Below are 57,671 nucleotides of genomic sequence, written 5' to 3'. Positions count from 1 at the left end.
GATGTGCAGGGCTTTGGGGATGAGATGCCGGTGGCAGCGAATGATGTCGATGAAGGCCGGATCAAGAATCGGCGGGTTGAGGTGTGGGTGGAGTGACACCGATCTGTAGGAGCACGCTTGGTCTGGGCCGCATTCGGACGACCCGCCGTGTCAGACACATCATCGGTGTCTGGACGGACGCCGTCGCGGGCAAGCGCGCTCCTACAGGCATTGTGTTGGGATCAGGAACGCATCAGCTCTCTAGGCACATATTTGCCCACTTCATACTTGCCAATCGCCGCCCGGTGCACCTCATCCGGGCCGTCCGCCAGGCGCAGGGTGCGCTGCATGGCGTACATATAGGCCAGCGGGAAATCGCCACTGACACCCGCACCGCCATGGATCTGGATCGCCCGGTCGATCACCCGCAGCGCGACGTTGGGCGCGACCACCTTGATCTGGGCGATTTCACTTCTGGCCACTTTGTTGCCAACGGTGTCCATCATGTACGCAGCCTTGAGCGTCAACAGGCGCGCCATATCGATTTCCATCCGAGAATCGGCGATCTTGTCAATATTACCGCCCAACCGCGCCAATGGCTTTCCGAAGGCCGTGCGCTGGACCGAACGTTTGCACATCAATTCCAGCGCGCGCTCCGCCATGCCGATCGAGCGCATGCAGTGGTGAATCCGCCCCGGCCCCAAGCGGCCCTGGGCGATCTCGAAACCGCGACCCTCGCCCAGCAGCACGTTCTCGTAAGGCACTCGCACGTCTTCGAACAGCACCTCGGCGTGGCCATGGGGCGCGTCGTCGTAGCCGAACACCGGCAACGGCCGCACGATCTTCACGCCGGGCGTGCCGACAGGCACCAGGATCATCGAATGCTGCTGGTGACGCGGCCCGTCAGGATTGCTTAGCCCCATGAAGATCAGGATCTTGCAACGCGGATCACAAGCACCGGAGGTCCACCACTTGCGGCCATTGATCACCCACTCATCGCCCTGGCGCTCGGCCCGCGCCGCCATGTTGGTGGCATCCGAGGAGGCCACGTCCGGCTCGGTCATGGCGAACGCCGAGCGGATCTCGCCACGCAGCAAAGGCTCAAGCCACTGCTGCTTTTGTGACTCGCTTGCGTAGCGCACCAGGACTTCCATGTTGCCGGTGTCCGGTGCCGAGCAGTTGAACGGCTCCGGTCCCAGCAGCGAGCGGCCCATGATCTCGGCCAAGGGGGCGTATTCCAGGTTGGTCAGCCCCGCGCCCAGTTCCGATTCTGGCAGAAACAGGTTCCATAAACCCTCGGCCTTGGCCCGTGCCTTGAGCTCTTCCATGATGGCGGTGGGCTGCCAGCGGTCGCCTTCGGCCACCTGCCGCTCGAACACCGGCTCGGCGGGGTACACATAGGCGTCCATGAACGCCGTGACGCGCTCGCGCAATTCCTGGACCTTGGGGGAGTAAGCGAAATCCATGGGCAGCTACCTTCTGATGAGGTGTTTCAAAACATGCCGAGGATGCTAGATCACGCCCTTCCATTTATCTAACCTATTCTCGCCGTGTATAAACATTCATCACTGATATATGATTGCCCCGTTCCTGTACGAACGTCCCAAAATAAAAATCAGCGAGAGGCGCAAAGCAATGAATCTGAGCAAGGTCGATCTCAACCTCTTTATTGTGTTTGACGCCATCTACACGGAAGCCAATCTGACCCGCGCCGGCCAGATCGTCGGCATCACCCAGCCCGCAGTGTCCAACGCCCTGGCACGGCTTCGCGAGACCTTCAACGACCCGCTGTTCGTGCGCACGGCCCAGGGCATGGTGCCTACACCCATGGCCCAGAACATCATCGGTCCGGTGCGCAATGCCCTGTCTCTGCTGCGAGTGTCAGTGCAGGAAAGCCGTATCTTCAACCCGCTGCAGGCCGTCAAGAACTACCGCATCAGCATGACCGACCTTACCGAAGCGGTAATTCTGCCAGTCTTGTTTCAACGCCTGCGCCGCCTGGCACCGGCGGTGACCATCGAGAGTTTTCTCTCCAGACGCCGGGAAACCACCAAGGAACTGGCAGCCGGTCGCCTGGACTTTGCCGTGGACGCGCCGCTGAACACTGACCCGCAGGTACGCCATGTCAAGCTGATGGAAGACCAGTACGTGTGCGCCATGCGCCGCGGCCACCCATTGGCGCAGAAGCAGAGCATTACCCTGGATGAGTATCTGGCTGTGGCGCACATCCACATTTCCAGCCGCCGCAGTGGCCTCGGCTATGTGGACCTGTCACTGGGCAAGATGGGCATCCAGCGCAAGATCGCCCTGCGCTCCCAGCATTACCTGATGGCGTCCCAGGTGCTGCACCAGACCGACATGGTCATGACCGTCCCCGAACGTTTCGCACGGCGCAACGACCTGCATTTCGTGTACCTGCCGGTGAACGACGTGCCCACGGTCGAAACCCACCTGTACTGGCACGAAAGCACCGACCAGGACCCCGCGAACCGCTGGATGCGCGAGCAGATCATCGAGCTGTGCCAACTGGTGACTGCGCAGGAGCGCAAACTTGAGAAAGAACTTGAAGTAGCGGTTAAATAGTTGTTTATCAGTTAGTTATAAAGAACATCTAATGTGGGTTCTAGGCTACAGTCCCGTAGCAGCCTTGCTGGCGTCGGCGATCTCAGGGGCGCTGTCGCGGGCAAGCGCGCTCCTACAGGGGCGGGTGCAAGCCTTACCCGTAGCAGTCCGGCTTGCCGGCGTCGGCGATTTTGAAAACGCCCTCGCCGGCAAGCCGTGCTGCTACGTGGAGCATGGCGGTGTCTGAGCCATCGCGCACAGACTTGACGTTTACGTTAAGGTCGCCGTAGCTTACCCGCAAGCACCCTCCTTCGAGCCTCCCATGAGCAACCCGACCTACAGCATCTCCGACCTGGCCCGCGAGCTGGACATCACCACCCGCACCATCCGCTTCTATGAAGAACAAGGCATGCTCAGCCCCGAGCGCCGTGGCCTGGAGCGCATTTATTCGGCCAAGGACAAAGTCACCCTCAAGCTCATCCTGCGGGGCAAACGCATCGGTTTTTCCCTCGCCGAATGCCGCGACCTGATCGGCCTCTACGATCCAACCGGCGACAACCAGAAACAACTGACCACCATGCTGCAGAAAATCGCCGAGCGCCGCGCGCAGCTCGATCAGCAGTTGCTGGACATCCAGCAGATGCAGCTGGAACTGGATACCGCCGAAGAACGCTGCAAAATCGCGCTGGGCAATTCAGCTATATAACAACGAGTTAAGCGATAGATCTCGAACCACTCTCACCCGAGGAGCACTGCCATGTCCCTTCCCCAAAGCGTACGTCTGGTCGAGGTAGGCCCACGAGACGGACTGCAGAATGAAGCGCAGCCCATCAGCGTCGCCGACAAGATCCGCCTGGTGGATGACCTGACAGACGCAGGGCTGAGCTACATCGAAGCCGGCAGCTTCGTATCGCCCAAATGGGTGCCGCAAATGGCCGGATCCGCCGAAGTATTCAACGGCATCCAGCGCAAGGACGGCGTCACCTACGCCGCCCTCGCCCCCAACCTGCGAGGCTTCGAAGATGCACTGACAGCCGGCGTGCGTGAAGTCGCCGTGTTCGCAGCAGCCTCCGAGGCGTTTTCCCAACGCAATATCAATTGCTCGATCAGCGAGAGCCTCGACCGCTTCCTGCCGATCATGGAAGCAGCGCGCCTGCACGGCATCAAGGTGCGCGGTTACGTCTCATGCGTACTGGGCTGCCCTTACGAAGGCGTCGTTGCGCCCAAACAGGTGGCGGCGGTGGCGAATGAGCTGTTCGCCATGGGCTGTTACGAAGTGTCACTGGGGGACACCATCGGTACGGGCACCCCGGGCGCGACTCGCGAGCTGTTCGATGTGGTGGCCGGGCAGATTCCACGCGGTCGGCTGGCCGGGCATTTCCATGACACCTATGGCCAGGCGTTGGCGAACATCTACGCCAGCCTGCTGGAAGGCATCCAGGTGTTCGACAGCTCCGTCGCCGGGCTGGGCGGCTGCCCTTATGCCAAGGGCGCCACCGGCAATGTCGCCAGCGAAGATGTGGTCTACATGCTGGAAGGTCTAGGGATCGAGACGGGGATCGACCTGAACAGGCTGATAGGCGCTGGACAACGAATCAGCCAGGTGCTGGGCCGCGCCAACGGCTCCAGGGTGGCAATGGCACGTTTGTCGGGCTGATGTGCGACAACTTGTCACAGAGTGTTACCCTGCTCGGCAATGAGGTGCTGGAAACGGGTAACACGGAAACACACAGGTCTGATTTCGGCCGCTGGCCAAATCCCTGATTTCCCGCAAAGCCACGGTTTCCGGGAACCTGCAAAAGTTGGCATGGCATCTGCTATGTCTTACGTACAACAAAAATAAAAAATTGTGACAACCCAATAAAAACAAGACGTATCGGCTCTGACATAACAAGAACAACACGGACAGAGACGCAGCTAACTGATTTTTTTGGAGTGGATCGCTTTGTGAGGCCTCTGGTCTCTCAACCGGACTGAGAACAATAAAACTGCCCCAAGGCAGCTACCGTACCGGATGAATCGCAAGATCGAAGCAGCATCAGCGCTCAAAAAAATACGTTTGCTCTTGGCCCCGAGTGGGGGTCGCTCAAAAAGCAAAAAAGGTCTGGCCACCAAAAACAACAACAGGCCGCCTAAAAACAAAAAAGAGCATGCAACGATTTGGAGGGGAGCCCAGGCTCCCCTTCATGCTATCTGACGTTCAGAAACCTCCCCCGCATGACCCCACCGATCCCGTAGTAGCACGGCCGGGCGGCGCTCCGCTTGCCGGCGGGAGCGGCGTGTCAGACGACACATGAGTCACCGATCCGCCGCCCCCGCCGGCAAGCCGTGCTGCTACGGTGCCTATCCCCGCAAACTTCTTCATCCAGGCAGCGTTGACATCGACTGCGCTCAGGTTTACGTTAACGTAAAGGTCATTCAACCCCTTTCTGACAGCCCCTCCAAAAACAACAAGGGAACGCAGTCTCATGAACTACCCCACCCTCAATTTCGGCCTCGGCGAAACCCTCGACATGCTGCGCGACCAGGTTCAGGCCTTCGTCGCCGCAGAACTTGCGCCCCGTGCCGCGCAGATTGACAAGGACAACCTGTTTCCCGCCGACATGTGGCGCAAATTCGGCGAAATGGGGCTGCTGGGCATCACCGTCGGTGAAGAGTACGGCGGCTCTGGGCTGGGTTATCTGGCCCACGTGGTGGCGATGGAAGAAATCAGCCGTGGATCGGCCTCTGTCGCCCTTTCCTATGGCGCGCACTCCAATCTGTGCGTGAACCAGATTAATCGCAATGGCAACCCGCAACAGAAAGCGCGCTACCTGCCCAGGCTCATCAGCGGCGAACACATCGGCGCTCTGGCCATGAGCGAACCCAACGCCGGCTCCGACGTGGTGTCGATGAAGCTGCGCGCCGACAAGCGCGGCGATCGCTTCGTGCTCAATGGCAGCAAGACCTGGATCACCAACGGCCCCGATGCCAACACCTATGTGATCTACGCCAAGACCGACCTGGAAAAGGGCGCACACGGCATCAGCGCATTCATCGTCGAGCGCGACTGGAAAGGGTTCTCCCGCAGCAACAAGTTCGACAAGCTCGGCATGCGCGGTTCCAACACCTGCGAGCTGTTTTTCGACGATGTGGAAGTGCCTGAAGAGAACCTGCTCGGCGCCCTCAACGGCGGGGTCAAGGTACTGATGAGCGGCCTGGACTACGAACGTGTGGTGCTCTCCGGTGGCCCGACCGGGATCATGCAGGCCTGCATGGACGTGGTGCTGCCCTACATTCATGACCGCAAACAGTTTGGCCAGAGCATCGGCGAGTTCCAGTTGATCCAGGGCAAGATCGCCGACATGTACACCCAGCTTAACGCCAGCCGCGCCTATCTGTACGCCGTGGCCCAGGCCTGCGAGCGCGGCGAAACCACGCGCAAGGACGCCGCAGGGGTGATCCTCTACAGCGCCGAACGCGCCACCCAGATGGCGTTGGACACCATCCAGATTCTCGGCGGCAACGGCTATATCAATGAATTCCCTGCTGGACGTCTGTTACGTGACGCCAAGCTGTACGAAATCGGCGCGGGGACCAGTGAGATCCGTCGCATGCTGATCGGTCGCGAACTGTTCAACGAAACGAAGTGAAGCAGCTGCAAGCTGCAAGCCCTAAGCCGCAAGCAACAGCGGTCTGCGCGGGTCGCAACTTCGGATTCCAGGCCTTGGTCGGAGTAACACTCAGGTGACAATTCTAAAGACACATCTCAATCCGCGGTCTGCGGATTTCCAGGTCAACGAGCAGGCGTTGCGCAGTCAAACCGATGACCTGCACACCCTGCTTGCCCGCATCCATGAAGGCGGCGGCGCAAAGGCTCAGGAACGCCATACTTCGCGAGGCAAACTGTTGCCTCGCGAGCGCATCAACCGCCTCCTCGACACCGGCTCGCCCTTCCTTGAGATCAGTCAGCTGGCTGCCTACGAGGTCTACGGCGAAGACGTTCCCGCTGCCGGGGTGATCGCCGGAATTGGCCGGGTCGAAGGCGTCGAATGCATGATCATCGCCAACGACGCGACGGTCAAAGGCGGCACCTATTACCCGCTGACGGTGAAAAAACACTTGCGTGCCCAGACCATCGCCCAGCAGAACCGCCTGCCGTGCATTTATCTGGTGGATTCGGGTGGCGCCAACCTGCCCCGGCAGGACGAAGTGTTTCCGGACCGCGAGCACTTCGGACGTATCTTCTTCAATCAGGCCAACATGAGCGCCCAGGGCATCCCGCAGATTGCCGTGGTCATGGGTTCCTGTACTGCAGGCGGCGCTTATGTGCCGGCCATGGCCGACGAAGCGATCATGGTGCGCCAGCAAGCGACGATTTTTCTCGCAGGGCCGCCATTGGTGAAAGCCGCCACGGGCGAAGTGGTCAGCGCCGAGGACCTGGGTGGTGCCGACGTGCACTGCAGGATTTCCGGTGTGGCCGACCACTATGCGGACAGCGACGAACATGCGCTGGAACTGGCACGGCGTAGCGTCGCCAACCTCAACTGGCGCAAGCTGGGTCAGTTGCAACTGCGCACGCCGGTCTCGCCGTTGTACGCCAGCGATGAGCTGTATGGCGTGATTTCGGCCGACCCGAAACAGCCGTTCGATGTGCGTGAAGTGATCGCACGACTGGTGGACGGCTCGGTGTTCGACGAATTCAAGGCGCTGTTCGGCACCACCCTGGTCTGCGGTTTCGCTCATTTGCACGGCTATCCGGTGGCGATTCTCGCCAATAACGGGATCCTGTTCGCCGAAGCCGCACAGAAAGGCGCGCATTTCATCGAGCTGGCCTGCCAGCGCGGCATTCCACTGATCTTTCTGCAGAACATCACCGGCTTCATGGTCGGCCAGAAGTACGAAGCTGGCGGCATCGCCAAGCATGGTGCCAAGCTGGTCACTGCGGTGGCCTGCGCCAATGTACCCAAGTTCACGGTCATCATCGGCGGCAGCTTTGGCGCCGGTAACTACGGCATGTGCGGCCGCGCCTATGACCCGCGCTTCCTGTGGATGTGGCCCAACGCCCGAATCGGCGTGATGGGCGGTGAACAGGCGGCGGGCGTACTGGCCCAGGTCAAGCGCGAACAGGCCGAACGCAGCGGCCAGCCCTTCAGTCCCGAGCAGGAGGCCGAGATCAAGCGGCCGATCCTTGAACAGTACGAGCACCAGGGCCACCCCTACTACTCCAGTGCCCGCCTATGGGATGACGGCGTGATCGACCCGGCCCAGACCCGCGACATTCTAGCGCTGGCGATCAGCGCCTCGCTGAACGCCCCCATCGAACCGACGCGCTTCGGCGTGTTCCGCATGTGACCGCAGGACTGCCCATGACTGACTTCGACACGCTGGAACTCGAACGCGACCCTCGCGGTTTCATCACCCTGTGGCTCAATCGCCCGGAAAAGAACAACGCTTTCAACGCACAGATGATCCGCGAACTGATCATTGCCCTTGACCGCATTCAAAGTGACAGCAGCCTGCGCTTTCTGTTGCTGCGTGCCCGGGGCCGTCATTTCAGCGCCGGTGCGGACCTGGCCTGGATGCAGGAATCGGTCAATCTGGACTACAACACCAACCTTGGGGACGCCAAGGAACTGGGCGAGCTGATGTACAACCTCGCCAAGCTCAAGCTGCCCTCGCTGGCGGTGGTACAGGGCGCCGCCTACGGTGGTGCGCTGGGCCTTATCAGTTGCTGCGACATGGCCATCGGCGCCAGTGACGCACAGTTCTGCCTGTCGGAGGTCAAGATTGGCCTGGCCCCGGCGGTCATCAGCCCCTTCGTCATCCAGGCCATCGGCGAGCGCCATGCGCGGCGTTACGCGCTGACGGCAGAACGTTTCGATGGCCTTCGGGCCAGGGAGATCGGCTTGCTGGCCGAGGCTTATCCGGCCGATCAGCTGGAATCCCAGGTCACGAGCTGGGTCGACAACCTGCTGCTCAATAGCCCCCAGGCCATGCGCGTCAGCAAGGATTTGCTGCGCGAAGTCGGCCACGGCGAACTGTCCCCTTCCCTGCGCCGCTTCTGCGAAAACGCCATCGCCCGCATTCGCGTCAGCAGCGAGGGCCAGGAAGGCCTGCGCGCCTTTCTGCAAAAGCGCGAGCCTGCCTGGCGCATCGATAACACCAATGGAGAGCCACGTTCATGAGCGGCCCGAAGAACGCTGTCTTGACGTCCGTGATGATCGCCAACCGCGGCGAAATCGCCTGCCGCGTCATGCGCACCGCAAAAGCCATGGGCCTGACCACGGTGGCGGTGCACAGCGCGACCGACCGCAACGCCCGGCACGTGCGCGAGGCTGACATCGCAGTGGACCTGGGCGGCAGCAAGGCGGCCGACAGCTACCTGCAGATCGACAAACTCATCGCCGCCGCCAAAAGCAGCGGCGCCCAGGGGATTCATCCCGGCTACGGCTTCCTGTCCGAAAACGCAGGCTTTGCCCGCGCAGTGGAACAGGCCGGGCTGATCTTCCTCGGCCCGCCCGCCTCGGCCATCGATGCGATGGGCAGCAAGTCGGCAGCCAAAGCCCTGATGGAGACGGCCGGCGTGCCCCTGGTGCCCGGCTATCACGGCGAGGCCCAGGACCCTGCGACCTTCCGCGAGGCGGCGGCGCGCATCGGCTACCCGGTGCTGCTCAAGGCCACGGCGGGTGGCGGCGGCAAAGGCATGAAAGTCGTGGAACGCGACGAGGACCTGGCCGACGCACTGGCATCGGCCCAGCGCGAGGCACTCTCGTCATTTGGCGACTCGCGGATGCTGGTCGAGAAATACGTGCTCAAGCCCCGTCATGTCGAGATTCAGGTATTCGCCGACCAACATGGCAACTGCCTGTACCTCAATGAGCGCGACTGCTCCATTCAACGCCGCCACCAGAAAGTCGTCGAAGAAGCCCCCGCCCCCGGCTTGAGCCCGGAACTGCGCCAGGCCATGGGCGAGGCCGCTGTGCGGGCGGCCCAGGCCATCGGCTATGTCGGCGCCGGTACGGTGGAGTTTCTGCTGGACGCGCGCGGCGAGTTCTTCTTCATGGAGATGAACACCCGGCTGCAGGTCGAGCACCCCGTGACCGAAGCCATCACCCGCTTGGACCTGGTGGCCTGGCAGATCCGCGTGGCTCAGGGTGAGCCGCTGCCGATCACCCAGGAGCAGGTGCCGCTGCGCGGCCACGCCATTGAGGTGCGGCTCTACGCTGAAGACCCGGCCAACGAGTTTCTGCCAGCCACCGGCCGGCTCGAGATTTATCGCGAGTCAGCCAAAGGCCCCGGGCGCCGAGTGGACAGCGGCGTCAGTGAAGGCGATGAAATTTCGCCGTTCTACGACCCGATGCTCGGCAAGCTGATCGCCTGGGGCGAAGACCGCGAACAGGCCCGCCTGCGCCTGCTATCCATGCTGGACGAATTCGCCATTGCCGGCGTACGCACCAACCTTGCGTTCCTGCGGCGAATCATTGCCCATCCGGCCTTTGCCGAGGCCGAACTGGACACCGGATTTATCCCGCGCTACCAGAGCGAGCTTCTGCCCCCTGCCCAAGTGCTTGGCGACGAGTTCTGGCACGTGGCCGCCCAGGCCTTTCATCTGAGCAGCGCCGCAGTGGAACGCACTGATGACCTGCACTCGCCCTGGTCCACCGGAAGCGGGCTGCGCATGGGCTTGCCGAACGAGGTGGATCTGCACCTGAGTTGCGGACAGGACAGCCGCACGGTCAAGCTGCGCGCTCAGGAGACCCATGGGGTTCGCCTGAGCGGTGATCAAATCAGCATCAGACATGACGGACTGTCCCGCCAGACCACGGCAATCCGTCGCAGCGATACGCTGTACCTGCGCTGGGATGGCGAGATGCACGCCATCCACCGTTTCGACCCGATTGCCGAGGCCGACGCCAGCCATACCGAGCAAGGCGGTCTCAGTGCGCCCATGAATGGCAGCATTGTCCGGGTGTTGGTGGCGGTTGGCGAACAGGTCGAGGCAGGCACGCCTCTGGTGGTGCTCGAAGCGATGAAAATGGAGCACAGCGTTCGTGCCAATCGCACTGGCGTGGTCTCAGCGCTGTATTGCGCCGAAGGCGAGATGGTTAGCGAGGGCACTGTGTTGATTTCCATTGAGGACTGAATAACTTCAGCAGTCGGAACGGCGACCCGTTGATCCGCTCAGGGTCGCCGTGCTCATACATGGTTGCCACTTAATCAAGCCGAACTCACAATCCGCAATACTATCCCGCCTGATTAACACTCTTTATAGTCGACACGCACCTAAAAGTGTATTTAACTCCCCTGTGTCTGACGCACCCCGTCATTCATCACTTTAAAAGCGAACCTATTGTCACGACATGGAGTCAATGACATGAACACAATGGAACTACTTGCCGAACAACTTGACATCGCACCCGGCGACCTTGACGATTCAGGTCAACATGTCCCTTACCAGGAACCTGTATTCGAGCCCGTTTACACCCAAGAAGAGCTGGCACTACCTCATCCACCACTGGACTCGCTTGTTACATCCCCTGAGCAAGTTGAGACGTCAACAGACGACACCGGCGCAGAGCTTGCCAGCATCGCTCCCCCCAACAATGCCCACCGAGCCAGTTGGATGGGAACCTACCGGACTGTCGCGAACTTGAAGATCGAAAACATGATTCTTCCTGGCACGCACAACTCTGGTTGCGACAAACAAGCGCCCAGCTCCCCAAGTTCGGAAACCTGCCAGGACTACTCTCCCCACGTGCAGCTGCAATACGGGATTCGCGCTCTAGACTTGCGGGTTCAGTTCTATTCCGGCTATACCAAGGGAGATCCGCGACGCTTCAGCATCTTCCACATGACCAGTAATGGTCGTACTGTACAGGGAGATATCATCGGTGCAGTCAACAACTTGCATCGGGAGCATGCGAGAGAAATAGTCATACTTGATTTTCATGAATTCAAGAATTTTACTACGGCTGCGCATCAGGAACTGGGAGCCATTATCAAGGCGGCATTCGGTTCGAGACTGATTGATCCGTCTGACAAAGACCTGCTGGCTCACCAACTCTGGAGCCGAAATAAAAACACTGTTATCGCGTACAAGTCGTCAGATCGTGACCGGTCATTCTGGCCCGGTGTCAATCAACGCTGGATTGGTGAAAATACCCCCAGCAATGACAAGCTGCGGGACTTTGTTCGCAATGTCGGTAACGAAACCAAACCCGCTGGAGAACTTCGCGCGGTTCAGGCAGCAAAATACTCAATGCCATTTTTTGTCCCAAAAGACATTACCAAAGAAACCATGACCTGGTTCGCGGCCGGTGATGTCAACCACCCCATCATGAAGCATTACATTATCAACACTGATTGGTCCCTGCGTAACCGCCTGGTGGACAACTGCATCTACGCCAATCAATTCAGAAAGTAATGAGCCTTGCAGCCTGTTGACCGAACAAGACGCTCTCCTTCTCAGGCTGACTAACATCTACGTACATATAAGGGCACGCAGGAACATCCCTGCGTGCCCTTTCACTTACGCCGCTACTTCATACAACTTCGGCATAGCCACCTCCCCGCTGACCAGGCTCTGACGAAGGCGGATTGCCTGCAACGCAGCAGCCTTCATCGCGCTTTCCTTGACGTGGCCATAGCCGCGAATCCGCTCAGGCAGACGCGCAAGACTCAACGCCGTATGACGATTACCCGCATTCAGATGCTGGAGAATCAGTTCGACATCACCCACGTAGCTGTCGATCAGTTCGCGCTCCTGACGCCGCTCCAGGCTACGACCAAACGGGTCGAACGCTGTGCCACGCAGGAATTTGAACCTGGCCAGCACGTCGAATGCCTTCACCATCCAGGGGCCGAAGCTGCGCTTGCGCGGTGCGCCGTTGTTCGGGTCGCGCTTGGCCAGCCACGAAGGCGCCAGATGGAATTCCAGTCGGTAGTCGCCTTCAAACTGCGCCTGCAATTGGCGGGTGAACTCGCCGTTGCTGTACAGACGTGCGACTTCGTACTCGTCCTTGTAGGCCAACACCTTGAAGTAGTTGAACGCCACCGCTTCGGTCAGCGCCGGTTGCTCGCCGGGGAACAGTCGGCGTTCAGTCTCAAGCACCTTGTTGACCAACGCCAGGTAGCGTTTGCCGTAGGCCTGGTTCTGATACTCGCCAAGAATGTGCACGTTTTTCGCCAGGCGCTGTTCCAGGTTCAGTTCGAGCGGTTCCTGCTGGGCAATCGCCTGAGGATTGGCAGCCTTCTGCACCGCTGGCAGATCGAATGCCGCACGACGGCCCCAGAGGAAGGCCTGCTGGTTCAGGTTGACCGCCACGCCGTTGAGCTCGATGGCCTTTTCAATCGCCTTGGACGTCAGCGGAATCAGGCCCAACTGGTAGGCGTAGCCGAGCATGAACAGGTTACTGGCGATGCTGTCGCCCATCAGCTTGGTGGCCAGATCGGTCGCCTGGACGAAGTGCGTCTTGTCTGCGCCCACCGCCTCGCGAATCGTCTGCATCATGGCTTCGGCAGGGAATTCGGCGTCCGGGTTGCGGGTAAATTCCGCAGTTGGTGTCTGTTGACTGTTCACCACAGCGTAGGATTTATCGCTGTTGAGCTTGGCAATCGCATCGGGGCCTGCAGCCACCAGCAGATCGCAGCCCAGCAGCAAATGCGCTTCACCGGCGGCGATGCGCACGGCAAACAGATCTTCCTGACGCGCCGCGATGCGGATATGGCTCACCACCGGGCCGAACTTCTGGGCAAGGCCCGCCTGGTCCAGCACGCTGCAGCCCTTGCCTTCAAGGTTTGCCGCGTAGCCGAGCATGGCGCCCACGGTCGTCACGCCAGTGCCGCCCACGCCGGGCAGCAGGATGTTGAATGGATGATTCAGCCCGGGCAGCGTCGGTTCCGGCAGCGTCGCGAAGGCCTGGTTCTGGTCAGGGCGTTGCGGTTTGCGCAGTTTGCCGCCGTGTACCGTGACAAAGCTTGGGCAGAAGCCTTCGACGCAACTGAAGTCCTTGTTGCAGGCGCTCTGGTCGATCTCGCGCTTGCGTCCTTGGGCGGTTTCCTTGGGCAGAATCGACAGGCAACCGGATTTGCTGCCGCAGTCGCCGCAGCCTTCGCAGACTGCCGGGTTGATCACCGCACGTTTGTCCAGATCGACCATGGTCCCGCGTTTGCGCCGACGGCGTTTTTCGGTGGCGCAGGTCTGGTCGTAGATGATGACCGACGCGCCTTTGAACTCGCGCAGTTCGCGCTGCACGCTATCCAGGTCGCGACGATGGTGGAAGGTGGTAATCGGCGCAAACGCCTCGCGACTCGGGTATTTGTCAGGGTCGTCCGAGACCAGTGCGATGCGTTGCACGCCTTCGTTGAACACCTGGCGGCTCAGTTGATCGACCCGCAGGATGCCGTCGATGGGCTGGCCACCGGTCATGGCCACGGCGTCGTTGTAGAGAATCTTGTAAGTGATGTTGACCTTCGACGCCACGGCCGCGCGCAGGGCCAGGTGACCCGAATGGAAATAGGTGCCGTCGCCCAGGTTCTGGAACACGTGGGGCGTTTCGGTGAAAGGCGCCTGGCCGATCCAAGTCACGCCCTCGCCGCCCATCTGGGTGAAGGTATCGGTTTCCCGGTCCATCCAGATGGTCATGTAGTGGCAACCGATGCCCGCGAGCGCACGGCTGCCTTCGGGCACCTTGGTCGAGCTGTTGTGCGGACAACCGGAGCAGAAATGCGGCGTGCGCTGGGTCTTGAACAGCGGCGCGGCCAAGGCCTTTTCCTTGTCCTGCAGGAACTGCAGACGGGCTTCGATTTTCGGGCTGCTGTAGATCGGTGCCAGACGCTTGGCGATGACCCGGGCGATCATCGCCGGCGTCAGTTCGGCGAGGTTGGGCAACAACGAGCGGCCTTCTTCGTCGAACTCGCCAACCACCCGAGGGCGCTGATCCACCGGCCAGTTGTACAGCTGGCCCGTGAGCTGATCCTCGATCACGCTGCGTTTCTCTTCGACGACGAGGATTTCGTCCAGGCCTTCGGCGAAGTCGTGCACGGAGACCGGTTCCAGCGGCCAGCTCATGCCGACCTTGAGCACACGGATGCCGACGGAGGCGCAGAGTGTTTCGTCGATGCCGAGCTCTTCAAGGGCCTGGCGCACGTCCAGGTAGGACTTGCCGGTGGTGATGATGCCCAGACGCGGCGTGGGCGAGTCGATCACCACCTTGTTCAGGTTGTTGGCCCGGGCAAAGGCGCGGGCAGCGTAGATCTTGTAGGTGTTGAGGCGCGCTTCCTGGGCCAGGGGCGGGTCGGGCCAGCGAATGTGCAGGCCGCCTTCGGGGATTTCGAAGTCTTCGGGAATTTGTATCTGGATGCGCAGCGGATCGACTTCGACCACGGCGGAAGAGTCGACATTTTCGGCAATGGTTTTCATCGCCACCCAACATCCGCTGTAACGCGACAGTTCCCAGCCGATGATGCCGTAGTCGAGGATTTCCTGGACGTTGCTCGGGTTGAGCACCGGGATCATCGCGGCGATGAAAGCGTGTTCGCTCTGGTGGGCGATGGTCGAGGATTTGCAGCCGTGGTCATCGCCGGCGAGGATCAGCACTCCGCCATTTTCAGCGACGCCGGCCGAGTTGCCGTGCTTGAAGACGTCGCCGCAACGGTCGACGCCCGGGCCCTTGCCGTACCACAGCGCAAACACGCCGTCGTATTTGCCGTGAGGAAACAGGTTGACCTGCTGGCTGCCCCACACTGCCGTCGCGGCCAGTTCTTCGTTGACCCCGGGCTGGAAATGGATGGCGTTTTCTTGCAGGTAATCCTTGGCGTCCCACAGGCTCTTGTCGAGGTTGCCCAGTGGCGAGCCGCGATAACCGGAAATGAACCCGGCGGTGTTCAGGCCGCTCGCTTCATCGCGCTGCTTCTGCAGCATCGGCAGGCGGGTCAGGGCCTGGGTTCCGGTCAGGTACAGATTGCCGGTGGCGAGCCGGTACTTATCATCCAGACGAATATCAGCCAAAGACATTCAGGCACTCCTTTGTTTTTATTAGTGCGTTTTGAATGTGGCGAGCGGTGCTGGCGCGACCTTGTGAGCCGTGCGCGAACTGCCCGGATGCCGGGACGGTTGACCCGGCATTCACAGAGCCAATACTGCCTGTGGCGCGCAGGCTTTTTCTTTCTAAATTGGCCCGTATCTGCTCAAATCCTGCATGCCTGTTTCGTTTATAGAATAAAAAAGGGTCAATTCATGCAGGTCAAACTCAGCCCCATTGATCGTAATATCCTTCGCCTGCTGCAGCGCGACGCTGACCTGTCCGCCGCTGAAATCGCAGAGCGCGTGGAGTTGTCGCAATCGCCTTGCTGGCGGCGGATCAACCGCCTCCAGGAAGAAGGCGTGATCGAACGCAAGGTCGCCCTGCTCAACCCCGCGAAGCTGGGGCTAACCATGACGGTCTTTGTGGACGTCAAGCTGTCAGGCCACGGGCGGCGTTATCTGACGGAGTTCGAGCAGGCGATTACCGGGTTTCCCGAGGTGCTGGAGTGCTACACCATGGCCGGCGACATGGATTTCATGCTCAAGGTGGTGGTGCAGGACATTGCCAGCTACGAGCGCTTCCTGCGCGATCACCTGCTGCAGAGCCCGCACGTGCAAGAGGCGCATTCGAACATCGCGATGAGTGTGGTCAAGCGCACGACCGAGTTGCCGCTGGATTGAGCGCTTCATGGCGCAAACGGAGATTGTTCAGGGGATATCATGGGCACACGAAAAAATCTTTTCACCAGAATGCGAAAAAACATTTGACGTGCAAATGATAATGATTATTATTGAGCGCAACCAGTCGCGAGACTGGCTGGTAACCCAGAAGCCTTAGGTCGGCTTCCGGATTATCTCCTCATCAGGCTAATCACGGTTTTTGACCCGGCTTTTTGCCGGGTCTTTTTTTCGTGCCCTTCAAGGGTCTGGGTTCGGTCTGTTGCTGCGTCTTCAGGCTAATGAAGAGGGTTGGCTGGCATCTGCGGCCTGCTCGATGGCGCGCATGATAGCAAAAGAAAAATGAGCACTGAACCGTCCTCACGGTCAAAAACGACATATTTGGTAAAAAAGTCGAAAAAAGCGACACCGCTTACTTGAGAATGACTCTCATAAGCACTAACATCGATGCGCGTCACGGACGATGCCCCCACTCCTCCCTTCGGATGAACCACGGATGACAAGCGAGTGAAATGCCATGACTAATCCACTCACCCCTGCTCTTTCCTTGCCGACGCGCCAATCGGGCGTGCCTGTCAGCCCTGAAACCGAACTTTATCGTCGCCGCATCCAGAAACTGCCGCGCAAGACCCGGCAGGTCTTCCTGTTGAGCCGTCTGGACCAGATGCCCTACACCGATATCGCCCAGCTTATGGAAACCGATGTCGAATCCGTCGAGCGCTGCATGGTCCGCTTGCTCGATCAATGCGCTGACGAATCGGCAGATGCCGAGGCCGCCCGCCTGCAAGCCCGCCGCTGGTACGTGCATCTGCAAAGCCCGCTGGCCACCGCCAGCCAGCGTATCGAGTTTCGTCACTGGGTCGATGCCGACAGCCGTCACCTGAGTGCATTCCAGGATACCGAGCGCCTGTGGTGCAAGCTTCACGCGCCTGCAGCCGTGCTGGGTGCCAACGGCTGGCATCGCCGCAAGCGCCGGGTCTATATCGCCTGGCTGGTGCTGACGGCGTTCCTGTGCAGCCTGCTGGTGACCGCAGAAGCCTTCACCTGAACGTGACTCATTGACTGAACAATCTGTCGCGGCGCGAGACCCTGATCCGTGTAAAGTACCTGTCATATAACAGCCCAGCGTGGTCGTCCCGCCTCCCCGTGACCGCCACCCGATGGGCGTTGAGTTGGCATTAACGTATTCAGGATCTCCCCGTGATTCAGACCCCGCTTTCCGTGACCTGTGATTTTGACAGTGGCAACGTCGTGGTGCTCGACACCAGCAACCCGCAAAACGTGCAACTGGCCATTCGCCCTGATACACGCAGCGCGCACTTCCAGTGGTTCCATTTCAAAGTCGATGGCATGCAAGTCGGCCAGCCTCATGGGTTCAGCCTGACCAACGCCAGCGAGTCCAGCTACAACCGTGCCTGGACCGGCTACAACGCCGCCGCGTCCTATGACCAGAAAACCTGGTTCCGGGTGCCCAGCACGTTCGACGGCAAGGCCCTCAATTTCGCCCTTTCTCCCGAACAGCCGCAGATCTGGTTCGCCTATTTCGAACCCTACAGCCGCGAGCGTCATGACTGGCTGATCGACCAGGCGCTGAACAAGGCCGGCACTCAACTGCTCGCCACCGGCAAGAGCATCGAAGGCCGTGACATCCCCCTGTTGCGCAAGGGCGATGGCGCCGAAGGCAAGCGCAAGATCTGGATCATTGCCCAGCAGCATCCCGGCGAGCACATGGCCGAATGGTTCATGGAAGGCGTGATCGAGCGCCTGCAGGAAGATGACGAGCAATTGCAGGCGTTGCTGGCGTCCGCCGACCTGTACCTGGTGCCGCACATGAACCCGGACGGCTCCTTCCATGGCCACCTGCGCACCAATGCCCAGGGCAAGGACCTGAATCGCGCCTGGCAGGATTCGACCCCGGAAGTGAGCCCGGAGGTGTTTTTCGTCAAGGAGCAGATGGAAAAGTACGGCGTTGACATGTTTCTCGACGTACATGGCGACGAGGAAATTCCCTACGTGTTCACCGCTGCGTGCGAAGGCAATCCGGGGTACACCGACAAGCAGCGTGAACTGGAAGCCGATTTCCGCGCACGCCTGAGTGGCCGCACCCGGGATTTCCAGACCCGTTACGGCTACCCACGGGCCGAACCGGGCCAGGCCAACATGAACCTGGCCTGCAACAGTGTCGGCGAGCGCTACAAGTGCCTGGCCCTGACCTTGGAAATGCCGTTCAAGGACAACGACGACGCCCCGGACGTGCTTACCGGCTGGTCGGGCAAGCGCTCGAAACAACTGGCCAGGGACGTATTGGCGACCCTGGGCGAGATGGTGTCGTTCCTGCGCTGACGCTCGACCGCCCGTAGCAGTCCGGCTTGCCGGCGTCAGCGATTTCAAGGGGGCCGACGCCGGCAAGCCGGACTGCTACGGGGTTTGGTGTGGGTCTTGGGATCAGGTGCGTGGGCGGCCTTTGAGCATGCTGTCTAGCACCTCGTCGCGGCGGATCCAGCCGTGGAACAACGCCGCCCCCAGGTGCGCGAGGATGGTCAGGAAGAACAGGTACGCCAGGTATCGATGGGCCCCGCGCAAGAACGCAAATGTCTCGGCATGGGCGGCCACGATCGAAGGCAGCCGTATCGAGCTGCTCAGCATCACCGGATCCCCCGCCGCCGAAATCATCGCCCAACCTATCAGCGGCATCGCCAGCATCAGCGCATACAGCAGGTAGTGCGACAGCTTGGCCGCCAGCGCCTGCCAGGCCGGCAAGTCAGCGGGCAATGCTGGCGTCACGGTGCAAAAGCGCACGATCAGGCGCACGATGACCAACAGCAGAATCGCGATCCCCAAGGGTTTGTGCAGGCTCAACAGCCATTCATGCCGCTCTGATACCGAAGCCACCATCCCGGCGCCGATGAACAGCATCGCGATGACCATGATCGCCATCAGCCAGTGCAGAAGCCGAGCCAGCGGGGCGAAATGCGAAGTGGGCGTACTCATGGCTGTTTCTCCTGCACAGGCGGTTTTTCAAGCTGACCGACTTCAGAGGTTCGGCGCATGTAGGACGCGGCATAGGCCGCCGAGCGGGCTGCCAGCAACGGGTCGTCGGAGCCCTCGATGCCATTGGGCAGTACCAGCGGATCGTAGTTGATATCACGGCAGGCGCCGTCGAGTTGCGCACTGTCCCCCTCCACCACCAGGGTCCCGGCGTTCATCGTCTTGTGTTCGCCGGCCCAGGCCTTGGAGGCGTCACCGGTCGGGTCTGTCGGGTTGGCCAGGGTCAGCACCAGGTCCCAGCGCTGCGGCCCGCTGGCCAGTTTGTCGCTCAGATCCTGTTGCAGGTAATCCTTGGCATCTGGCGCGGGCGCGTCGCCCTTGGCGGCAGGCACCAGGCTCCAGCGAACGGCCTGGCGCTTACCCTGGGCATCGACCAGCACGAAGGCGTTGACGCTGTTGTAAGTCTCGGTCACGAAGCTGGCCGACGGCCTGGCGGTCTTGACCCAGGCCAGGAACGGCTGCGCCTCGGGATGCGCGGCAAAGAATGCCGGAGGCTTGGCCGGGTCCGGCTTGCCGGTTTTCGGGTCCGGTGCCGTGGCCTTCTGCAGGTCGACGAACGCCTGCACCGTGCCCACAGGGAACACCGGCATGCTGTTCATCCCGGTGCGCCACTGCTGACCGTCCGGCTGGGTGAATTGCACGGCGAAACTGCGGATCGGCGCTGCGCTGTCTGGCGAGTAAGGATTACCCGTGGGCAGGGCCAGCCGGCCAATTACCGGGGTTCGCCCGGCAGCGAACACCTGGGCCCTGGACAGCGTACTGGCCGCGCCGTTGCTTTCGAAATAACCAGCGACGCAAATGCCTTTGGGGTGGTTGCGGCGGTAGCCAGGGTGCACGCCGTTGTTGTGTTCGAACACATCGACCACTCGTGCAGGCGTCAGGCGCTGTGGGTCAAGGCTGCCGTTGACGTAGGCAAACGCCCCGGCTGCGATCACCAGGACCAGGCCGATACCGCCCAGGCGGGCGAGCTTCTCAGCGGTCGTCAACGGTGGTTTGCGAAGGTGTGGCGGTTCAGGCTCAATCATCGGTCACGCTCCGGGCCTCTGGCCTCTACGAATGACATGGGCGAATACGGTTCACAAGGTGTGACGCGGCGCCGGCGCAGTTATTCCAGCCATCGATTTTTATTTTTTGCGGGCAGGAATAATCTTGACGCTGCGGCGTCTTCCCTTGCATACGATCCGAAGCGGTCGAGCCCATCGACCTGGAAACCCTCCATGAATGATGTCGACGATCAACTACGCGAACTGCTGCCGCGCTTGCGCAGGTTCGCGGTTTCGCTGACCCGCGATTACAGCAGCGCCGACGATTTGGTGCAGGCCAGCCTGGAAAAGGCGCTATCAGCCTGGCCCGGCCGCCGCCCGGAAGGCGACCTGCGGGCCTGGCTGTTTTCGATTCTCTACCGACAGTTCGTGGACAATCACCGCCGTTCGCGACGTTATAGTCGCATGCTGGAGCTGTTTACCGGCGCCAGCGGCGAGGATCAACACGAACCCTCGGTGGAGCGGACCGTCGTCGCCCGGACCACCCTGCAGGCCTTCGAACGCCTGAACCCCGAACAACGCGCCCTGCTGCTCTGGGTGTCGGTCGAGGGCCTGAGCTACAAGGAAGTCGCCGGGATTCTTGAGGTCCCCGTGGGCACCGTCATGTCGCGTCTGTCTCGCGCACGTCAGGCACTGCGCCAGCTCAGCGAAGGCGAAATCACCACCCCTGCTTTGCGGATACTCAAATGATGACCTTGCCCCCCAGTGAACGAGACTTGCACGCCTACATCGACGGCAAGCTCGACGACGCCGACCGGCAAACCATGGACACCTGGCTTGCGGCCAATCCCGAGATCGCAAAACAGGTGCTGGCCTGGCAACTGGATGCGCAGAACCTGCGGGCCGGCCTGAGTGGTGACCTGCATCGGCCTGCCAATCCTGAGCTGGATCCGGCATTCATCCGTCAACGCATGCGCCGAAATCGCAGCCGGCATTTCGCCAGTGCCGCGCTGTTGCTGATCGCGGTGTCCATTGGCGGCCTGGCCGGCTGGCAGGCACGGGACATGACGCTGGCCAATTCCGTGCTGCCCATGGCCGATGCGGTGCAGGCCTACCGCATGTTCGCCGTCAACGACAACGTCGCCAGTGACTGGAACACCGGCAAGCCGAATAACGTGCAGGTCTGGTTGGACAAGAACTTCGCCCAGGCCAACCGTCTGCCGGATCTTGAATCGGCGGGCTTCAAGCCGGTGAGTGGGCGTCTGAGCAGCACCGAGCAAGGCGCTGCGGCGATGGTGGTATACAAGGACGCCCAGGGCCGCACGCTGAGCTTCTACATCCGTCCGCCCATCGAACAGCACCGCATGCTGCCCCGAGGTACGCGCCGTGACGGCGAGCTGCAGGCCGATTACTGGTCGGGGGGCGGTTACAATTATGCGATGGTCGGCCCGGCCGATGACCCGGCGGCGCAAGCGGCGCGACAGGCGTTGAAGCGGCCGATATGAGGGCGTCAAACCGATTGAACCACCCGTAGCAGTCCGGCTTGCCGGCGAGGCGGCCTTGAGATCGCCCCCGCGGGCAAGCCCGGCTGCTACGGGGATTGTGGGGTCAGCCACGTAGCAGTACGGCTTGCCGGCGGGGGCGGCCTCAAGATCGCCGACGCCGGCAAGCCGGACTGCTACGGACGGTGGGGCTTAGCCGTTCAACTTCTCGGGATCAGGCTGCAACAAGACCTTGTCCTGGATGCTGGCCAGGGTATCTTTCAACCGGGACGTACCGCGCCCAAGCTGTGCATCCTTGTCCTGCTGAATCGCCTGCTGCAATACATGCAGGAAGTTCTGGTTCTTCGAGGATTTGAGCGGTGTGGTGGTGTCCGATTCCAGATGCCCCATCACGTATCTGGAAATGCGCGTGGTCTGGCTGGCGGTCTGGGCCACCGAGGCATTGGTCAGCGCGCCCTTCTCGTAGCCGATGCTGGTCTTGCTGCTGGCCTGATCGTTGATCTGGTAATACAGATAGTTCTGCGAGGCGGGGTCCGTCGACAGGTCCAGCTTGTTCGCCCCCGGCAGCGGCTTGTGGTAACTGGCCACCAGCGAGGACTGCTGATCCTGCACGATGCTGCGGTTGAGCTGATCGCGGCCCTTGGACTGGGTGCTCTGGGACAGTTTGTAGGCGAAGGAGTCCAGCTCGCCGGGACGCGCCGGGTTGCCCTCCTTGCCCTTCTCGGTCACCGACGCACTGAAATCCCCAAGACCGGTGAGCAGGCCATGATCGGTTTGGGTCAGCTCGATGGAACTGACGGTCTGCGGCGTGGTGGCTGCGCGCGTGCCGGGGTAGTCGCTGTGCAATGTGGTGAAGGCATCCTGGAACATCGACAGTAATTGCGCATCGCCATCGCCGCGCTTGCGGGCCGCCTCGATCTGGCTGACGTAACCCTTGAGCGCCTTTTCCTGCTGGTTGGCGTCACCGATGATGGCGCTGTTCTTCAGGTCAACCGAGACGTCCAGATCCCCCGAGGCGCCACTCATGCGCACTGAACGGCCATCGGCGTCGGCATGCAGCTCCAGGGTCTGGATGCTTTTATCGTCAAGCTGGATGCGAGTTTTCAGGTCGACCGAAGAGAAAACGTTCGAATCGAACTTCGTCAACGCGTCCAGCTTCAGTTGCGGTGGTTTGGCCGTCAGGCCGTCGATGGCCGACTGGAACCCGTCGGACATCTTGCCCAGCGCTGCCTGCTCATCGGCGGTCAACTCGCCGCCGCTGACCTGCGCCTGCACCGCCAGCCCGTTGTCGGAGCTGGTCAGGGTCAGTTGCACCGTCTTGCCGCTGGCGGTCTTGAGGGTCAGGCTGATGCTGTTGTCGGCCGCGTTGCTGTGCAGTTTCGCCTGGGCGGCTGCCAGTTCGGCAGGTTCCAGTGCCTTGCCGGTGGATGAGCGGATCACCGATTGCGAGATGTTCTTGTTGGTCTCGGCCAGTTGCGCGAGCAAGGATGCGCCCAGGCCCTGAAAGCGGCTGGCGGCGCCTGAGCTGGCAAAGTTGCCGGTCATGTTCAGCGAGACCTTGTCCTGCTGGGTGTATTCCCAGGCGGGCGGCACGTCGGGATTGGCGATCAGGCCCCGCACCGTGTAGGTCTGGGCATCGGGCACGCGCGTGTTCTCACCCAGGGTCACGGTATCGGAGGTCGATGCACTGCTGACCGTCGTGGCGGCTGTGACACTGACCGCAGGCTCGTTGGCGGCTAGCTTGGCGACCACCTGGGGCTGGATCACCGAAACAGAAGAAATCGCTGACATGGCAGGTCCTTGCTCGAACAGAATGTTATTTTCCTGTCCGGTATGTCGGCACCTGCCACGGCAACTTGAGTCATTTGATGCAGACTCAGGCAAGACTGGCGGCGATCTCCTGCAGAATCGCCGGGTCGTCGATGGTCGCGGGGACGCTGTAATCCTCGCCATCAGCGATCTTGCGCAGCACCGCACGCAAGGTCTTGCCCGAGCGGGTCTTGGGCAGGCGCTTGACCACCACCACCCGGTTGAAGCACGCCAGCGCGCCGATACGCTCGCGCACCTGTGCCACCAGTTGCTGCCGTACCTCCGCGGCGTCCTGCTGCGTCCCGTCCTTGAGCACCACCAGCGCCAGCGGCACCTGGCCCTTGATCTCGTCGTGCACACCAATCACCGCACTTTCGGCGACGGCCGGATGCTGGCCGACCAGATCTTCCATCTCTCCGGTGGACAGCCGGTGGCCGGAGACGTTAATCACATCGTCGGTACGGCCCATGATGTACACCAGGCCATCAGCATCGACATAACCGCCATCGCCGGTGTTGTAGTAGCCCGGGAACGCTTGCAGGTAGGCCGACAGGTAACGGGCGTGATCGCCCCACAGGGTCTGGCTGCACCCCGGCGGCAACGGCAGCGCGATGACGATGGAACCCTGCTCGCCCGCAGGCAGCGGTTTGCCCTCTTCGTCCATGACCTGAACGGCGTAGCCCGGCACCGCACGATTGCTCGAACCGGGCCCGGCCACATGCCCTTCCAGGCCCAGGCAGGGCGCCGTCACCGGCCAGCCGGTTTCGGTCTGCCACCAGTGGTCGAGCACCGGTTTTCCGGTCAGGCGCTCCAGCCACTGGTGGGTGCTGGAATCCAGTTTTTCCCCGGCCAGAAACAGTTGTCGGATGGAACTCAGGTCGCGGCCCTTGAGCAGTTCACCCTGAGGATCTTCCTTGCGAATGGCACGCATGGCGGTCGGCGCGCAGAACAGCGCATTGACCCGGTACTGCTCGATGATTCGCCAATACGCGCCCGCATCCGGGGTACGCACTGGCTTGCCTTCGTAGAACACCGTGGTGCAGCCGGCCATCAGCGGTCCGTAGACGATCAGCGTATGCCCCACCACCCAGCCCACATCGGAAACACCCCACCAGACATCCCCCGCAGCCATGCCATAGACCTGATGCATGGTGTAGAGCATCGCCACCGCGTGCCCGCCGTTTTCCCGCACGATGCCCTTGGGTTTGCCCGTGGTGCCTGAGGTGTAGAGGATATACAGCGGGTCGGTGCTGGCCATCGGCACCGGATCGGCGGGCTTGGCCTCTTTCAACGCGGCCTGCCAGTCGAGGTCGCGACCCGGCAGCATTGTCGCCAGCGCTTGCGGGCGCTGCCACAACAGCACGTGTTCTGGCTGGTGCCTGGAAAGCTCCAGGGCCTTGTCCACCAGCGGCTTGTAGGCAATGACCCGGTCGAACTCCAGCCCGCAGGACGCCGTCAGCAACAGCCTGGGTTTCAGGTCATCGATGCGCAGCGCCAGCTCATGGGCCGCAAAGCCGCCAAAGACCACCGAATGCATCGCGCCAATGCGTGCGCAGGCCAGCATGGCCATCGCCGCCTGCGGCACCATGGGCATGTAGATGATGACGCCATCGCCCTTCTCGACACCCAGTTGACGCAACAGCCCCGCGAGCCCGGCGACTTCGGCGTGGAGTTGCCGGTAGGTATAGCTGGCATGCTGGCCGGTCACGGGTGAATCGTAGATCAGCGCCAGTTGCTCGCCGCGCCCCAGTTCGATCTGCCTGTCCAGCGCCAGATAGCAGCTGTTGAGCGAGCCGTCGGCGAACCAGCGATGGGTGCCATCGGGCACGGACTGCAAAATCTCTTGCGGCGCGCGATACCAGGCCACCTGCTGCGCCTGTTCGGCCCAATAGGCCGCAGGGTCCGTGATGGAACGGGAGTGATGCCGGTCGTAATGGGCTGCGTCAGGCGCGTGGCGCGGCGCGCCGTTCTGATGATTCATCCGTGGATCCCTGTGCTTGTTCTTGTAGAGAAAGAAGCTAGCAGAACCTCGAACGAATGCAGGGCCGGGCGCTAGGCCGTCCGTGGGCGCTCGGCCCGGCGCAGCAACAAGCCGCCCAGCGCCAGCAGCGCCAGTATCACCACCACCGAGCCGTAGACATTGGTGGTCACGATCAGCCCTTGAGTCTTGACCGCCAGCCCGGCGATCAGCGCGGGCACACAGAACGCCAGGTAGCTGAGCGCCAGAAAGGTCGACATCAGCCCTGCCCGTTCATGGGCGTGGGCCAGCGGCAGCAGCAGGCGAAGCGACCCGAGGAAACTGGCGCCGAAACCGATCCCGGCCACCACGGCGCCGGTGAAGAACAGCCAGAGCCAGCCCAGATTGACCGCCAGCAGCACTACTGCTACGCCTGCGGCGAGAAAACTGGTGCCGACCAGCAAGGCCAGGCGTGGTGCTTTCAAGCGCAGGTTCATGATCGAAACCGCGCCGCTGATGGTCAGCGCCGCCACCGCAAGCCCGCCGTTGACCACCGACACCGCCCCGGTGGCCGCCGCCAGCAGCGAAGGCGCCAGTGACAGGAAGAATCCGCCCAGCGCCCAGGCCGCGATGTCCGCCGGCAAGATCAGCAGCAAGGTGCTGCGTGCCTGGGGCGGAACGCGCATTGCAGGCTTCAGGGTTTTCAGCACGCCGGGCTGCGGCGTCACCGTTTCCGCCACGCGCCAGAGATACAGTGCCTGCCCGACGAAGGCTGCCAGCAGCAACCCATAGGCCAGCAGCATGGGCAACGGCGCATATTCCACCAGCACACTGGTGCCCAGCGCACCCACGGCCATGCCGAACATCGGCGTGATGCTGTTGACCAGCGGGCCCTGTGTCTGGTCGGTGTCCAGCATGGCTGCGGCCAAGGCGCTTGAAGCAATGCCGGTGGCGACACCTTGCACGACGCGGGCTGCGATCAGCCAGTTGACGTCACTGGCCAGGATAAACAGCCCCATCGAGGCGATTTCCAGCAACAGCGCCGCCAGAATCACCGGCCTGCGTCCCAGGTAGTCCGACAGCGAGCCGAACACCAGCAAAGTCGTCAGCAGGCTCAAGGCGTACACGGCGAACGCCAGCGTCAACAGCGCCGAGGAGAAGCCCCATGCCTGTTGATACACGTGATACAGCGGCGTCGGCGCACTGGACGCAGCGAAGAAACAGAGCATGACGAAGGCCAGATACATCAAGTGACCTTGTCGCGGGCTCCGACCATCGTTTGGCGGGTTCTGCAAAGAATCAGACACGGGTACACTCTCTCGAAAAAGCACGCATTAAAAGCTAATAATTTGCTTTAGTGAGTGTGCGAGCTAAATCCGCTTAAAGCAAATACTTTGTGTTAGGGTCCGCTTCATGGCTATCAAAGAAGGCATTCGCACCGGCGGACGTAGCGCCCGGGTGCAGACATCGATCCACGCCGCAGTGCGTGATCTGTTGCAGGAACTGGACCGCTCCGCCCTCAGCGTGCCGATGATCGCCGCGCGGGCGGGTGTCACGCCTTCGACCATCTATCGACGCTGGGGCGACCTGACCTCGCTGCTCGCCGACGCCGCCGTGGAGCGCCTGCGCCCTGACGAGCCGGTGGATTGCGGCAACCTGCGCGACGACCTGCGCACCTGGGTCGAGGTCTACCTGGAAGAAACCAGCTCCGCCCCAGGCCGGGAAATGATGCGCGATGTGGTGGGCAGCAGCGCCACCCTGTGCTCCGGCAAATGCCTGAACATGGTGCGTGACCAGTTGCAGATCATCATCGACCGCGCACAGGAACGCGGCGAGCGCAGCCCCGACGCCGATGAGCTGATCGATGCGGTGGTGGCGCCCATGGTCTACCGCATTCTCTACGCCGAATCGGCCCCGAGCCTCGAACGCATGTACCAGTTGCTGGACCGTTGCCTGGGCTGATCCCTGCGCCGTTAGCCACAGTGCCCGCCGACTCGCTATGATGGCGGGCCCTGAACCACGGCAGCCGTTACCATGCACACCCTTGAAGATCTGCGCGCCGGCAAACTGGCCGGTATCACGCGACTGGACCTCAGCTGTGGCCTGACGCACTTTCCCGATGAGATCTTCAGCCTCGCCGATTCGCTTCAGGTGCTGAATCTGAGCGGCAACCAGCTGACTGATCTGCCTGCGGACCTGCATCGGCTCGAACACCTGCAGATCATCTTCTGCTCGAACAATCCGTTTACCCGCCTGCCCGAAGCGCTGGGCCGGTGCGAGCAGCTGTTTTTCGTCGGGTTCAAATCCTGCCAGATCGTTGAAGTGTCACCCCGCGCGCTGCCGCCGCGCTTGCGCTCGCTGGTGCTGACCGACAACCGCATCGAGTCGCTTCCCGAGGAGCTCGGGCAATTCGAACACCTGCAAAAGCTGATGATAGCGGGCAACCGGCTGACCAGCCTGCCAGCCTCGCTGGCGTCGTGCGAACGGCTGGAACTGGTGCGCATCGCCGCCAACCGGATGCGCCAACTGCCCGACTGGCTGCTGAACATGCCTGCCCTGGCCTGGCTGGCGTTCGCGGGCAACCCGCTGCACGACGCCCATATCGAGGACCCCATCCGCCAGATTCCATGGTCGCAACTGACGCTGCACGACGTGCTCGGCGAAGGTGCCTCGGGGATCATTCATCGGGGCGAATGGCGGGATGATCAAGGCGTTCCACAGGACGTCGCGGTCAAATTGTACAAAGGCGACCTGACCAGCGACGGCTCGCCCCTCGACGAAATGGCCGCCTGCATCGCCGCCGGCCAGCACCCGGACCTGATTCCATTGCTGGGCCAGATCTGCGGCCATCCGCAGCAGGCACGGGGCCTGGTGATGGAACTGATTTCCCCGCGCTTCACCACCCTCGCCCGCCCGCCGAGCCTGCAATCCTGCACCCGCGACGTGTATAACGGCACCCGCATGACCCTGGCCACCGTCCAGCGAATGGCCACCGGCATCGCCTCGGTCTGCCGCCACCTGCACGCCCGAGGAATCAACCACGGCGACCTGTACGCCCACAACATCCTCTGGACCGAAAACGGTGAATGCCTGCTCGGGGATTTCGGCGCGGCCGCGTTTTATCCCGACCAGGAAACCGGACAGATGCTGGAACGCATTGAAGTAAGGGCATTCGGCATCCTGCTGGGCGAATGGCTGGAGCGTTGCGATGCCAGCGAAGAGCAGACAGCCCCGTTGCGAGCGTTGCAAGGGCGATGCGTACAACCAGACGTCATGGCCCGCCCGGATTTCGCCAGCGTCGAACAATCGATCCGAGAAAGCAAAACCCAACCGTAGCAGCACGGCTTGCCGGCGGGGACGATCTTACGGCCGCCGTCGCGGGCAAGCGCGCTCCTACAAGATCGGGGGCGATTTCGAGGACGCCCCCGCCGGCAAGCCGTGCTGCTACGGGGCGGTGTACAACCGAAGCTTTTGATCTTGATCTTCATACGCGATGGCACAGGCGCCGCAGAATGCGACGTCAAGGCGCCAGGCCGAGCGCAGGTGTCGTGGAGGGGGATGAGCGGCAGGGATGCCGCTAGCCGTGCGGGCCATGGACGGCGCTCAGATGGACGGGACGGCGTGCCCCCGGAGCGGCGCCGGAGTGAGGGAACCCGACGCAGTCGGGCCCAGCCAGGAGCAAATGGTTTGCCTACTTTCCCGAAAGAAAGTAGGTCGCCCGTAAGGGGCGAAACCCTAGGCCAAAACCACCGCGCCGACGGATATACCCACCGACATCAGAGTCGAGCACGCCGACGCGGAGCGTCAGGACAGCCGTTCCCACGCGGAGCGTGGGAACCATCAGCGGTGCAAAGCGCGGGCACAAAAAAACAGCTTACCCCGCCAACCCCACATAAACGTTCTGCACATCATCATGGCTATCGATCGCTTCCAGGAACGCCTCGACCTCAGCCATCTGCTCATCACTCAAACCCGACACCGGATTCTTCGGGCGATACCCGATCTTCGCCGACTCAACCGTAAACCCCTGCTCCGGCAGCGCCTTGCACACCGCATCCAGATCCGTGGTTTCGGTGTAGAACAGCGTCACACCCTCATCGCCCGCTTCAACATCCTGCGCACCCGCCTCGATGGCCGCTTCGTCAGCATCGGCATCAGCCTTCTCTGCAACAGCCTCGATCATGCCCAGGTGCTCGAAGTCCCAGGACACCGAACCCGCCGCCCCCAACTGGCCCTTGCGGAACAGCACGCGGATTTCGGCAACCGTGCGGTTGACGTTGTCAGTCAGGCACTCGACGATCACCGGCACCTGGTGCGGGGCAAAACCTTCGTAAGTGAGTTTTTCGAAGTGAACATGCTCGCCCAGCAGACCCGCGCCCTTCTTGATCGCGCGCTCCAGGGTTTCGCGGGGCATCGAGGCCTTCTTCGCCTGCTCGACCACCAGACGCAGACGCGAGTTCATGTCTGGGTCAGCGCCGGAACGGGCGGCAATCATGATTTCCTTGGACAGCTTGCCGAAAATCTTGCCTTTGGCGTTGGCTGCTGCTTCTTTGTGTTTGACCTTCCACTGTGCGCCCATGATTGCTCTCTTTGTTCCGGTGGCGATTGACCGTCAGGCTGGCCCGGCGTGGCGCGCCGGACGGTGACGATGAATGCTGAAAAGGTGATCGATAATCCTGCGCCGGTACAGATTGACGGCGCCCGGCGCATTTTATACGCGATCACGCCAGATGAAACCCCCGCCTGTGCCAGTCGATCAAACTGGGGCCGATAAGTTTCGCGGAAAACGACACTACAGCGCATCAGATATGCACACACGATCTGTAGGCCATTTCCGAAAATTTGCCAAGCGCCCTTTTGGCCTGTGGGTTTTCGTACCCTCTGCACCTCCAATTTTCAGGGCAGACAGCGGATGCACCACGACCAGCACGTGACAATGACTTTGGCCATCGCCGAAGGCCCGGGCGATCTGCAGGTCATCGGCATCAATGGTCATGAGCGGCTCAACCGGCCCTTTTGCTTCGATGTCGATCTGGTAAGCCGCGACCCGGCGCTGAACTGCATGGATCTGTTGCAGCGTGATGCCCGCCTGACCGTCGGGCCGGATGAAGCTGCCCACAACTCCTTTCATGGCCGGATCCAGGCCGCCCGACCTCTGTTTCAAGGCCCGGAACTGAGCCTCTATCGCCTGCGACTGATGCCCGATGTCGAGCGCCTTGCCAACCGGACCAGGCGCCAGGCCTGGAACGGCCTGACAGCCCCGCAGATCATCGAGCGCCTGCTACGCGATCACCAACTGGCAGACGACGCGTTTCGCTTCGACCGCCTGGTCGGCGAATACCCACCCCGGGAACACTGCGTGCAGTTCGACGAAACCGACCTGCATCTGCTGCAACGCCTGTGTGAAGAGGAAGGCATCGGTTTTCGTTTCGAACACCTGGCCGGCCGCCAGGTGCTGGTGTTTTCCGATGATCCGGCAGGCTTTCCCGAGTGGCCCGAGGCGGTTGAGGTCGAGCATCTGGCCGAACAATGGTCGATGCGCACCTGCTACAGCAGCCACGCCGCAGACTGCGACACGCCTCAAGGCCGGCATCAGCTCAGCGTGCGCACCCTTGAGCGGGTGCGCTGCGAACGCCGGGATATCATGGGCCGCAGCGCCCGCCCCTGGTTACGCAGCGGACAGGTGATCCGTGTCGCGGGTCACCCGGATGCGCTGTTCAACGATCAATGGCTGCTGACCGAGGTACGGCACCGGGCGCGGCAATTGGCGCCGCTGCGTGATGCGCGGGCGGAAAACATCATCGGGATTCTTCACGCCATGGCAACCGACGACATCGCCGCGACCTTTGGAAACGGCGACCACAACCCAAGGCACGCACTCGACCAGTCGCGTCTGCACAGCTACTCCAACGATTTTCGGGTGCTGCCGTGGACGATGCCGTTCCGCCCGTCCCTGGCGCATCCGAAACCGCTGGTGTCAGAAGTGCTGCTCGCCACACAGACCCACCCGCAAGCAGACCCGGCCGGACGAATCAGGATTCGCTACGACTGGCAGGCCGACCTGCCGGAAGGTGGCGAGGACAATTGGGCGCGGGTGGTCAGCAGCGCCGGGGTACTCGATGCCGGAGCACGGGTGCAGGTGAGCTTTTTCGAAGGCGACCCCGATCAGCCGCTGGTTTGCGGCAGCCCTGCCGACACAAGTCAGGCCACCCATCTGGCCCTCACGCTGCAAGTGGACGGCACTTCGCAGGCGCCCGTCGGGCCCGTGCTGCAACTGCGCGATGGCGAGCGGTTGCACATGGACAGCCCGGTCGCGATGTCGCTGCACAGCCCTCACGGGAGGTTATGCATTACCGAATCCGCGGTCGAGGCGATGGTGTTGCAGACTGAAGGCATGCATGACGAAGACTTTCCCCTGCATGACCTGCAGTTGATGCAACCCAACGACGACCAGCAGCCCCTCGCCCACTGTACCTGGTACATCGTGCGCATGGGTACGCCGGACCTGGGCCAACTGGCACGCCTGGCGCCCGGCGATATCCTGTTCGAAGGCAAGACGGACGCCCTGGGCTGGCTGGGACTCGGCCCGCAGGACCTTGTGCGGCTGAACCGACTGCAGCAGCGCCCGGAGAAACCGCTGTGGCTGGTCCATCCGGGTCACTGTCGTTCGCTGCGCAGCGTGCTGCGGCGCATTTGAAGCAAGGCTCAGCGGTGCTTGAAATCGGGCTCGCGCTTCTCGATGAACGCGGCCATGCCCTCTTTCTGGTCGGCACTGGCGAAGGCTGCATGGAACACCCGGCGTTCGAAGCGCACACCTTCGGTCAGGTTGACCTCGAACGCCCGATTGACGCTTTCCTTGACCATCATCGCCACCGGCAGCGATTTGCTGGCAATGCCATGGGCCACTTTCAGCGCCTCTTCAAGCAGTTGGTCCTGAGGCACGATACGCGCCACCAGCCCAGAGCGCTCCGCTTCGACGGCGTCGATCATGCGCCCGGTCAGGCACATTTCCATGGCCTTGGCCTTGCCTACCGCGCGGGTCAGGCGCTGGGTGCCGCCCATGCCGGGCAACACGCCCAGCTTGATTTCCGGCTGGCCGAACTTCGCGGTATCGGACGCCAGGATGAAGTCGCACATCAGCGCCAATTCGCAGCCGCCACCCAAGGCAAAACCCGACACCGCCGCGATGATCGGCTTGCGGCGATTCGCCACCCGGTCGCTTTCGCTGAACAGGTCGTCGAGGTAGATCTGCGGGTAGGTCAGCTCGGCCATTTCCTTGATGTCGGCACCGGCGGCAAACGCCTTGGCGGAACCGGTGAGGACGATGCAGCCGATGTCGCGGTTGCTTTCGAGTTCGTCCAGGGCGTGGTTCAGCTCGCTGATCAATTGTGCGTTTAGCGCATTCAGCGCCTGGGGGCGGTTGAGGGTGATCAGCGCAACGCGGCCTTGAATTTCTTTGAGGATCGTTGTGTAGCTCATGGGGTTTGTCCGTTTTGTTGTATGAGGTGGGTCGGTTCAGGGACGGCGGCGCGTTTGCGGACGTCCCCGCGGGCAAGCCCGGCTGCTACGGGGACAGTGTGCGCCCTCGTAGCAGTCCGGCTTGCCGGCGTCGGCGTCTCGGCGGGCTACACCAATTCCACGGCCATCGCCGTCGCCTCGCCACCGCCGATGCAGATGGCCGCGACGCCGCGCTGCAAACCGCGTTGTTTCAGGGCCGAGAGCAGGGTCACCAGAATCCGCGCACCCGACGCACCGATCGGATGGCCCAAGGCACATGCCCCGCCGTTGACGTTGACCTTTTCATGGGACAATTCGAGCTTGCTCATGGCCACCAGCGCCACCACGGCGAAGGCTTCGTTGATCTCGAACAGATCGACGTCGCTCAGCGTCCAGCCGGTCTTGCTCATGAGCTTTTCAATCGCACCAATCGGCGCAGTGGGAAACAGGCCCGGCTTGTTGGCGTAGGCCGCGTGGCCACGAATCACCGCCAAAGGCTGCAACCCGCGACGCCGGGCTTCGGACTGGCGCATCAGCACCAGTGCCGCAGCGCCGTCGGAAATCGAGCTGGAGTTGGCCGCTGTTACCGTGCCGCCCTGGCGGAATGCAGGCTTGAGGTCAGGGATCTTGTCCAGGCGGGCCTTGGGCGGTTGCTCATCCTGGGTGATGGTTTTCTGTTCCTTGCCGACGGTGACCTGCACCGGAACGATCTCGGCATCGAAGCGCCCTTCCTTGATCGCGTCCTGGGCCCGGGTCAGGGAGGCGATGGCAAAGGCGTCCTGTGCCTCACGGCTGAAGCTTTCGAAAGAGGCGCATTCCTCAGCGAATGTACCCATCAGCCGACCGCGTTCGTAGGCATCTTCCAGGCCGTCGAAAAACATGTGGTCGATGACCTTGCCGTGGCCCATGCGGTAGCCAGCACGGGCCTTGTCCAGCAGGTAGGGGGCGTTGGACATGCTCTCCATGCCTCCCGCGACCACCACCTCAGCGCTGCCCGCCAGCAACAGGTCGTGGCCCATGATGGCCGCCTGCATGCCCGAGCCGCACATCTTGTTCAGGGTGGTACACAGGGTGCCATTACCAAGACCGGCACCCAGCGCCGCCTGGCGCGCCGGCGCCTGACCGAGCCCTGCGGGGAGTACGCAACCGAACAGCACCTGTTCGACATCGGCGGCGCCCAAACCAGCCCGCTCGACGGCGGCACGAATGGCCACCGAGCCCAGTTGCGGCGCGGTCTGGCTGCTCAAGTCGCCTTGAAAACCGCCCATGGGCGTACGCACGGCGCTGACAATGACGACCGGGTCTTCGATCAGGGTCTGACGTGTGTTCAGTGACATGATGATTCCTCCTCGTTTAACGAGCCGCCATGCGCAAGGCGCCATCCAGGCGGATCACCTCGCCGTTGAGCATGGTGTTTTCGATGATGTGGCGCACCAGGGCTGCGTATTCCGCAGGCTTGCCCAGGCGTGGCGGGAACGGCACACCGGCGGACAGGCTTTCGCGCACTTGTTCGGTCATGCCGGCCATCATCGGCGTTTCGAAGATGCCGGGGGCGATGGTCATGACGCGGATGCCGTAGCGTGCCAGCTCCCGCGCGGCGGGCAGCGTCAGGCTGGCGATGGCGCCCTTGGACGCGGCGTAGGCGGCCTGGCCGATCTGGCCATCGAACGCCGCCACCGAGGCGGTGTTGATGATGACGCCGCGCTCCCCGCCTTCGTCGGCAGTGCCCTGGGCCATCGCCGCAGAGGCGAGACGCAGCAGGTTGAAACTGCCGATCAGGTTGACGTTGATGACCCGGCTGAAACTGGACAGCGCGTGGGGGCCTTCCTTGCCGAGGATTTTTTCTGCGCCGACGATGCCCGCGCAGTTCACCAGGCCGTTGACCTGGCCGAACTCGGCGAGGGTTTTGGCGACGGCAGCCTGGGCGGCGTTTTCATCGGTGATGTCTGTGACACTGGCCCGGGCGTTGCTCCCCAGTTTCTCGACCTGCGCCTCAAGGGCCTGGGCGTTGACGTCGACCAGCATCACGCTGGCGCCCGCCTCGACCAGCATCTGTGCCGTGGCCGCGCCGAGACCCGATGCACCGCCACTGACCAGAAATACCTTGCCTTGGATTTGCATGAGGGTGTCTTCCTTACACTTTTATTGTTGTGGCTTTGATGACTCAAACAGCGAAATACTCCGCCCCTGCGCTCGAATGGGCAATAGTCAAAGCGCGCATCCCTTGTGGCGGTTTTGGCCATCGAGGAATCGGGCGATTATCGAACGGATTGCTCCAGTGGCTGACATCGGGGGGTTCTACGAAATTAACTATCTGGTACATTTTGCTCAACAAGGGCGACCGCTCGCTGGAACGCCGAATAACAAGAGTGATTTTCCATGACCTCCACCGCTGCACGCCCTTCCATTCTCGCCGGCCTGATCGGCGCCGGTATCCAGGCTTCGCGCACGCCATCCCTGCACGAACATGAGGGCGATGCCCAGGGCATGCGCTATCTGTATCGCATCATTGATCTGGATGCACAGAAGCTCGACATAACGGCCCTGCCGGGGCTGATAGAGGGTGCTCAGCGCACGGGCTTCACCGGGTTGAACATCACCTATCCGTGCAAGCAGGCGGTGATTCCCCTGCTCGATGAGCTTTCCCCTGAGGCGCGCAGTATCGGCGCGGTCAATACCGTGGTGTTCCGGGACGGCAAGCGTGTAGGCCATAACACCGATTGCCTCGGGTTTGCCGAGGGGTTTCGCCGTGGTCTGGGTGACGTGGCTCGAGGCCGTGTGGTGCAGATGGGTGCCGGTGGCGCCGGGGCTGCGGTGGCCCATGCATTGCTCAGCGAAGGGGTTGAGCAATTGAGTATTTTCGAGGTGGACCCCAGCCGGGCGCAAAGCCTGGTGGACAACCTCAATGCGCATTTCGGACCGGGACGCGCGCGGGTCGGTCTGGACCTGGCCACGGCGGGGGCCGAGGCGGACGGTCTGGTCAACACCACGCCGGTGGGCATGAGCAAGCTGCCCGGCACCCCGGTGGCCGCCGCGTTGCTGCACGCCCGGCTGTGGGTGGCGGAGATCATCTATTTCCCGCTGCAGACGCAATTGCTCGCCGACGCCCGGGCGTTGGGTTGCCGCACGCTGGACGGGAGTACCATGGCGGTGTTTCAGGCGGTCAAGGCGTTCGAATTGTTCACCGGCAAAAAAGCCGATGCCACCCGGATGCAGGCGTTTTTCAATACGCTGAACATTCCGTAGCAGCACGGCTTGCCGGCGGGGGCGATCTCAAGTACGCCGTCGCGGGCAAGCGCGCTCCTACAGGGAGTGTTGGGGTCCATGCGGTCCGTAGCAGCACGGCTTGCCGGCGGGCGCGATCTTAAGTACGCCGTCGCGGGCAAGCGCGCTCCTACAGGGAATGTTGGTGTCCATGCGGTCCGTAGCAGCACGGCTTGCCGGCGGGAGCGATCTTGAGGACGCCCCCGCGGGCAAGCCCGGCTGCTACGACGATTTGTGTCGCCCACATGGTCCGGGGGGGCCATCAAGGCATCAGGTACCGCGTCACCGAATCGCTGATCATCGCCTTGTGCCGTGCGCGGGTGGCCTGGTCTTCCAGGTCGATCTGGAAGATTTCCGAGAACGTGTGGCGGTTGGACACGCGATAGAAACAGAACGAACTGATCAGCATATGCAGATCCACCGCCTGCACCCCCTGCCTGAACACCCCTTCCTTTTCCCCGCGTCGCAAGGTTTCGTCCAGCGCGTGCAAGACGTTCTGGCTCAATGCGCGAATGGTCGGCGACTGCTTGACGTTGTCGCCGTTGTGAATGTTCTCGATGCAGACGATGCGCACGAAATCGACATTGCGGTCGTGGTGATCGAAGGTGAATTCGACCAGGCGCTGGATCGCTTCCATGGGCTCGAGCACGTCAAGCTTGAGGCTGCTTTCGGTGTGGCGGATGTCGCCGTAGAGCTTTTCCAGCACCTCGGCGTACAGTTGTTCCTTGCTGTTGAAGTAGTAGTAGATCATCCGTTTGGATGTCTGCGTACGTTCAGCGATGGAGTCGACCCTGGCGCCTGAAAGGCCTTGGGCCACGAACTCGGCGACGGCAGCCTGGAGGATGCCGTCGCGGGTCTTTTCCGGATTGTTCTTGCGGCCCTTGCGTGGCGTCTCTACGGGCGCTTCTGCGAGGGTGTCGTCGACGTTTTTCATGCTTGGCTCACGACCACGGTGGAATCACCCCAGTATGAGCCGCATGCTCGCGTTACGGAAGCGGCATATGCCAGCTTGCCATCAGCCGGTCACAGCCGTGCCTGGCGCGTCGAGCCACTGCGGGACTTGGCCATGGCCGCCAGCCGCACCGCGACGTTGGCCGCGCCGTAGCCCACATAGTCATTCTTGCGTTGCAGGATCTCGAAGAAAAACCGCCCGTCGAATGCCTCGGTGTACACGTGAAACAGCTCGCCGCCATTGGCGTCGCGATCATAAAGGACGTTGTAATAGGCCAGTTCGCTGAGGAACTCGTCATCGAAATCGAAGCGGGCGGCCAGGTCGTCGTAATAGTTGAGCGGGATGTCCAGCAACTGCACCCCGGCCTCCTTGGCGCGGGCCACCTGGGCGAAGATGTCGTCGCAGGAAAACGCGATGTGGTGCACGCCCGATCCCCGGTAGCTGGACAGCGCGTGGGAAATTGCCGTGTTGCGGTTCTCCGAAATGTTCAACGGCAGGCGCACGGTGCTGCACTGGCTGCGCAGGGCCCGGCTCTTTACCAGGCCGTAGGGGTCAGGCAGCACCACTTCGTCGTCGGCTTCGAAATCCAGGATGCTCTTGTAGAACAGCACCCAGCTATCGAGGCTGTCGGCAGGCAGTGCCATGGCCATGTGGGCGATACGCTGCAACCCGCCTTCGACCGGCGCCGTGGCGCTGATATTGAAGTCGCTGTCGTAGATCGACTGGCCAGGCGCTGCCGGTTCGACCAGATAGATCAGGCTGCCATCGGGTGCGCGCACCGCAGGGATTTCCCGCTCGTTCGGCCCCACCAGGCCGCGATAGGGTTGGCCCTTGTACTGGCGCGCCCGCTCCAGCGCCGCGTCGCCGTTCTGCACGCGCAAGGCCGTGGCGCACAGCGACGGCCCGTGGGATTCGAAAAAACTGTGGGCGAAGGAATACGGCTCTGCGTTGAGCACGATCTTGATATCGCCCTGCCCCAGCAGGCTCACGGCCTTGGAGCGGTGCTGGCCGAGCCGCGCGAACCCGAGGTTTTCCAGCCAGCCGGCCAGGCGCGCACCTTGTGCATCATCGACAGCGAATTCGAGAAACTCGACGCCGTCATAGGTGCTGGCCGCAGGCGGTGCAAACAGCAGTTCCGGCTTGACCGGCTGCTGCTCTTTTTCCAGCAACAGGCGGGTCTTCTCTTCCAGGTACAGCAGCGAGCGCAGGCCGTCAGCGGCATTGGCCCGTGGCGGTGCAGCGCGGAAACCGTCGTTGAAGATCTCAAGGGACAGCGGGCCGGTGTAGCCGCTGCGCAGGATCGGCGCGAGGAAACCCGGAAGGTCGAACTCGCCTTGCCCCGGGAAGCAGCGGAAGTGGCGGCTCCATTCCAGCACGTCCATGGCCAGCAGCGGCGCATCGGCCATCTGCACAAAGAAGATCTTGTCACCGGGAATGTCGGCGATGGCGCCTGGATCGCCCTTCAGCGACAGGGTATGGAAGCTGTCGAGCAGCACGCCCAGCGCCGGGTGATCGACCTTGCGCACCAGGTTCCACACCTGTTGCCAGGTGTTCACATGGCGGCCCCAGGCAAGCGCCTCGTAACCCACCCGCAGGTTGCGGGCACCGGCGCGCTCGGCCAGCAGCGACAGGTCGTCCAGCAGGATGTTTTCTTCACCCACAGAGTCAGCGGCGGTGTTGCTGCACACCAGCACGAGGTCAGTGCCCAGTTCCTGCATCAGGTCGAATTTGCGCTCGGCGCGGTCGACGTTGCGCTGCAGGCGGTCGCGGCGGCAACCTTCGAAATCACGGAACGGCTGGAACAGGGTGATGGCGATCCCCAGGTCAGCACACATCTGGCGCACGTTGCGCGGGCTGCCGTCGTAATACAGAAGGTCGTTTTCGAAGATTTCGACGCCGTCAAACCCGGCGGCGGCAATGGCTTCGAGCTTTTCCGGCAGGGTTCCGCTCAAGGAAACGGTGGCAATCGAGCGCTGCATGTTCTGACTCCTGAATAAATGCACCTGACGGACAGTTCTTGTGGGGATGCTCAGGTGTCAAAGCGATTATTCTCTGGGTATTCTGTCACCGCAATTTAAATGTACGGACTGGTTAGTTTTGTGTTCGATAATCGCCCAAAAGCGTTCTGAGTCAATTGACGGTCATTGCCACGGCGCCCACCATCGACTGCACATTGTCGGACAAGGACACCGTTTCACCCGATGCTACTGGCCCAATGCCGCCCTGCATCGCTGTACTCAATACCCGAACCAGACCATAACAATTCCAAGACAGGTTACATGCTCATGCGCTCATACCCTGCTACGCCTGCGCCGGCCGCCGCCACTCCCGTGCACCCTCACGCCGGGATCGGCGAAAAGATCCGCGGCGCCCTCGCCGTCGGCAAGACCCGCTGGGGCATGCTCGCCCTGGTGTTCTGCGCCACCGCCCTGAACTACATCGACCGCGCCGCCCTGGGCGTGATGCAACCGGTCCTGGCCAAACAGATGAGCTGGACGGCCATGGACTACGCCAACATCAACTTCTGGTTCCAGGTCGGCTACGCCATCGGCTTCGTGCTGCAAGGCCGGTTCATCGACAAGGTGGGCGTCAAGCGCGCCTTCTTCCTGGCGGTGCTGCTCTGGAGCTTCGCCACCGGTGCCCATGGCCTGGCGACTTCAGCGGTCGGCTTCATGGTGTGTCGTTTCATCCTCGGCATGACGGAGGCGGCCAACTACCCGGCCTGCGTCAAGACCACACGGCTGTGGTTCCCCGCTGGCGAACGCGCCGTGGCGACCGGGATTTTCAACGCCGGCACCAACGTCGGCGCCATGGTCACTCCCGCCCTGCTGCCGCTTATTCTCAGTGTGTGGGGCTGGCAGGCGGCGTTCATCTGCATGGGCTCGCTCGGGCTGATGTGGGTCATCACCTGGCGCCTGAAGTACTTCAACCCTGAAGAACATCCGACTGTGCGTCAGAGCGAGCTGGACTACATCAATCAGGCCAGCGAACCTGAGCCGGTGGCCGAGAAGGTGCCGTTCTCGCGCATTCTGAAAATGCGCGGCACCTGGGCATTCGCCATTGCCTACGCCCTGACCGCACCGGTGTTCTGGTTCTACCTGTACTGGCTGCCGCCTTTCTTGAACCAGCAATACAACCTGGGCATCAGCGTGACGCAGATGGGCATTCCCCTGATGCTGATCTGGCTGACGGCCGACTTCGGCAGCATCGGCGGCGGCATCCTGTCCTCCTGGCTGATCGGTCGCGGCGTGCGCGCCACCACCTCGCGCCTGATCTCGATGCTGATCTTCGCCCTGACCATCATCAGCGTGGTGTTCGCCGCCAATGCCAGCGGGCTGTGGGTCGCGGTAGCTGCGATTGCCCTGGCTGTCGGCGCGCATCAGGCCTGGACCGCCAACATCTGGAGCCTGGTGATGGACTACACGCCCAAGCACATGATGAGCACGGTGTTTGGCTTCGGTGGGATGTGCGCGGCCATCGGCGGGATGTTCATGACACAGATCGTTGGCGCGGTGCTGACTGCGACGCACAACAATTATGCGGTGTTGTTTACCCTGATTCCTGCGATGTATTTCATTGCGCTGCTGTGGATGTATTTCATGGCGCCGCGCAAGGTTGAGGCGTAAGCGTAGCGGCAGGTTCGGATGCTGGGGGCGGTCTTGAGATCGCTCCCGCGGGCAAGCCCGGCTGCTACGTGTATGTCGTTGTTCACACGGTCCGTAGCAGCCCGGCCGGGCGGCGCTCCGCTTGCCGGCGGGGCGATCTTGAGGTCGCCTTCGCCGGCAAGTGCATTCCTGCGCCCTACCCGCCCTTCTTGCGCTGTTGCCATGCTGCCGCCAGGCCGCTGAGGCAGATGATCGCGATGCCCGCCTGTGCCGTGAGTGACGGCGCATGGTCGAACACGATGTAGCCCCACAACCCGGCGAACACGATCTGGCAATAGCTGAACGGCGCCAGGATCGCCGGCGCCGCGAAGCGAAACGCCTGGGTCAGCATCAGGTGCGCAACCATCCCGCAGGTCCCCAGGGCCAGCATGAACGGCAGGTGTTTCCACTCAGGTGACTGCCAGAAGAACGGCACGATCGCACTCATCAACAGCGTATTGAACAGCCCGGCGAAGAAGTTGCTGGTGGTCGGGCTGTCATGGGCAGCCACCAACCGGGTCAACAGCTGATAAAACGCGAAGCACAACGCCGACGCCAGCGGCAACAGCACCGCCGGGGTGAACAACTCGCCTCCCGGATGCACGATCACCATCACCCCGCTGAACCCCACCAGCACGGCGATCCATTGCCCTCCCGTCACGGTTTCCTTGAGCAGCGGCACCGACAGTGCCGTGACCAGCAACGGCGCAAGGAAGTTGACTGCGGTAGCCTCGGCAATCGGGATGTACATCAGGCCCGAGGTGAACAGCAGGCTCGTCCCCAACAGGCACATCGCGCGCAAGGCCTGCAGCAGCGGTTTTTTGGTACGCAACACGCGCAACCCCGCCGACGGCATGAAAATGCACGCCATCAGCCCCGTGTGCACCACATAGCGCACCCACACCACCATCATGATCGGGTAAATGCCGGAGAGGTACTTGGACAGGGTGTCGTGGGTGGAAAACAGGAATGTCGCCAGGACGATCAGCGCGATGCCCTTCAGAGGCTGGTTGACGCCGGAGAGCGGCGTGCTGGGGGTACTCATCAGCGTTCCTTTGGTCTTACCGGATTACGGGTGGCTCCGTTGCCTCTTCGAGCACTTGGATAGAGGCTCAAAGCATATAGAAGGCGTTGTCAGATAACCAAAGAAACATCGCAGATTCTGCGTATTTCTCTCATCAGATGACGTGCCTTACTGCGTCCGTGGCGCAACTGCCCGGCAAGCATAATCCCTTCATGCAAACGCTTATGAATCACAATGTACTAACCGGTTAATTAACGTTCGATAATCGCCCAAAACCCGCTTGGGCCAATTGAACGGCCTTGGCCGCCCTCGCACCATGGACCTCAGTTTCGCGTTGCCAATAACTACAAAAAAGGTCTATTCGATGCACAACAAGTCCCTTGTTCCCAGCACGCTGTCCGCTGCAATCGCCCTCACTTCCATGGCCTGCCAGGCCCAGGGATTCGCCGAGGATGCGAAGGTCGGGCTGAACCTGCGCAATTTCTTCATCAACCGCAATTTCGTCGATCCGGCCAACGCCCAGAGCGGCGCGCAGGAATGGACGCAGAACTTCATCCTCGACGCACGCTCCGGCTACACCCCGGGCACGGTAGGATTTGGCCTGGACGCGCTGGGGCTTTACTCGGTCAAGCTCGACGGCGGCAAGGGTTCCGGCGGCACGCAACTGTTGCCGATCCACGACGATGGTCGCCCTGCCGATGACTTCGGAAGGCTGGCCGTGGCAGCCAAGGCGAAAGTCTCCAATACCGAATTGAAAGTCGGCGAATGGATGCCGGTGCTGCCCATCCTGCGCTCGGATGACGGGCGATCACTGCCGCAGACCTTCCGTGGCGGGCAGATCACCTCCAGAGAACTCACCGGGCTGACCCTGAGCGCAGGCCAGTTCCGCGGCAACAGTCCACGCAACGACGCGAGCATGGAAGACATGTCCATGACCGGCAAGGCGGCGTTCACCTCGGACCGCTTCAACTTTGGCGGCGCCGAGTACAGCTTCAATGACAAGCACACCCAGGTGGGGCTCTGGTATGCGCAACTGGAAGACATCTACCAGCAGAAGTACCTCAACCTGATTCACAGCCAGGCGCTCGGCCCGTGGACGCTGGGGGCCAATCTTGGGTATTTCACCGGTGAGGAAGATGGCAGCGCGCGGGCCGGCGATCTGGATAACCGCACCTGGTCGGCGCTGCTGTCGGCGCGGTATCAGGGCAGCACATTTTACCTGGGCCTGCAGAAGGTCAGCGGCGACAACGCCTGGATGCGGGTCAACGGCACCAGCGGCGGCACCCTGGCCAACGACAGCTACAACTCAAGTTTCGATAACGCGCGGGAACGTTCGTGGCAGGTTCGCCATGACTTCGACTTCGCCACCCTTGGCGTGCCAGGCCTGACCCTGATGAACCGCTACATCAAGGGCGATAACGTGCACAGTGGCAGTGTGACGGATGGCGAGGAATGGGCGCGGGAATCGGAGCTGGCCTACGTGATCCAGGCCGGGACGTTCAAGAGCCTGTCGGTGCGCTGGCGCAATTCCACCATGCGCCGGGATTTCAGCAGCAATCAGTTCGATGAGAACCGGTTGATCGTGAGTTATCCGATTTCGATTTTGTAAACACAGAACGTCGGCGCCCACGGTACTCACCTGTAGGAGCGCGCTTGCCCGCGACGGCGATTCGCCTGAGACGAATCCGGTGCCTGACACGGCGCCATCGCGGGCAAGCGCGCTCCTACAGGAATCCGGGGGTGTTGGCGATATTTGCGTTCACCCCGGGTTATTCGGCGTGATGCAGCGACTCCACACCCAACTCGTTCCACACCTCTTCGGCCAAATGAAAGGTCGCGTTGGCCGCCGGAATGCCGCAGTAGATCGCGCTCTGCATCAGCACTTCCTTGATCTCGTCGCGGGTCACGCCGTTATTCTTCGCAGCGCGCAGGTGCAGGCGCAGTTCGCCTTCGCGGTTCATGCCGATCAGCATGGCGATGGTGATCAGGCTGCGGGTGTGGCGCGAGAGGCCCGGCCGGGTCCAGATGTCGCCCCAGGCATGGCGGGTGATCATCTCCTGAAACTCGCCATTGAAAGGCGTCAGTTTCTCCAGGCTGCGGTCCACATGGGCATCGCCCAGCACTTCACGGCGAACTTTCATGCCCGCCTCGTAACGTTGTTTTTCGTCCATTTCTGATCCATTCACTCTTGAAGGAAATTGAAAGCCTGATGCTCGGCGACTGCACGTTCCACCCAGCGCCTGGACTGCCCCAGGTACTGTGACGGATCGAGCAGGTTGTCCAGCGCCTGGGCCGAAAGCTCGGCGCCGATGGCCGGTTCCTCGCCCAGTACCTCACGCAGATGCCTGCCCTGTTCCACTGCACGCCGGCAGCACTGTTCGATCAGGTGATGCGCCGCATCACGGCCGATTCGCTGCGCCAGCGCGATGCTCACCGCTTCCGCCAGTACCAGCCCTTGAGTCAAATCCAGATTGCGCAGCATGCGTGGCGCGTCCACCTCAAGGCCGGGAATCACCGCCAGCGCCTGCTGCAATGACCCCGACACCACGCAGCACAACTGCGGCAAGGTTTCCCACTCGGCATGCCACAGCCCAAGACTGCGTTCGTGTTCCTGGGCCATGGCGCTGAACATCGTCGCCACCAGCCCTGGGGCACGGGTCGCGGCACCGATCATTACCGCCGCGCCCACTGGATTGCGTTTGTGCGGCATGGTCGATGAACCGCCCTTGCCTGCCGCCGCCGGTTCGAACACTTCACCAGCCTCGGTCTGCATCATCAGGCTGATGTCGCGGCCGATCTTGCCGAGGGTGCCGGCCACCAGGCCCAGGAAACTGGCGAACTCCACCAGACGGTCGCGATGGGTGTGCCAGGGTTGGTCCGGCAGCGTGAGTTCGAGCTCCCGGGCCAGCGCCTCGGCCACCGGAAAAGCCATCTCGCCCAGCGCCGCGAGGCTGCCCGACGCGCCGCCGAATTGCAGGCTGAGCAAACGCGGTTTCAGTTCACCGAGGCGCTGACGATGACGGGTGATCGCCCCCAGCCAACCGGCGATCTTCGCACCCAGGGTCACGGGCGTAGCCTGCTGCAGCCAGGTGCGCCCGGCCATCGGTACGTCGGCGTGGCGCCGGGCCTGTTGCGCAAGCCCATCGCCCAGCAGCGCCAGGTCGCGCTCCAGCAAGGCCACGGCTTTGCGCAGTTGCAGCACCAGGCCGGTGTCCATCACGTCCTGGCTGGTGGCGCCCATGTGTACGTAACGTTCGGCGGTTTCGCTGGCGGTCGCGATTTGCCGGCCCAGCGCCTTGACCAGCGGAATGGCCGAGTTGCCCGCGCTGCCGATGGCCACGGCCAGCGCATCGAAGTCATACAGCGAGGCATCGCAAGCGGCCTCGATATCACTGACCACACTGGCCGGAATCGCGCCCACGCAAGCTTCGGCTCGAGCCAGGGCGGCCTCGAAATCCAGCATGCCCTGCACGCGGCCCTGATCGGAAAAGACCTGCCCCATGGCATCTTGGGTGAAATAGCGGTCGAAAAGTTGATTGCCCGGTCTGTTCAACGGAGTGCTCCTGACGGCTTGTGCATCCTGTTCATCGGGTTTCGATCAGAAATCGAAGAACACGGTTTCATTTTCGCCCTGCACACGGATGTCGAAACGATAGGCGACCTTGCCTTCCACGGTGCAGCGTTTGGCGATCAGGGTCTGGCGCCGCTGTGGCTGCTCGATCAGGTTGAGCACGGGATCGACGGCGTTGCTCTGGGCCTCGTCATCGAAGTACAGCCGGGTGTGCAGGTGAATGTTGATGCCACGGGCGAACAGCGAGACGTTGACATGGGGCGCCATGGGCACACCAGCAGCATTGCGCACCACGCCCGGCTTGACGGTGTTGACCAGCCACTCGCCCTCATCAAGGGTCGCGGTACGGCCAAAGCTGTTGAACGGCTTGCCGAGGTCATAATCGGTGTCGTATTCCCCGTCGGCGTTGGCCTGCCACAGCTCCAGGAAGGAGTCGCGGATCAGGTGGCCATTACCGTCATAGACATGGCCCAGCAACACAATGTGCTCGCCCGGCGCGCCTGGCCTTGCCATCTCATTCCAGATTTCCTGCTCACGGGCCGGGTTGCCGGCGGCTTCCAGCGCAAGGCCGATGTGCACATAGGGGCCGGCCGTCTGCGAAGGGGTTTCCGACAGAATTTGAACGGGCATGGTCTTCGCTCCTCAGACGTTCTCGAAGTGGGTCTTGCGCTGGCCGCGCAACACGATGTCAAAGCGGTACGCCAGGCAATCCATGGGATTGGCCATGCTCATGTCCAGCTTTGCGATCAGGCTCTGCACGGCGTCCGGGTTGGCGATGGACTTGACGATCGGGCACAGCGGGATCAGCGGATCGCCTTCGAAATACAGCTGTGTGATCAGCCTGGTGGAGATCGACGGGCCACTGATGGAAAAGTGGATATGCGCCGGGCGCCAGTCATTGGGGCCGTTGCGCCACGGGTACGGACCAGGCTTGACGGTGCGGAAGCTGTAGTTGCCGTCACGGTCGGTCAGGCAGCGGCCCACGCCGCCGAAGTTTGGGTCCAGCGGTGCGAGGTAGGCGTCTTTCTTGTGGCGATAGCGGCCGCCCGCGTTGGCCTGCCACATCTCGACCAGGGTGTGCGGCACCGGCTTGCCGTATTGATCGATGACCCGGCCCGCCACGATGATGCGCTCGCCAACAGGCAGGCCGCCGTTGTTGAAGTTGAGCAGCAAGTCGGCGTCGTGACGACCGAATTGCAGATGGGTGAAGTCCGGGCCGCTGGTTTCGGAAACCGATTGCGGGATGCTCACCAGCGCCTGGCGCGGCGAACGCAGGATCGAGGTCTTGTAATCAGGGGTCAGGGCCTTGGGGTGCCAATTACGGTCGCGAATGGCGAAGCGGCTGTCGTGGGCGTCAGACATGCCAGTCTCCTGTTCTAGTTATTGGAGGTTGGCGCCTGCGATGCACAACAGCAGGCGATGGCGCAGTGTCCCGCGCTATCGCCTATGGCAAAACTGAAATAAACACTCTGATCCATAACCAAATGGTTATGGATAAAGGCCCTCACGGTAGGCCTGCCCCACTTCCCTGAGCGTGTCGACGCACCACTGCGCGGCGATTGGCAACGGCAAGGCCGGGTTGCTGCACAGGCCCACCGAGCCGCCGGGTTCGCGAATTCCCAGCTCAAGCTCGGCCAGTTCGCCGCGGGTCAGGTCCTGGCGCACCGCATCGAAAGGGGCGATCCACACCGCATCGCTGCATTGCACGTAACGACGGCTGAGGGTCAGGGACAAAGTTTCCAGACGCTGGCGTGGCGGGCTAATGCCATGCTGGACAAACAGGCTGTCGGCGAACTTGCGAATGGTGGTGCCCGCCAGCGGCAGCACCAGCGGGAAGTCTTCCAGGGAAGCGCGATGTTCACTTGCGGCCAGCAACGGATGGCCGTCGCGTACTACAAGCGTCATCGATTCGCTGTACAGGTGCTCGAAACTCAGGCCCAGGATCTGCGGGCTGTCGGTCATGCGCCCGACCACCAGATCCAGTTCACCCAGGCGCAGTTGCGACAGCAGGTAGGCACTGGGCCCGGTGGCCACGCTGACCACCAGCGCCGGGTGCCGCTCATGCAGGCGCCGGATCACCTCGGGCACCAGCAAGCTTTCCACGGTGGACAGCACACCCAGGCGCACCGCGACCGGCTCGTGCTCGCCGGAACGCAGGCTGTTCACACCCTCACGCAGCGCCTGCACGCTGGGGCCCGCGTAGCGCATGAACGCCACCCCGGCTTCGGTCAACGCCGCTCCGCTCTTGCTGCGCACGAACAGGCTCGCGGACAGCAGGGTTTCCAGCTCCTTGAGCGTCTTGGACAACGCCGGCTGGCTGATGGCGAGCTTGTCCGAAGCCTTGGCCAGGCTGCCTTGGCGTGCGACTTCGAGAAAGCACAGCAAGTGGCGGAATTTGATGCGGGTGTCGATGTTCACTTCGATGAGCCTTGGAATGAGCTTGGGGTGCCGCACTGGGTGCTTTTGATTCTGCCCGAAGGGCGTAGGAGCTGGCTTGTCCTGCGATCTGCCGCGAAGCGGCGGTAAACCCTGAATGCACGGTCTGCCTGACACGCCCAAGGTGCCTGATTTTACTGCTGCTGCGCAGCAGATCGCAGGACAAGCCAGCTCCTACGGCCTGCGGCCAGAAACGAGATCGGTGTACGGCCAGACACCGAGAGCCGTTTATGGCCAGAAGCGAGATCGGTGTACGGCCAGACACCGAGAGCCGCTCATGGCCAGTAGCGAGATCGGCGTACGGACAGATGCCGATATCAGCCTACGCCACTGGCACGGTAAAGCGGAATTCGCTGCCCACGCCCAACTCGCTGCTGGCCACCAGTTCGCCGCCGTGGGCCTTGACGATGCCCTGGGAGATGTACAGCCCAAGCCCGGTGCCGCTGGGGTTGCCTTCGCGGATGCGCCAGTAGCGCTCGAACACGTGGGGCAACTGGTCGGGGGCGATGCCGGCGCCGGAGTCGTTGATACGGATCTCGACGAACTCGCCCTGCACCGTCGCCACCACGCTGATCCGGCCTTCCTTGGGAGTGAACTTGATGGCGTTGCCCACCAGGTTCGACACCACCTGGAACATGCGCTCGGTGTCGGCCATGATCCTGAGGCCCGGCTCGCTGGTGAAGGACAGCTCAATGAACTTGTTCACCGCCATCGGCGCCAAGAGCGACCAGGCGTCCTCGAAGAACTGCGACAGGTCCACGGGCTGCGGCGAAATCGAATAGCGTCCGGCCTCGATTTTCGAGGTGTCGAGCAGGTCTTCCAGCAGGTTGGTCATGCGTGCCGTCGCCCGTTGCAGGGTGTCGATGGCCGAGTTCAGACGCTTGGAAGACGGACTCACGTCAGCGGCGATCACCCGCTGCATCATGCCGCACTGCATGACGATGGCGGTCAGCGGGCTGCGCAGGTCGTGGGACACCACGGCCACCAGCTCATCGCGGGCGCGCACGGCGTCTTTTTCGCGCAGCACCTGACGCGCCAGATCCGCCTCCAGCGCCGAGCGCCGCAGATCGGACACCGCGTAGACCTCGCCCACGCTCCAGGCCCTGGCGGTCGCATCGACCTGCTGCTTCCACGCCTCGAATGATTCACGCGGCTGCAAGCGATTGGCGACCACCCGCTTTGACGCATCGGGGTTGCCGCTCCACTTCACGCTGCCCTTCACTTCCGGGCGAAACCACATCACCGCGTTCTCGACAGGCTTGGGCAGGCTGAAGGCCAACAGACCGCTGGCGATGGCCGGATAGTCGGCGGCAGCAGGGAATTCACGGCTCAGGTTCGCGGTTTCGATCACCGGACCCGGCTGCGCCTGCACCCATTGCCCCAGCGCCTTGACCTGCTCGGCGGTCGGGCACTGGCCGATCAGGTGCATTTGGTCTTCGATCAGCACCGCCGCCCCTTCGGCGTCGGCCAGGGCGAGCAGATCCTGGGCGTGGTCGATCAAGCCCTGATAGACGTCGCCTTCGACCTCGCCCATCGCCTGGGCCAAAGATTTCAACAGGCTGCCCTTGGCCTCGCGCTGGCGCTGGGCTTGCACTTCCTCCAGCGCGCTGATCTGCATCGACAGCACCTGGCCGATGGTCTGACAGGCGGCGCGCAAGCGGTGAGGCACGCGCAGGGGCTGACGATTGCCGCAACTGATCAGGCCCCACAGCCGGTCATCCTTGAGCAGGGAAATACTCATGGACGAGCGCACGCCCATGTTGCGGATGTACTGGCAGTGGATCGGCGAAACGCTGCGCAGCACGGCAAAACTCATGTCCAGCGGCTGGCCGTTGTCGGGGCGCAGCGCAGGCAGCATCGGCACCGGCACATAGGTTGCGTCGGGGATGATCCGCAGCCAGTTCAGGCGATACAGCTCGCGGGCCTGTTGCGGAATGTCGCTGGCGGGGAAAAACAGGCCCTGATAGGCGTCCAGATCAGGGGTCGCGGACTCGGCGATGACCTGGCCGTGGCCTTCTTCCTCAAAGCGGTAGATCAGTACCCGGTCATAACCGGTCAGCGCGCGAATTTCGTTGACGCTGATCTCATACAACTCGGCCAGGGACCTGGCCGTTTGCAGGCGACGCAGGGTCCGGGTCAGGTGCCGGTCCAGAGTGCCGTCAGCCTCCTGGACCGCTTCAAGTTCGAGAAACAGCAGGCCGTCGTGGCGATGCAGCAAGCCGTCGAATGCACGCCCGGCAAAGGTCAGCGACAGCGGGTCGAGGTCTTCCAGCGAGCCGCTGGCCAATGCCTGACGCACACAGGCGAACGCCTCCTCACCCAGCCAACGGGCCAAGGGCTGGCCTGCGGCGGCGCCATCGGCACCCAGCAGTGCCTGGGCATTGGCACTGGCCTGCTGCACGATCCAGCTCGACTCATCGACCGTCAGCAACGCGCCATGGGGCTGGATGGCACCCGGAATGCGAATGGGCTCATCGGCGCAGGTCTGCAACAACGCTTCCAGCTTGTGTTCGTTGGCAATCGTCATTGCAGCACTCCCTGGCGGTCCAGCCATTGGGCGAAACAGGCGAAGGTCGCGCACGCGGCGTCAGCGACCTGTGGGTTATGGTCAGGATGATCGAACTCGGCCAGGCGTTGCAGAAAGGTCTTCCACAGCCGACCGGTATCGCGGCCATAGACGTCGAGAAACTCACCGCCGCTGTCGGCATCGATCCCCAACCGCTGCGCGATGATCCGCCGCAACACCTGGCCGCCCAGCGTGGCGCCTTCCATCACGTACAGGATGCCGAACAGATCCGCAGGGCCGTTGAGCTGCGGCAAGTCGCGGCACAGCGGCAAGGCCTGAATCTGCGCATGGCTCAGACCCAGTGCGTGCAGATCCTTGAGCAGTGCGGGAACCTTGTGGCGCTCAGGGTCGGCGTGGGGCCCTGCAAAACCCTCGATGAGCTGCTGCAAGGGCGCATGAAAGCCGTAGTAAGCCTGGATGATGCGCCGGTAGGTCGGCAGGTCGAGATCGGGGTGGGTCAGGGGCAGCCGGGCTTCCAGCGCCCTGTGCTGCTCGGCTGTCGCTGCACGCAGCAGCTGCAGGACCGGTGGGACAGTGCTTGCGCACCTTGTGGGTTGTAACTCGGGGATGGTTTCAACCAAGCGCGGCAACGTCCGAAAAAAGTTGGGAATCCTTGGAGTGTAAAGACAGCCGTGGGTTCAAGGCAAAGAAAAGCACGCACGCCCCAGGCATGTCAGGGGCGTGCGTCAGTCAAAGGGCCACACGATGGAGGCCCGGGCATCAGAAGATGTAGTCGGTGGTCAGGAAGCTCGACTCGCGATTGTGGATGATGTCGCTGACCAGCGCCTTGTTGCTCTCCTGGAACTTGGTCGCCACCAGCGTGCGGATCGAAAACACCCGCAGGGCGTCGTGCACCGAGAGCGTGCCCTCGGCCGAGTTCTTGCGGCCGTTGAACGGGAAGCTGTCCGGGCCGCGCTGGCACTGGGCGTTGATGTTGATCCGGCCCACCTGATTGGCGAAGGCATCGACCAGACGCCCGACCTGCTTGGAGTCGTTGCCGAAGATGCTCAGTTGCTGACCGAAGTCGGAGTCGAGCACGTATTCGATCACCGTTTCCAGGTCCCGGTACGCCACCACCGGCACCACGGGACCGAACTGCTCCTCGTGGTAGACGCGCATGTCCGGGGTCACCGGGTACAGCACCGCCGGGTAGAAGAACTGCCCGTGGGTGGTGCCGCCGCCTTCGTTGACGACCTTGGCGCCCTTGCTCACGGCGTCATCGACCAGGCCTTGCAGGTAGTCGGTCTTGCCTGGCTCAGGCAACGGGGTCAGGGCTACGCCCGGCTCCCACGGCATTCCGGGTTTGAGCTGGGCGAGTTTTTCCTCGAATTTCTCCAGGAAACTGCCGACCACGTTTTCGTGCACGAACATGATCTTCAGCGCGGTGCAGCGCTGACCGTTGAAAGACAGGGAGCCGGTGATGGCTTCGCTGACCGCGTTGTCCAGGTTGACATCCGGCAGCACGATCCCCGGGTTCTTCGCGTCCAGGCCCAGTGCGGCGCGCAAGCGATGCGGCTTGGGGTGCAGCTTTTTCAGGGCACTGGCGGCCTTGTTGGTACCGATGAAGGCAAACACGTCGATCTTGCCGCTGGCCATCAGGGCGCTGACGGTCTCGCGGCCGCTGCCGTAGATCACGTTGATGACACCGGCCGGGAAGCTGTCGCGGAAGGCTTCCAGCAGCGGGCGAATCAGCAGCACGCCGAACTTGGCCGGCTTGAATACCACGGTGTTGCCCATGATCAGTGCCGGGATCAGCGTGGTGAAGGTTTCGTTCAGCGGGTAGTTGTAGGGGCCCATGCACAGGGTCACGCCCAGTGGCACGCGGCGGATCTGGCCCAGGGTGTCCTGTTCCAGTTCGAAACGGCTGGAGCGACGATCCAGCTCCTTGAGCGCACCGATGGTGTCGACGATGTAGTCGCATGTACGGTCGAATTCTTTCTGCGAATCCTTGAGGTTCTTGCCGATCTCCCACATCAGCAAGGTGACGACTGCGTCGCGCTGTTCGCGCATCAGCTTGAGAAAGGTCTCGACGTGGCGAATGCGGTCAACCACGCGCATCGTCGGCCAGGCGCCCTGCCCCCGGTCATAGGCCTTGACCGCTGCATCCAGCGCAGTCATCGCGGTGTCGGCGTCCATCAACGGAGTACTGCCCAGCACGACGCCTTCAAGGCCCGCGTCGGTCTTCAGCGATACGGGGCTGAGCACCGGCGCCAGCGGCCCTTGCCACTGACGCAGTTCGCCATTGACCAGGTACTCGCGCTGCTCGATGGCGGGGCCTGCACGGAACTGCTCGGGGATTTCATCGGCGCGGGGATACAGGTTGTCCAGGCGGTTTTGCAGGGTCATTTCTCTTTACCTCTTCCAATCGGTAACGTGCTGAGCACACTACGCCACAGGTGGGGAAGAATGAAAAGAGTTACTGCAAATGTCACGATCGGGTGACATGAAAGGATTCAGCAATCGCCTCAGGCCGTTGCCGTCTGATTGCGCCCCTGAGACTTGGCGCGGAACATCGCCTTGTCCGCCTCGTTGAGCAACGCGGTCAGGCTACGGTCATCGGCCCCCATGGCCGCAACACCGAGGCTTGCGGTAATCCCGCCCACCTGTTCACAGCTGACCTGGGTCACCGCCTGACGCAGGCGTTCGGCGGTTTGCCGGGCGATGTCCAGCGAGGCGTCGGTGAGCAGAATGGCGAACTCCTCGCCTCCCAGCCGGCCGCAGATATCCACCTCGCGGGTCGACTCGCGGATCACCCGGCCTATCTCCCGCAACGCCTGATCCCCGGCCTGATGACCGAAGGAATCGTTGATGCGCTTGAAGTGGTCGATGTCCAGCATCAGGACCGCCAGTGGCTGGTGATTGCGCTTGCAGCGTTCGTAGATCAGCGCAGCCTCGTGGAAGAACGCGCGGCGGTTCTTCAGCCCCGTGAGTTCGTCGGTCTGGGCGGCGTGGGTGGCGAGTTTGTGGGCGTATTCCATCTCCCGGGTCAGGCGGAACGCGGTTTCCATGGCCTCCGAGAGTTTGCGCGTTGCGCTGATGACGAACGAGGCGAACACCAGCGAGGCGACCGCCATGCCGATCTGCGTGGCGTCCGGCTGGACCAGCAGCCAGAAGGTACAGGGCAGCAACACAAGGCCGATGGAGGCGATGGTCATGGCGCGAAACGCCGAGTAGCACGACACCGCGCTGACCGACATGCCCACCGCGAACAGCAGCACAAGCGTGCGGGTCAGCAGGTCGCCGCTGCACATCAACGCCAGCGCCCCAGCGCCCCAGATCGCGGCCGTCAGCACCAGGGTCAGCCAGTACTTGCGCTCCCAGCGTTCCGGGGTCCGGGTATCTGCGCAGCTTCGGAAATAGCCGAGCAACAGCACGATGCGCAGCAGGGTCGCCGCACCCAGCACGCTCAGCCAGAGGATGACCACAACAGGATCAACCCGCTGCCAGCACAGCCAACTGAGCATCAGGGCGCCGAGGAAACTGCCGGTGACCGAGAAAAAGGTTTGCCGGAACAGCAACTGCAAACGATCGGTCCGCACTTGCGCCCGGATCTGCACATCGCGTTCGAGTTGAAACTCATTGGGGTGCATCGGATCCCGCCTGTCCATGCCACGCTGACCGGCGGATTGTGGCACCCGGCCATGACGGTATTCAACATGGATCGCTGCAATTGGCGAGAAAAGCCTCGCCGACCTTTTGTCGACGAGGCCCGTAGGAGCGCGCTTGCCCGCGACGGCGATGGGTCATCCGATACCAAGGTGTCTGGCCCGACGCTGTCGCGGGCAAGCGCGCTCCTACAGAATCCGCAAGGCCGCACCCGTCGGCAGCACGAACCGCTGATAAAACTCTTCAACCGCCAGGTTCTTGTCCTTGGCCTCGAACATGATGTCGAACCTGTCCAGAAACTGCCGTGCGTAGCCGTTGGTCCAGTCGTTCCACATGCGGTCGCTGTGCAGGTACAGGTCGCGCTTGTTGACCACCTTCAGCAGGTCGTCCATCTCAAGCTTCTGTTCGGCGGTGAAGCCCAGCGCCTGCAGGCTTTCCGGGGCCTGGGAGTAGTGCATCACCGGCCGCACCCCGCGCCAGCTGTCGATGATCCGTGCGACACGTGGGTCGTCGGGCGAGATGTAGGCGCTCTCGTGAATCCAGCAGTGGTGAATGTCCAGCACCATCGGCGCAAGATCAGCCAACTGCAGGCAGTCATCCACGCCATAGGTTTTCTCGTCGTTCTCAAAGGTGATGCAGTTGCGGGCGACTTCGGACAGCCGCGGCCACACCTTGCGCACACCCTCAGCGCCGAGTTTGCCTGCGATGTGCACATTGCATTTGAAATCCTGAAACTGCCTGCCGTAGCCCATCATGCGGATCATGTCGGCGTGGTATTCGAACTCGGCCAGGCTGTTCTCGACCACCTCGGGCCGGTCCGAACCCAGTACGCAGAACTGCCCCGGATGAAACGACAGCCGGATATCCGCCTGGCGCGCCGTATCGCCAATCGCAGCGAATAACTGTTCCAGACGCGCCATCAGCGCCGGGTCACGGTAGAACTCCAGCACCTTGGGGTGGCTGTAGAACGGCAGCAGGTCGCTGGAGAGCCGCAGCATCCTGCGCCCCACCGGCAACTGCGCCACGTAGCCCAGCAGGCGAATCTGCGCCGCCAGGTTATGCTCGACGATTTCCAGCAGTTTTTCCCGGGCCACCTGCAGCGTGACGCTGTCCATCCAGCGCAGGGTGGTGGTGCGCGGGTTGTAGCCGCCTTCCAGGGCCTTGAGTTCCTTGAGCGACAACGCACGCTCAGGATGGCGGTACATGCAGGCAAATCCGATACGGGGGGTGCTCACGATGTTTCCTCAGATGGGCGTTCAGGCCAATGGCCCGCTGTGGGATGGACAGCGGACCCGGCCACCCGGTTCGCTTTTCAAGCGAGGCCTTTTACGGGGAACGCTCGCCCCTTTCAACCCTTGCGCAGGCGAGCGCGCCGCGAGCACACTGGCTGACGTATCGAAATCTACACGCTCACCGAGCGACTGGAAGGACTGAACCATGACAAGCCAAACACAAACCGCGCTGCTGGCCGGCGGCTGCTTCTGGGGCATGCAGGACCTGCTGCGCCGCTATCCGGGCGTGCTGTCCACGCGGGTAGGCTACTCGGGCGGCGACGTCGAGAACGCCACCTACCGCAATCATGGCACCCACGCCGAAGCCATCGAGATCGTCTTCGACCCTGCGCTCATCAGTTACCGGCGCATTCTGGAGTTCTTCTTCCAGATCCACGACCCGTCCACCGCCAATCGCCAGGGCAACGACATCGGCCTGAGCTATCGCTCGGCGATTTTCTACTTCGACGACGAGCAAAAGCATATTGCTGAAGAAACCGTGAAAGACGTCGACGCCTCAGGGCTCTGGCCCGGCAAGGTGGTCACCGAGATCAGCCCGGCCGGCGCGTTCTGGGAAGCCGAGCCCGAGCATCAGGATTATCTGGAGCGCATTCCCAACGGCTACACCTGCCACTTCATCCGGCCGAACTGGGTGTTGCCGACCCGCGCCTGAACCGCTGACCGAAGATCAGTGGCAGACCAGTCCGTCGCTGATCTTCATGCTGTCCACCAGATACGCATTGCTGCGCAGGTCCCATGCCCTCGCCTGCCCGCCTTCGGACTGCCAGTGGCGCAGGCCCGCTTGTAGCAGGCGCAGGCTTTTCGAGTCCGCTTGCGCGAGGTACACACGGGCGTCGCTGCTGGCCTCAAGGGTCTGCGGCAGCAAGCGATGGAAGCGCCAGTCCGGGGTCTGCAACAGGCTTTTGAGCACCGTTCGTTCATCGGCCAGGAACGCACAGTCCCCTGACAGAAATGCGGTCGCGGCGCGAATGCCGGAGGCGTAGGTCTGCACTTGCGCGTGCTGTTTGTGCAAGGCGTCGATCCATGGACTGCCGAAGGCCACGCAGACACTCTGCCCGGCTATGGAAGACTGCGGCGCATTGCGCAGACTCACCAGTGCGCCGTGCTCGAAGGCATCGGGCACCGCACGCAACGACGCACGCTGTTTCTCAAGGCCGGCGACGTCGGCGCTGCCAGCGATCACCGCATCGACTTTTCCGCTGTTCAAAAAGCCTGCAAGGTCCTGGGAAGGAATCGCCGCCAGTTGCACCTCCAGGCCCAGATAACGCCCCAGTGCCTGAGCCAGTTCGCTGTCCATCTCGTCTGGCTCGGATACCAACGCTTCGGTGCTGTAGGTGGGCCTTGGGTAGCTGCGCACACCAATGCGCAGCACATGCTGCTCTTTTGCCCTTTCCAGCAGCGGCCCGGGTGCCTGTTCAGCCGCATCGAGCAGCGGCAGCAGCCACACCGCGCACACCGCCGCGCCACCGATCAGCACAGCGAGGCTGTAACTGATCCAGCCGCCACTCAAGGCTCGCTCCGTGTTAACCGGCATGTTTCATCCCGCGCCGCCAGCGGGTAAACCGCCGCTCCAGCAAGGCCAGCAGGAAATTCAGCAGCAGGCCTACCACCGCCAGCAGCAGGATTCCGGCGTACATGCTCGGGATCTGGAACACTTCCTGGGAATTGAGCGTCAGGAAGCCCAGCCCCGAATGGGCACCGATCATTTCGGCGGCCACCAGGGCCGTGATGCAATACGCACCGGCCAGCCGCACCCCGGTGAAAATCGACGGCGCCGCAGACGGCAACACGATCTTCAGGAACAGGAATCGCCGGTTGGCACCCATCGACAGCGCCGAGTTGATCAGCAGACTGTCCACCTGTTTCACCCCGGTGATGGTGCTGAGCAGGATCGGCCAGAACGACGCCCAGAAGATGATCGCCACCTTGGACAGCTCGCCGATCCCCAGAAACAGGATGAACACCGGGAACAGTGCCAGCGCCGAGGTCTGGCGAAAGAACTGCAACAGCGGGTCGAGGATGCGCTCCAGCCGCGCAAACCAGCCCATCAGCAGGCCCAGCGTGATACCGGTGACGATCGCCAGCACAAGGCCCGCCAACGAGCGCACCAGGCTGGCCTGCAGGTGCTTGATGAGCGCGCCGTTGCCCGCCATGTCGAAGATCGCCGCGAGCACTTCGGAGGGCGGGCTCAGGTACCCGGGATTGACCACGCCGAGGCGCGGCAAGGCCTCCCACAGCGCGAGAAAGATCAGGATGCCGATGGAACTGTCCGCCGTCCGGCGCAAGGTTCTCTTG

Annotated in this window: 47 protein-coding genes (2 of these 47 cut by a window edge); 21 read left to right on the top strand and 26 right to left on the bottom strand. The window is 62.3% G+C overall.

The window, feature by feature from the left end:
- Nucleotides 1-96, top strand: the final stretch of a protein-coding gene (locus tag ACIPOO_RS10645) for a substrate-binding domain-containing protein (protein ID WP_400606552.1). Its footprint begins 1,269 nt before the window's first position; 96 of the gene's 1,365 nt are visible here — the last part of the coding sequence; the start codon falls outside the window, past its left edge; its stop codon occupies nt 94-96.
- Between the two features lie 125 nt (nt 97-221).
- On the opposite strand, the gene ACIPOO_RS10640 is transcribed toward ACIPOO_RS10645, so the two are convergent.
- On the bottom strand, nt 222-1,445 hold the full coding sequence (locus ACIPOO_RS10640; RefSeq protein ID WP_400606550.1) for an acyl-CoA dehydrogenase: 1,224 nt from the start codon (nt 1,443-1,445) through the stop codon (nt 222-224).
- Between the two features lie 169 nt (nt 1,446-1,614).
- On the opposite strand from ACIPOO_RS10640, the gene ACIPOO_RS10635 reads away from it, so the two are divergent.
- The 8 genes from ACIPOO_RS10635 (at nt 1,615) to ACIPOO_RS10600 (ending at nt 11,947) form a co-directional block, all read left to right on the top strand.
- Nucleotides 1,615-2,562, top strand: a complete 948-nt coding sequence (locus tag ACIPOO_RS10635; protein WP_400606548.1) for a LysR family transcriptional regulator — start codon at nt 1,615-1,617, stop codon at nt 2,560-2,562.
- Nucleotides 2,563-2,863: 301 nt separating this feature from the next.
- Nucleotides 2,864-3,247, top strand: a complete 384-nt coding sequence (locus ACIPOO_RS10630; protein WP_400606546.1) for a MerR family DNA-binding transcriptional regulator — start codon at nt 2,864-2,866, stop codon at nt 3,245-3,247.
- 51 nt (nt 3,248-3,298) lie between these two features.
- Complete coding sequence (locus ACIPOO_RS10625; RefSeq protein ID WP_400606543.1) at nt 3,299-4,198, top strand: hydroxymethylglutaryl-CoA lyase; 900 nt, start codon at nt 3,299-3,301, stop codon at nt 4,196-4,198.
- Between the two features lie 811 nt (nt 4,199-5,009).
- Nucleotides 5,010-6,173, top strand: a complete 1,164-nt coding sequence (locus tag ACIPOO_RS10620; RefSeq protein ID WP_400606541.1) for an isovaleryl-CoA dehydrogenase — start codon at nt 5,010-5,012, stop codon at nt 6,171-6,173.
- Between the two features lie 94 nt (nt 6,174-6,267).
- Nucleotides 6,268-7,875: a carboxyl transferase domain-containing protein gene (locus tag ACIPOO_RS10615; RefSeq protein WP_400606539.1), complete on the top strand. Its 1,608-nt coding sequence runs from the start codon at nt 6,268-6,270 to the stop codon at nt 7,873-7,875.
- A gap of 14 nt (nt 7,876-7,889) precedes the next feature.
- A complete protein-coding gene (locus ACIPOO_RS10610) occupies nt 7,890-8,708 on the top strand; it encodes a gamma-carboxygeranoyl-CoA hydratase (RefSeq protein WP_400606536.1) in 819 nt (272 codons plus the stop codon).
- Complete coding sequence (locus tag ACIPOO_RS10605; RefSeq protein WP_400606534.1) at nt 8,705-10,666, top strand: acetyl-CoA carboxylase biotin carboxylase subunit; 1,962 nt, start codon at nt 8,705-8,707, stop codon at nt 10,664-10,666. The genes ACIPOO_RS10610 and ACIPOO_RS10605 overlap by 4 nt, the downstream gene beginning before the upstream one ends.
- Before the next feature lie 231 nt (nt 10,667-10,897).
- Complete coding sequence (locus ACIPOO_RS10600) at nt 10,898-11,947, top strand: hypothetical protein (RefSeq protein ID WP_400606531.1); 1,050 nt, start codon at nt 10,898-10,900, stop codon at nt 11,945-11,947.
- Between the two features lie 105 nt (nt 11,948-12,052).
- On the opposite strand, the gene ACIPOO_RS10595 is transcribed toward ACIPOO_RS10600, so the two are convergent.
- Complete coding sequence (locus ACIPOO_RS10595; RefSeq protein ID WP_400606529.1) at nt 12,053-15,538, bottom strand: indolepyruvate ferredoxin oxidoreductase family protein; 3,486 nt, start codon at nt 15,536-15,538, stop codon at nt 12,053-12,055.
- Nucleotides 15,539-15,760: 222 nt separating this feature from the next.
- Here ACIPOO_RS10595 and ACIPOO_RS10590 point away from each other — a divergent pair, with 222 nt between their 5' ends.
- The 3 genes from ACIPOO_RS10590 (at nt 15,761) to ACIPOO_RS10580 (ending at nt 18,568) form a co-directional block, all read left to right on the top strand.
- A complete protein-coding gene (locus ACIPOO_RS10590; protein ID WP_400606527.1) occupies nt 15,761-16,228 on the top strand; it encodes an Lrp/AsnC family transcriptional regulator in 468 nt (155 codons plus the stop codon).
- A gap of 514 nt (nt 16,229-16,742) precedes the next feature.
- On the top strand, nt 16,743-17,273 hold the full coding sequence (locus ACIPOO_RS10585) for a sigma factor-like helix-turn-helix DNA-binding protein (RefSeq protein ID WP_400606524.1): 531 nt from the start codon (nt 16,743-16,745) through the stop codon (nt 17,271-17,273).
- A 155-nt stretch (nt 17,274-17,428) separates the two neighbouring features.
- A complete protein-coding gene (locus ACIPOO_RS10580; RefSeq protein WP_400607699.1) occupies nt 17,429-18,568 on the top strand; it encodes a M14-type cytosolic carboxypeptidase in 1,140 nt (379 codons plus the stop codon).
- Nucleotides 18,569-18,670: 102 nt separating this feature from the next.
- Here the strand turns inward: ACIPOO_RS10580 and ACIPOO_RS10575 are convergent, their stop codons facing one another.
- Together ACIPOO_RS10575 and ACIPOO_RS10570 are read right to left on the bottom strand one after the other, a co-directional pair.
- Nucleotides 18,671-19,216: a cytochrome b gene (locus ACIPOO_RS10575; RefSeq protein WP_400606522.1), complete on the bottom strand. Its 546-nt coding sequence runs from the start codon at nt 19,214-19,216 to the stop codon at nt 18,671-18,673.
- The gene (locus ACIPOO_RS10570) at nt 19,213-20,298 is read right to left on the bottom strand and encodes a catalase family peroxidase (protein ID WP_400606519.1); all 1,086 of its coding nucleotides are present in this window, start codon (nt 20,296-20,298) and stop codon (nt 19,213-19,215) included. Before ACIPOO_RS10570 ends, ACIPOO_RS10575 begins: the two co-directional genes overlap by 4 nt.
- 192 nt (nt 20,299-20,490) lie before the next feature.
- Here ACIPOO_RS10570 and ACIPOO_RS10565 point away from each other — a divergent pair, with 192 nt between their 5' ends.
- Together ACIPOO_RS10565 and ACIPOO_RS10560 are read left to right on the top strand one after the other, a co-directional pair.
- Nucleotides 20,491-21,006: an RNA polymerase sigma factor gene (locus ACIPOO_RS10565; RefSeq protein ID WP_274133496.1), complete on the top strand. Its 516-nt coding sequence runs from the start codon at nt 20,491-20,493 to the stop codon at nt 21,004-21,006.
- Nucleotides 21,003-21,761, top strand: a complete 759-nt coding sequence (locus ACIPOO_RS10560; protein ID WP_400606517.1) for an anti-sigma factor family protein — start codon at nt 21,003-21,005, stop codon at nt 21,759-21,761. The genes ACIPOO_RS10565 and ACIPOO_RS10560 overlap by 4 nt, the downstream gene beginning before the upstream one ends.
- Nucleotides 21,762-21,950: 189 nt before the next feature.
- Here the strand turns inward: ACIPOO_RS10560 and ACIPOO_RS10555 are convergent, their stop codons facing one another.
- From ACIPOO_RS10555 to ACIPOO_RS10545, 3 genes are all read right to left on the bottom strand, one after another.
- Complete coding sequence (locus ACIPOO_RS10555) at nt 21,951-23,549, bottom strand: lactate dehydrogenase (protein WP_400606514.1); 1,599 nt, start codon at nt 23,547-23,549, stop codon at nt 21,951-21,953.
- An 85-nt stretch (nt 23,550-23,634) separates the two neighbouring features.
- On the bottom strand, nt 23,635-25,548 hold the full coding sequence (locus tag ACIPOO_RS10550) for a propionyl-CoA synthetase (RefSeq protein WP_400606512.1): 1,914 nt from the start codon (nt 25,546-25,548) through the stop codon (nt 23,635-23,637).
- Nucleotides 25,549-25,619: 71 nt separating this feature from the next.
- Nucleotides 25,620-26,771, bottom strand: coding sequence for an MFS transporter (locus ACIPOO_RS10545; protein ID WP_274133492.1), 1,152 nt, complete (start codon nt 26,769-26,771; stop codon nt 25,620-25,622).
- Between the two features lie 166 nt (nt 26,772-26,937).
- Between ACIPOO_RS10545 and ACIPOO_RS10540 the strand changes: the two genes are divergently transcribed.
- Both ACIPOO_RS10540 and ACIPOO_RS10535 read left to right on the top strand, forming a co-directional pair.
- Nucleotides 26,938-27,486, top strand: a complete 549-nt coding sequence (locus ACIPOO_RS10540) for a TetR/AcrR family transcriptional regulator (RefSeq protein WP_400606509.1) — start codon at nt 26,938-26,940, stop codon at nt 27,484-27,486.
- Between the two features lie 72 nt (nt 27,487-27,558).
- Nucleotides 27,559-28,860: a leucine-rich repeat-containing protein kinase family protein gene (locus ACIPOO_RS10535; protein WP_400606507.1), complete on the top strand. Its 1,302-nt coding sequence runs from the start codon at nt 27,559-27,561 to the stop codon at nt 28,858-28,860.
- 538 nt (nt 28,861-29,398) lie between these two features.
- Here the strand turns inward: ACIPOO_RS10535 and ACIPOO_RS10530 are convergent.
- Nucleotides 29,399-30,103 carry a YebC/PmpR family DNA-binding transcriptional regulator gene (locus tag ACIPOO_RS10530; RefSeq protein WP_400606505.1) on the bottom strand — a complete coding sequence of 235 codons (705 nt, stop codon included), beginning with the start codon at nt 30,101-30,103 and terminating at the stop codon, nt 29,399-29,401.
- 357 nt (nt 30,104-30,460) lie between these two features.
- Between ACIPOO_RS10530 and ACIPOO_RS10525 the strand changes: the two genes are divergently transcribed.
- The gene (locus ACIPOO_RS10525; RefSeq protein ID WP_400607697.1) at nt 30,461-32,221 is read left to right on the top strand and encodes a type VI secretion system Vgr family protein; all 1,761 of its coding nucleotides are present in this window, start codon (nt 30,461-30,463) and stop codon (nt 32,219-32,221) included.
- Nucleotides 32,222-32,229: 8 nt separating this feature from the next.
- On the opposite strand, the gene ACIPOO_RS10520 is transcribed toward ACIPOO_RS10525, so the two are convergent.
- The 3 genes from ACIPOO_RS10520 to ACIPOO_RS10510 form a co-directional block, all read right to left on the bottom strand.
- Nucleotides 32,230-33,003 (bottom strand): enoyl-CoA hydratase, encoded by a 774-nt coding sequence (locus ACIPOO_RS10520; RefSeq protein WP_400606503.1) that lies wholly within the window; start codon nt 33,001-33,003, stop codon nt 32,230-32,232.
- Between the two features lie 146 nt (nt 33,004-33,149).
- On the bottom strand, nt 33,150-34,358 hold the full coding sequence (locus ACIPOO_RS10515) for an acetyl-CoA C-acyltransferase (RefSeq protein WP_400606501.1): 1,209 nt from the start codon (nt 34,356-34,358) through the stop codon (nt 33,150-33,152).
- Between the two features lie 16 nt (nt 34,359-34,374).
- Nucleotides 34,375-35,142: a 3-hydroxyacyl-CoA dehydrogenase gene (locus tag ACIPOO_RS10510; protein WP_274133487.1), complete on the bottom strand. Its 768-nt coding sequence runs from the start codon at nt 35,140-35,142 to the stop codon at nt 34,375-34,377.
- Between the two features lie 258 nt (nt 35,143-35,400).
- On the opposite strand from ACIPOO_RS10510, the gene ACIPOO_RS10505 reads away from it, so the two are divergent.
- Nucleotides 35,401-36,267 carry a shikimate dehydrogenase gene (locus ACIPOO_RS10505; RefSeq protein ID WP_400606499.1) on the top strand — a complete coding sequence of 289 codons (867 nt, stop codon included), beginning with the start codon at nt 35,401-35,403 and terminating at the stop codon, nt 36,265-36,267.
- Between the two features lie 280 nt (nt 36,268-36,547).
- Here ACIPOO_RS10505 and ACIPOO_RS10500 read toward each other — a convergent pair whose 3' ends face one another.
- The gene (locus ACIPOO_RS10500; protein ID WP_274133485.1) at nt 36,548-37,219 is read right to left on the bottom strand and encodes a TetR/AcrR family transcriptional regulator; all 672 of its coding nucleotides are present in this window, start codon (nt 37,217-37,219) and stop codon (nt 36,548-36,550) included.
- 89 nt (nt 37,220-37,308) lie between these two features.
- The gene (quiC, locus tag ACIPOO_RS10495; RefSeq protein WP_400606496.1) at nt 37,309-39,216 is read right to left on the bottom strand and encodes a 3-dehydroshikimate dehydratase QuiC; all 1,908 of its coding nucleotides are present in this window, start codon (nt 39,214-39,216) and stop codon (nt 37,309-37,311) included.
- 306 nt (nt 39,217-39,522) lie between these two features.
- Between quiC and ACIPOO_RS10490 the strand changes: the two genes are divergently transcribed.
- Complete coding sequence (locus ACIPOO_RS10490; RefSeq protein ID WP_274133501.1) at nt 39,523-40,863, top strand: MFS transporter; 1,341 nt, start codon at nt 39,523-39,525, stop codon at nt 40,861-40,863.
- Between the two features lie 175 nt (nt 40,864-41,038).
- Here ACIPOO_RS10490 and ACIPOO_RS10485 read toward each other — a convergent pair whose 3' ends face one another.
- Nucleotides 41,039-41,926 (bottom strand): DMT family transporter, encoded by an 888-nt coding sequence (locus ACIPOO_RS10485; protein WP_400606494.1) that lies wholly within the window; start codon nt 41,924-41,926, stop codon nt 41,039-41,041.
- Nucleotides 41,927-42,326: 400 nt separating this feature from the next.
- Between ACIPOO_RS10485 and ACIPOO_RS10480 the strand changes: the two genes are divergently transcribed.
- Entirely contained in the window at nt 42,327-43,514 is a 1,188-nt protein-coding gene (locus ACIPOO_RS10480) for an OprD family porin (RefSeq protein WP_400607694.1), read from the top strand.
- A gap of 160 nt (nt 43,515-43,674) precedes the next feature.
- Here the strand turns inward: ACIPOO_RS10480 and pcaC are convergent, their stop codons facing one another.
- The 10 genes from pcaC to uvsE form a co-directional block, all read right to left on the bottom strand.
- On the bottom strand, nt 43,675-44,076 hold the full coding sequence (pcaC, locus tag ACIPOO_RS10475) for a 4-carboxymuconolactone decarboxylase (RefSeq protein ID WP_400606491.1): 402 nt from the start codon (nt 44,074-44,076) through the stop codon (nt 43,675-43,677).
- A gap of 11 nt (nt 44,077-44,087) precedes the next feature.
- A complete protein-coding gene (locus ACIPOO_RS10470; protein ID WP_400606488.1) occupies nt 44,088-45,458 on the bottom strand; it encodes a 3-carboxy-cis,cis-muconate cycloisomerase in 1,371 nt (456 codons plus the stop codon).
- A gap of 45 nt (nt 45,459-45,503) precedes the next feature.
- Nucleotides 45,504-46,106: a protocatechuate 3,4-dioxygenase subunit alpha gene (gene pcaG, locus ACIPOO_RS10465; protein WP_400606486.1), complete on the bottom strand. Its 603-nt coding sequence runs from the start codon at nt 46,104-46,106 to the stop codon at nt 45,504-45,506.
- A gap of 12 nt (nt 46,107-46,118) precedes the next feature.
- Complete coding sequence (gene pcaH / locus ACIPOO_RS10460; RefSeq protein ID WP_274133479.1) at nt 46,119-46,838, bottom strand: protocatechuate 3,4-dioxygenase subunit beta; 720 nt, start codon at nt 46,836-46,838, stop codon at nt 46,119-46,121.
- Between the two features lie 126 nt (nt 46,839-46,964).
- Nucleotides 46,965-47,894: a pca operon transcription factor PcaQ gene (gene pcaQ, locus ACIPOO_RS10455; RefSeq protein ID WP_400606483.1), complete on the bottom strand. Its 930-nt coding sequence runs from the start codon at nt 47,892-47,894 to the stop codon at nt 46,965-46,967.
- 340 nt (nt 47,895-48,234) lie between these two features.
- Nucleotides 48,235-50,439: an ATP-binding protein gene (locus ACIPOO_RS10450; RefSeq protein WP_400606481.1), complete on the bottom strand. Its 2,205-nt coding sequence runs from the start codon at nt 50,437-50,439 to the stop codon at nt 48,235-48,237.
- On the bottom strand, nt 50,436-51,059 hold the full coding sequence (locus ACIPOO_RS10445) for a biliverdin-producing heme oxygenase (protein WP_400606479.1): 624 nt from the start codon (nt 51,057-51,059) through the stop codon (nt 50,436-50,438). Before ACIPOO_RS10445 ends, ACIPOO_RS10450 begins: the two co-directional genes overlap by 4 nt.
- A 139-nt stretch (nt 51,060-51,198) precedes the next feature.
- Nucleotides 51,199-52,824, bottom strand: a complete 1,626-nt coding sequence (locus tag ACIPOO_RS10440; protein WP_274133475.1) for an NADP-dependent glyceraldehyde-3-phosphate dehydrogenase — start codon at nt 52,822-52,824, stop codon at nt 51,199-51,201.
- A 119-nt stretch (nt 52,825-52,943) separates the two neighbouring features.
- On the bottom strand, nt 52,944-54,068 hold the full coding sequence (locus tag ACIPOO_RS10435; RefSeq protein WP_400606477.1) for a diguanylate cyclase: 1,125 nt from the start codon (nt 54,066-54,068) through the stop codon (nt 52,944-52,946).
- A gap of 204 nt (nt 54,069-54,272) precedes the next feature.
- Nucleotides 54,273-55,319 carry a UV DNA damage repair endonuclease UvsE gene (gene uvsE, locus ACIPOO_RS10430; RefSeq protein ID WP_400606475.1) on the bottom strand — a complete coding sequence of 349 codons (1,047 nt, stop codon included), beginning with the start codon at nt 55,317-55,319 and terminating at the stop codon, nt 54,273-54,275.
- 202 nt (nt 55,320-55,521) lie between these two features.
- Here uvsE and msrA point away from each other — a divergent pair, with 202 nt between their 5' ends.
- Nucleotides 55,522-56,028 (top strand): peptide-methionine (S)-S-oxide reductase MsrA, encoded by a 507-nt coding sequence (msrA, locus tag ACIPOO_RS10425; protein ID WP_274133472.1) that lies wholly within the window; start codon nt 55,522-55,524, stop codon nt 56,026-56,028.
- A gap of 15 nt (nt 56,029-56,043) precedes the next feature.
- On the opposite strand, the gene ACIPOO_RS10420 is transcribed toward msrA, so the two are convergent.
- Both ACIPOO_RS10420 and ACIPOO_RS10415 read right to left on the bottom strand, forming a co-directional pair.
- The gene (locus ACIPOO_RS10420; protein ID WP_400606471.1) at nt 56,044-56,910 is read right to left on the bottom strand and encodes an ABC transporter substrate-binding protein; all 867 of its coding nucleotides are present in this window, start codon (nt 56,908-56,910) and stop codon (nt 56,044-56,046) included.
- Nucleotides 56,900-57,671, bottom strand: the 3' portion of a protein-coding gene (locus ACIPOO_RS10415) for an ABC transporter permease (protein WP_274133470.1). Its footprint extends 8 nt past the window's final position; the window shows 772 of its 780 coding nt (coding positions 9-780); its start codon lies beyond the right edge, outside the window; it ends in the stop codon at nt 56,900-56,902. Before ACIPOO_RS10415 ends, ACIPOO_RS10420 begins: the two co-directional genes overlap by 11 nt.

Source organism: Pseudomonas sp. NPDC090201 (genome assembly GCF_044746825.1).
Taxonomy (GTDB): domain Bacteria; phylum Pseudomonadota; class Gammaproteobacteria; order Pseudomonadales; family Pseudomonadaceae; genus Aquipseudomonas; species Aquipseudomonas putida_AD.
Note: the sequence above shows the minus strand (reverse complement) of the source record. Positions and strands in the feature narration are given on the sequence as shown.

Coding starts and splice junctions, on each gene's coding strand:
- ACIPOO_RS10640 (WP_400606550.1), bottom strand. CDS start 1,445: ATGGATTTCGCTTACTCCCCCAAGGTCCAGGAATTGCGCGAGCGCGTC.
- ACIPOO_RS10635 (WP_400606548.1), top strand. CDS start 1,615: ATGAATCTGAGCAAGGTCGATCTCAACCTCTTTATTGTGTTTGACGCC.
- ACIPOO_RS10630 (WP_400606546.1), top strand. CDS start 2,864: ATGAGCAACCCGACCTACAGCATCTCCGACCTGGCCCGCGAGCTGGAC.
- ACIPOO_RS10625 (WP_400606543.1), top strand. CDS start 3,299: ATGTCCCTTCCCCAAAGCGTACGTCTGGTCGAGGTAGGCCCACGAGAC.
- ACIPOO_RS10620 (WP_400606541.1), top strand. CDS start 5,010: ATGAACTACCCCACCCTCAATTTCGGCCTCGGCGAAACCCTCGACATG.
- ACIPOO_RS10610 (WP_400606536.1), top strand. CDS start 7,890: ATGACTGACTTCGACACGCTGGAACTCGAACGCGACCCTCGCGGTTTC.
- ACIPOO_RS10605 (WP_400606534.1), top strand. CDS start 8,705: ATGAGCGGCCCGAAGAACGCTGTCTTGACGTCCGTGATGATCGCCAAC.
- ACIPOO_RS10600 (WP_400606531.1), top strand. CDS start 10,898: ATGAACACAATGGAACTACTTGCCGAACAACTTGACATCGCACCCGGC.
- ACIPOO_RS10595 (WP_400606529.1), bottom strand. CDS start 15,538: ATGTCTTTGGCTGATATTCGTCTGGATGATAAGTACCGGCTCGCCACC.
- ACIPOO_RS10590 (WP_400606527.1), top strand. CDS start 15,761: ATGCAGGTCAAACTCAGCCCCATTGATCGTAATATCCTTCGCCTGCTG.
- ACIPOO_RS10585 (WP_400606524.1), top strand. CDS start 16,743: ATGACTAATCCACTCACCCCTGCTCTTTCCTTGCCGACGCGCCAATCG.
- ACIPOO_RS10575 (WP_400606522.1), bottom strand. CDS start 19,216: ATGAGTACGCCCACTTCGCATTTCGCCCCGCTGGCTCGGCTTCTGCAC.
- ACIPOO_RS10570 (WP_400606519.1), bottom strand. CDS start 20,298: ATGATTGAGCCTGAACCGCCACACCTTCGCAAACCACCGTTGACGACC.
- ACIPOO_RS10565 (WP_274133496.1), top strand. CDS start 20,491: ATGAATGATGTCGACGATCAACTACGCGAACTGCTGCCGCGCTTGCGC.
- ACIPOO_RS10560 (WP_400606517.1), top strand. CDS start 21,003: ATGATGACCTTGCCCCCCAGTGAACGAGACTTGCACGCCTACATCGAC.
- ACIPOO_RS10555 (WP_400606514.1), bottom strand. CDS start 23,549: ATGTCAGCGATTTCTTCTGTTTCGGTGATCCAGCCCCAGGTGGTCGCC.
- ACIPOO_RS10550 (WP_400606512.1), bottom strand. CDS start 25,548: ATGAATCATCAGAACGGCGCGCCGCGCCACGCGCCTGACGCAGCCCAT.
- ACIPOO_RS10545 (WP_274133492.1), bottom strand. CDS start 26,771: ATGTATCTGGCCTTCGTCATGCTCTGTTTCTTCGCTGCGTCCAGTGCG.
- ACIPOO_RS10540 (WP_400606509.1), top strand. CDS start 26,938: ATGGCTATCAAAGAAGGCATTCGCACCGGCGGACGTAGCGCCCGGGTG.
- ACIPOO_RS10535 (WP_400606507.1), top strand. CDS start 27,559: ATGCACACCCTTGAAGATCTGCGCGCCGGCAAACTGGCCGGTATCACG.
- ACIPOO_RS10530 (WP_400606505.1), bottom strand. CDS start 30,103: ATGGGCGCACAGTGGAAGGTCAAACACAAAGAAGCAGCAGCCAACGCC.
- ACIPOO_RS10525 (WP_400607697.1), top strand. CDS start 30,461: ATGACTTTGGCCATCGCCGAAGGCCCGGGCGATCTGCAGGTCATCGGC.
- ACIPOO_RS10520 (WP_400606503.1), bottom strand. CDS start 33,003: ATGAGCTACACAACGATCCTCAAAGAAATTCAAGGCCGCGTTGCGCTG.
- ACIPOO_RS10515 (WP_400606501.1), bottom strand. CDS start 34,358: ATGTCACTGAACACACGTCAGACCCTGATCGAAGACCCGGTCGTCATT.
- ACIPOO_RS10510 (WP_274133487.1), bottom strand. CDS start 35,142: ATGCAAATCCAAGGCAAGGTATTTCTGGTCAGTGGCGGTGCATCGGGT.
- ACIPOO_RS10505 (WP_400606499.1), top strand. CDS start 35,401: ATGACCTCCACCGCTGCACGCCCTTCCATTCTCGCCGGCCTGATCGGC.
- ACIPOO_RS10500 (WP_274133485.1), bottom strand. CDS start 37,219: ATGAAAAACGTCGACGACACCCTCGCAGAAGCGCCCGTAGAGACGCCA.
- quiC (WP_400606496.1), bottom strand. CDS start 39,216: ATGCAGCGCTCGATTGCCACCGTTTCCTTGAGCGGAACCCTGCCGGAA.
- ACIPOO_RS10490 (WP_274133501.1), top strand. CDS start 39,523: ATGCGCTCATACCCTGCTACGCCTGCGCCGGCCGCCGCCACTCCCGTG.
- ACIPOO_RS10485 (WP_400606494.1), bottom strand. CDS start 41,926: ATGAGTACCCCCAGCACGCCGCTCTCCGGCGTCAACCAGCCTCTGAAG.
- ACIPOO_RS10480 (WP_400607694.1), top strand. CDS start 42,327: ATGGCCTGCCAGGCCCAGGGATTCGCCGAGGATGCGAAGGTCGGGCTG.
- pcaC (WP_400606491.1), bottom strand. CDS start 44,076: ATGGACGAAAAACAACGTTACGAGGCGGGCATGAAAGTTCGCCGTGAA.
- pcaG (WP_400606486.1), bottom strand. CDS start 46,106: ATGCCCGTTCAAATTCTGTCGGAAACCCCTTCGCAGACGGCCGGCCCC.
- pcaH (WP_274133479.1), bottom strand. CDS start 46,838: ATGTCTGACGCCCACGACAGCCGCTTCGCCATTCGCGACCGTAATTGG.
- ACIPOO_RS10450 (WP_400606481.1), bottom strand. CDS start 50,439: ATGACGATTGCCAACGAACACAAGCTGGAAGCGTTGTTGCAGACCTGC.
- ACIPOO_RS10440 (WP_274133475.1), bottom strand. CDS start 52,824: ATGACCCTGCAAAACCGCCTGGACAACCTGTATCCCCGCGCCGATGAA.
- ACIPOO_RS10435 (WP_400606477.1), bottom strand. CDS start 54,068: ATGCACCCCAATGAGTTTCAACTCGAACGCGATGTGCAGATCCGGGCG.
- msrA (WP_274133472.1), top strand. CDS start 55,522: ATGACAAGCCAAACACAAACCGCGCTGCTGGCCGGCGGCTGCTTCTGG.
- ACIPOO_RS10420 (WP_400606471.1), bottom strand. CDS start 56,910: ATGCCGGTTAACACGGAGCGAGCCTTGAGTGGCGGCTGGATCAGTTAC.